This is a genomic window from Paraburkholderia sp. J63, from assembly GCF_905220245.1.
Classification (GTDB): Bacteria; Pseudomonadota; Gammaproteobacteria; order Burkholderiales; family Burkholderiaceae; genus Paraburkholderia.
The window spans coordinates 1-56,048 of record NZ_CAJMZF010000011.1 but is presented as its reverse complement, the minus strand read 5'-3'; the positions used below and the strand labels follow the sequence as shown (position 1 = coordinate 56,048).

The following is a 56,048-nucleotide window of genomic DNA, read 5'->3' as shown; positions in this document are numbered from 1 at the left end:
GTTGCCACCAGATGTCGCACTGCGGCTTGTCGGTGCAGGTGAGCGGCGCGGTGGCGATCTGCATGACGTCGGGGTTGACCTGGCCGCGCGGCACGCAGGCCGCAAGCGCCGCGCAGAGCAGGATCGGCAGGGTTCGTTTCATCGCGTGGGTTCCTCCCTGAATGGGCACGCGTCGCGCGCGGCCCGGTTATCTTGTCGTTGGCATGAGGGGCATCGGCGCTTGCTGGCGCGCCATTCCCATAAAACGTTGGACCACGCTCGTACGCCCGTGTTTCAAGCAAATGAGATGCCCGAAACGGGCGATGCGCCGCGTTTCGCAGCGCGCGCCGCCTTCATGCGCCTTCACGCGCCGTCCCATGGCGGTTCGTGCCGCGGTTTGCGTGGCGCAAAACGCGGCACGGCAGCGCGTCAAACGCTGAAGCGGTTGAGCGTGTAGGCGCGATAGGCGTTCACGAAGGCGTCGAACGAGCCGACTTCCTCGCGCTCGAGCTTCGCCTGTCCATCGAGCGACTCGCGCGCGAGCGCTTCGAATTGTGCCATCGCTTGCGCGTCGAGGGGACGCGAGAGGAAATGCGCCGCATGACGCTCGCTTTGCGCGAGTGCAAATTGCAGGAAGGATTGCTGCTTGTCGCGCATCGTCTGGAGCACGCGCGCGGACGGCGTGAGCGATGCATCGGCGAGCTTCGCGCGCTGCACCGCGAGCGAGCGCGCATGCTCGTTGCCGCCGCGCAGCGCATCGAGCACGGCCGCACTGCGCTCGATCTTCGCAAGCAGTTCGGCGGCCCAGTCCTGCAGCGAGATCGTCTCATTGCCGCGCTTGAGCTCGAGCCCCGGGCGGCGTCCTTCCTTCGTGACCAGCGCGAAGTTCTCGTTCGCCTGCTCGTAATCGGGGCATGGCAGAAGCGGGCTGTCGTCGAGCGCGCAAGCGAGCAGATAGGCATCGAGAAAACGCGCCGTTTCGAGCGAAATGCCGGTGGGCTCGAACGGATCGATGTCCATGCAGCGCACCTCGACGTATTGCACGCCGCGCGCGGCGAGCGCATGCAGCGGCCGCTCGCCCGGATACGTGACGCGCTTGGGGCGGATCGTCGAATAGAACTCGTTTTCGATCTGCAGCACGTTAGTGTTGATCTGCACCCACTCGCCGTCGCGGTGCGTGCCGATCGCCTCGTACGGCGGATACGGCTGGCTCACCGCCTGCGCGAGCGCGTCGAGGTAGCCCGGCAGCGTGTCGTAATCGGCGCGCAGCGCGGACTGGCCCGTGGTGTTCGAGTAGCCAAGGTCGCTCATGCGCAGGCTCGTCGCGTACGGCAGATAGAGCGTGTGCGCGTCGAAGCGCTCGAGCGCGTTCGCGCGGCCGCGCAAAAAGCGCCCGTCGAGCGCCGGCGAAGCGCCGAACAGATACATCAGCAGCCAGTTCGTGCGACGGAAGTTGCGGATCAGCGCGAGGTAGCGCTCCGACTGATAGTCGGTCTGCGTGGCGGTGGACTGCTCGTGCGCGTGCAGCGCCTGCCACACGTCTTCGTCAAGCGAATAGTTGTAGTGGATGCCCGCGATGCACTGCATGGTGCGGCCGTAACGCAGCGCGAGGCCCATGCGGTAGACGTACTTGAGGCGGCCGATGTTCGAGTTGCCGTAGCGGGCAATGGGAATGCCGTCGTCGGTGTCGGGTAACAGGCCCGGCATCGATTCGTTCCACAGCATTTCGCCGTCGCGCGCGAGCACGGCATAGACGTAGCGATGCAGCTCGTCGAGCTTGTCGAGCGTGATGGACGCGTCGTGCTCGGCGGGCGTGATGATCTCGATCAGCGCTTCCGAATAGTCGGTCGTGAGCGACGGATGCGTGAGCGCCGAGCCCAGCGCCGCCGCATGCGGCGTCATGGCGAGCTGGCCGTCGTGCGTCACCCGCAGGCTTTCCTTTTCGATGCCGCGCAGACCGCGCGTGAGCGCGTCGCGATGCGGCCCGGCGCTCAGCACGGAAAGGCGCTGCGTGAGAACGTCGTTCGTGCGTGTAGAGGTCGTGTCTGGCATTGAAGGCAGGTCGGGCTCTGGCCGGCGGCACCGTGCTGCACGCGCCGCCGACAAGGGATTTTCGGTAGCGGGCACTTTAACATCTCGCTGAAAGACCTGCTTGAGGCCCCCTCGGGCGGGGTTTTGCGGCGGGTACGACGCTGCGCGCGGGCGCTCCGCGTGCGGCTCGGCGAGGTGTTTGGCGTGCTGGCTGCGGCGCTCGCGCGGGCGCCGCTATCCGCGCCTGGCGGCTAGCGGATCGATGTCGCGGCGGCTAGCCGCCGCGCGCCGCGCCCGCACGATCGGCGATCTCGTTCCACAGATGCATCGCGGCATAGGCGCGCCAGGGCCGCCATGCTTCGGTGCGCGCGCGCTGCTGCGTCGCGCGCACGAGCGCGGGGTCGCGTGCGGCGATGGCCTGCATCAGCACGAGGTCGGTGGCGGGCCACGCATCGCCATCGCGCCACGCACGCATCGCCACATACTCGACCGTCCAGGGGCCGATGCCTGGCAGTGCGAGCAGTCCGGCGCGCATGGCGTCGAGGGTGGCGCGCTCGGCCGCCGTATCGGCGCTGGGCTCGCCGGCGTGTGGGCTGTGCTTGCGGGCTGAGCGCGGCGCGGCGTCTTGCACCGGCGCGCGCTCGATGACGACCTCGCCGCTCGCCACGGCCGCAGCGAACCCCTGCAGTGCGGCCACGCGCTTGCCCGGCATGCCGATGCCGGCGAGGTCGGCGGCGGCCAGCGCGGCCGGCGTGGGAAAGCGCCACGCGGTGCGCGCGTGCGCGTGGCCGTCGATGCGCTTGCCCACGCGCTCGACGAGGCGGCCCACGATGGTCGTCGCGGCCTTCACGCTCACCTGCTGGCCGACGATCGCGCGCACCACGAGCTCGAAGCCCGACCACGCGCCCGGCACACGCAGCCCCGGCGCCGCCGCGACGAGCGGCGCGAGCCACGGATCGGCGACCAGGCCCGCACCGATCGCGGCGGGATCCGCCTGCACGTCGAACATGCGTGCGAGCGGCGCGGCCAGCGCAGCCGCGTGAACGCTCACCGGCCCGTCGATCTCGACGACGAGGCAGCGCTTGCGCGCATGGCGGCGCACGGCGAGCGTGCCGCTCGCGCCATTGAAGTCGATCGCGCGCAGCCACGCGCCGTCCTCCACGGCCTCGACGCCGGGCGTGGCGCGCCCCGTCAGAAAGCGCAGCATGCGCGGCCAGTCGTAGGGTGCGCGAAACGGCAGTTCGAGGGTGGCGTCGGGCTCCGGGCCAGCGTTGCGCGATTGCGGCGACTCTTTCGGCAGGACGGCGCTCAAGCGGTGGTCTCCGGCGTGGCGGTGGCCCGGCCGCGTTTTGTCGCCTGGTTCGAAGCTTGTTTCGAACCCTGCTTCGAGTCGTGCTTTGACTCGCGCTTCGACGGATCGTCGGCAAGCGCCGTGGCCGTCACGCGCACTTCGCCCGCCCGCGCCTCGGCGTCGATGAGCGCCGCCTTGCGCGCGAGTCCCCAACGGTAGCCCGCCAGCGCGCCGCCCTTTTGCACGACGCGATGGCACGGAATCGCCAGCGCCACCGGGTTCGACGCGCACGCGCTTGCGACGGCCCTTACCGCGCGCGGCGCGCCGAGCGTCTCGGCAATCTGCGTGTAGCTGCGCGTCTCGCCGTACGGAATGCGCTGGAGCGCGTCCCAGACGCGCTGCTGGAACGCCGTCGCGGCAATGTCAAGCGGCAGCTCGATGCGCTCGCGGCGGCCATGCAGATAGGCGTCGATCTGCGCGACGAACGGTGCGAGCGCCGTCTCGTCCTCGATGCAGCGCGCGTTCGCGAAGTCGGCGGCGAGGCTCGCGCTCAGTTCAGCGGGATCGTCGCCGAATGCGATCCGGCAGATGCCCTTGTCGGTCGCCGCGACGAGCACGCGCCCGAGCGGTGTGACCGCGTTCGCATAGCGGATCGTGAGCCCGGCGCCCTTGCGGCGGAACGCCGACGGCGCCATGCCCAACTCGCCCGCCACGCTCTCGTAGAGCCGCGACGACGAGTTGAAGCCGGCGTCGGCGCTCGCGCGCGTGACATCGGCGCCTTGCGCGAGCGCGTCGCGCAGCACGGCGCCGCGGCGCGCCGCCTGGTATTGGCGCGGCGAGACGCCCAGCACGCGCTTGAAGAGCCGCTGCAGATGGAACGGGCTCAGGTGCACGGCCTCGCCGAGTTGCGCGAGCGTGAGGCGCGCCTGGGGATCGGCGTCGAGGGCGGCGCAGGCACGGCGCACGATCTCGAGCTCGCGCGGCAGGCCGCCGGGGCGGCAACGCTTGCATTCGCGGAAGCCGGCCGCGCGCGCGGCGTCGGCATCGGCGAAAAACTCTACGTTCTCGCGGCGCGGCAGACGCGAGGCGCAGGACGGGCGGCAGAACACGCCGGTCGTGCGCACGCCGTAGAAGAACTGGCCGTCGGCACGCGCGTCGCGCGCCGCGATGGCGGTCCAGCGTGCGCTTTCGGTGGCAAACCCGGTGGCAAATGCGGTGTCGAGGTCGGCGGCGAGCTTGCTGCGAGCGGCGGTCGGGGTGGCGTTCATGTCGTGACTCCCTGAAAGGGCGGATTCGATGGTCCCACTGTAGCGGCTGGTACGCGTACAAGCCTGCCGGATCTTGCGCTGTCGTTCGGACGAACGCGCAGCATCGGGGCTTTTGCCGCGAGCTGTCATCCGCCTGCCATAAAAACGCCGCGGCAAGTGCGACAATTTGGCGCTATTGCGGGTTTTCCCCTAAAAACTTGTTGCGTCGCGTCAGGCCGCTGTGTATAGTGGTTCCTGTCTCCTCCATGTCTCCTCCTGATATGGATTAAGCCCGCTCACCGCAGCGGGCTTTTTTTCGTCCAGCGATTCCGTCGCACTGGCGGCCGTGCCGCCACGCTCCCCACTTCCGCCATTTTCCCTCTCCTACACTGTGTAGACCGTATCGCTTCGGGAAGAGCCATGCTGATCCAGATTCGCGAAATCGACCATGTCGTGATCCGCGCGGCGGATCTCGCCGCCATGACGCGCTTCTACTGCGATGTGCTGGGCTGTTGCGTCGAACGTGAGGAGCAAAAATTGGGGCTCGTGCAATTGCGCGCGGGCCGCTCGCTTGTTGATCTCGCCGCCATCGGTGGAGCGCTCGATCGTGACGGCGGCGCGGCGCCGTCGGGCGCGGCCGGCAACATGGACCACCTGTGCCTGCGTGTGGAGCCGTTCGATGGTGAGGCGCTCAAGGCCTGGCTCACGCAGAGGGGCGCGCGCCCCGGCGACGTGGTTGAGCGCTATGGCGCGGAAGGTCTCGGGCCGTCGCTGTATCTGTTCGATCCGGAAGGCAACATGGTCGAACTGAAAGGACCGCCTGCGCGTTGATTTCGCGTTTGACGGATGACGGCTCTCAGGCCCTCGCCGGTGGTACGAACCGGATACCCGCCCGCCGCGGGCTCAAACGTTCTCAGGCGCCTTGAAAACGGTCCATTCGACCGCCACCGGTTCGCTCTCCGTATTGCCGATCCAGGCCGCGCCGTCCTGCACGGTGCATTGCAGGCGCATCGTGCGTTCGGCCAGGGCGCCGAGCGCCGCTGCCACGCCCTCGGCCAGCGACCAGACCATCACGTTGCGCAGCCGTTCCACCTTGCTGCGCACGCCCTGCCACCAGATCTCCGAGGTGCGTCCGCCGTAGGCGATCACGATCACTTCCTCGGCGCGCGAACTCGCTTTGGCGATGCGGCGCTCGTCGGGCTGTCCCACTTCGATCCAGGTCTGCACCGCGCCGGTGTAGTCCTTACTCCAGAGGTCGGGTTCGTCGACATCCGAGAGACCCTTGCAGAACTCGAGGCGCTCGCCGGCGAAAAGCGCGAAGGCGGCGATGCGGACCATCATCCGCTCGTCGGTTTCGGATGGATGGCAGGCAATGGTGAGCGCATGGTCGGCGTAGTAATGCCGGTCCATGTCGGCGATTTGCAGTTCTGTCTTGTAGATGGTCGATTTGAGTGCCATACCGAATCCCCCGAGTCCCGCTCCGCGCAAAAGCCGCACATGATAGCGAGTTTCCAGCACGCCCTGTGCCGCATTCATCGGACGGTGGCGCGCAGGACCCTCAGGATGGTCGGTCGTGAAAATGACGGCGCAATGACGGGAGCGAGGCGGGCAGGCCTATTGAAGGCCCGATCAGGGCCGCAAGCCGGTCGCGGCGGCTGGCGGCGCGCGCTCAACGACCCGACGCGCGTGCGGCGGTCTGTTGAAGCACGGGGATGAAGGGGACCGGGGCGAAAGGCGTCGCGCGAGCGGCAGGGCTGGCGCGGCGCAGTGCGCTGAGACCGGCGCGCCGGTCTCTGGTGTGCGAGCGTTACTGCTTGATGAAGCGATCCGCGGTCCAGAGGCCCTGGTCGTCCGCGTTCGCGGCGTTGACGAACTCGATATCGTGACCCACCACGCGCACGACGCGGAACGATTGGTTCTCAGGCGTCGAAAGGCAGCGGTAATCGGCAAAATATTCCTGCATCTGCTGATGCTCGCCCGCTTGCTCGTGCAGGGAGACTGCGTCGAGCTTGTCCTTGGAGAGGCAGCCATACGAGCCCGGCTTCAGTTGCACGGTTTGTTGTGGCTTCACGACCAAATCCTGCGCCTGAGCGGAAACGGCGCAAAAGAGACCGGCGGTGAATGCGGTCATCGCGAATAGCATTTTCATGATTGCCTCCTGTCTTATCGGAGCTGGCACTTTACGGCTTACTCCGATCGCGTATAGAGCTGCGGGCTTATACTCAGGTTAGCTATGTATTTAACTTCCACTCACGACACACGCCTTTCAATCTAGAAGACCCCAAGAGAACTGCAAGAAGCACTTGTGTGCGGATGCAGCAGTTACGGGTTGCGGCGTTGGGCTTGCGGTGTCCAAACCGGTAATGATTTCGCTATGGGGCAACTGATTCCCATGAAAAGCGTGCGAATGAAGCGCTTTAATACGATTTTCATGGCTATGACGCGGCGCACATAAAGTCGAAGCACGACGGCTTGAATATCCGGCTAGTTAGTCATCGAATGCAGAACAATAACGATGCCAGCCGCGAGCCGAGCGCCTGGGCGCGCCGCTCTCTCTGCCCTTGCGCGGCCGCAAACTTCGTGGATAAATCGGGCTTCCTCACTGGAGAACCCTATGACTCTCGCCCACTGGTTGCCGTTCGCAATCGCGTCGGCCATTCTCGTTGCCATTCCCGGACCCACGGTCCTGCTCGTCGTCTCCTACGCGCTTGGCCACGGGCGCCGCTACGCGCTGGCGACGACCGCAGGCGTCGCGCTCGGCGACTTCACCGCGATGACGGCCTCCATGCTCGGCCTCGGCGTGATCCTTGCCGCTTCGGCCGCACTTTTTTCGATGCTCAAGTGGGTCGGCGCCGCGTATCTGATCTATCTGGGTATCAAGCTCTGGCGCGCGCCCGTGAACACCGCGGATGCGCCCGATACCTCCGAAACCCGCACGGTCCGCATCTTCGGGCACGCCTACGCTGTTACCGCGCTCAATCCGAAGAGCATCATTTTCTTCGTCGCGTTCGTGCCGCAGTTCATCGACCCGCACGCGGCCGCACTGCCGCAAATCGTCGTATTCGAGGCGACGTTCCTCACCCTCGCCACGCTCAATGCCTTCGGCTATGCGATGCTCGCGGCGGCCGCGCGCAAGGCGGTGCGCAGCCCGCGCGTGCAGCGTCTCGTCAATCGCACCGGCGGCTCGCTGCTGATCGGGGCGGGGCTTTTCGCCGCCGCATGGAAGAAGTCGGCGGCCTAAGCGCATTTGCCGCCGTTTGCTATCCCTGCTTGCACCTGGTCGGTTTGGTTTGGCCAGGTTCGCCCCCGCGGTGCGGCGCCAGCTTGCATGGCGCCGCGGCGTCCGTCCGTTCTCGCCTGCCCGCCCGCGCCCTATCCTTGCCACTCAGGCACGGGCGCTGCTCGACATCGTTCGTGCGGCGGCCCACCTTCACTCACCGGTATTGGTAATCCCCTGTCGCGCAAGCTGTAGCTTTCCGGCTACAATGGAATCGCAACCGCTTGACAACCAGGAGGTTATCGTGATCGAACACGTAATACTGGGCGCGTTTCTGGTTATACCCCTCGTCATTGTCGTCTTCCTGTTTTCGGACGAAATCCTTGAGGAGCATAGGCAGCGCGTAGAAGCGGGGGCTCCTCATATCGACTGGCGTCATCCGCTGCGCAGCATCCTGCACCACTGAGTTCGGTGGCGGGATTGCAGCCCGGGCCGGTTCCCGGGCACAGGTTCCGCGCTTCCCGCGGGGGGGACGCGCTTGATCGTAGGAGGCACTCATGGAATTCGAGTTCTCCTGGATGACGTACTTCGTCGCGCTATTCGCGCTGATGGCGTGTTCCATCGCTCTCACCTTGCTTTGCCCCGTCGCCGGCAAACGTGACGACGGCGTGGACCATGAGTCTGGTGCCGAAGCGTTCCCACCCATGGGAGACTCGGCGCACGGCACGTCGCAACAATCGCAACAAGCCGATCACCGCGCTCTGCCTGCTCATCCAGTCGATGGCGCATGACGGGCCTGCGTGTTCGCACGTAGCATCGCGTAATTCACTCCTGCGTAATTCGTCGTTACCACTTGCAGCACCTGTATCCGCGCTTCGCGCCCACAATCGCACGCATGTTTTCGAACGTTCTCGAGGAGAACAACATGCGAAAGATTGCAGCCGTCCTGCTGACGGCAGGATGCGTGATGGCGGCTGGCCCGGCTAGCGCGCACGATCGGGGTGGCGATGTCGTGGGTGCATTGGTCGGCGGCGCGCTGATCGGTGCGGTGGTGGGCGCGGCGATGAACAGCGGCCCCGTGGTTTATCAGGCGCCCCCGCCCGTCTATGCCGAACCGGCACCGGTGGCCGCTCCGGTCTACGCGGAGCCGGCCCCCGTCTATGCCGCCGCGCCCGCACCGGCGCCCGGCGGTTGCTACGACCAATACTCGGGCCGATACGTGCCGTGTGCGCCGGCGCAGCCTGCGCCGCCGCCGCCCGCACAGTATGACGACGGCTATGGACAGCCTGCCGGTTGGTAAATCAGATAATTCGGCATACCAATCAATTTCGGATTGACGATGTCGACGTGCGACCGCCGTTCGGAAACCCGAGGGCGGTCGCCGGCGCTACTGCGTCTAAAGCAAGACCGCTTGCTCGACAGGCGTGACCTGCAGATTCAGCTTTTGCGTGAGTCGGATCACGGTGAATTCCACAGCGCGCCCGATGCGCGAAGCGTCGAGTAAGCGCTGCAACGCATCGATGCCGTCGACGGCCACGCCATCGATCGCCACGACCGTATCGTCCACCCGCAGGCCGCCGAGCGCCGCGGGACTTCCCTTGACGATCTCCATCACCCGCACGCCAGTAGTCGTTGGCAGTTCGAAATAACGCTGCATCTTGCGCGCGATCGATACGGTGGTACCGGCAACGCCGACGTGCGCGCGCCGCACGCGTCCATGAGCGAACAGCTGCGTGATGACCCATTTCGCGGTGTCGATGGCGGTGGCGAAGCAGATGGCCTGCGCGCCGGGAATGATCGCCGTATTCACGCCGATCACCTGGCCCGCCGAGTTCACGAGCGGGCCACCGGAATTGCCGGGATTGAGCGCGGCATCGGTCTGGATCACGTCGTAGATCATGCGCCCCGAGTTCGAGCGCAGCGAACGGCCGAGCGCGGAGACCACGCCCGTGGTGACGGTCTGTGCGAGGCCGAGCGGACTGCCTACGGCAATCGCGATCTGCCCGACGCGCAGTTTCGCCGATTCGCCGAGCGCGGCGTGCGGCAGCACCTCGGTCGCGCCGATGCGCAGCACGGCGAGATCGGTGCTCGGGTCGTCGCCGACGAGGTCGGCGTCATAGGTCGAACCATCGGCAAGCGTCACACGCAACGCGCTTGCGCCATGTACGACGTGGCTGTTGGTGAGCAGATAGCCGTCGGGAGTGAACAAAAAACCCGAGCCGCTGCCACCGCGCGCGGCGGCGCTGCCGGGCGCCCGGCGTTCGACGGCAATATGGGCGACGGACGGCTGGACGCGTTCGAGCGCCCCGATGACGGTTCGCGAATAAGCGTCGAGGAGGGCGCCATCGTCCTCGGCGCGAGGGCGTGCGCCGTCGGGCGAAAGGTCGCGAGCGAGATCGTCGATGAAGGAGGGTCGGCTTCCCACGATCAGAATTCTCCGATGAAAGTGGGCCGTACATGCAGGGAACAAGCGGCAATTTCAAGAGGCTGACGTCTTCGCGGGTGGGCCAGCGAAGCGCGTACCGAGGGTCGGAAGACCATGCGCCCGCAATTGTTAACGATTGTCAGATCAGCGGCGCGGCCATTGATGGCGAGGAAGTGAGCCGCGACAATGACTTCGCGGCGACGTCCCCTCGCGCCGTGTAGTTAGTAGTGGCAAGCTCTTGGCCGCGGCCCCTGCCGCGGTTTTTTTTCGTCTGCGAATTTATCGGAAACGAATGCCTGCGCGATTGCGATGGCGTGCCCGAAAAGAAAAAAGCCCGCTCCTTGGCGGGCTAATCCATGCTCGGGTTACATGGCGAGGTTGATCGGTCGTAGCGCGCCGCTAACAGAACGGCGGGTGGGGCGACGCTGCGTTCAGGCTGCGGCGTGCTGTGTCTGGAGGCGCTCGAGTTGCGTCATGAGCGAGTCGAGCGTACGAAATTGGGCGTGCGAGAGCTGGGCAGTATCGAGCAGGTTCGAAAGGCGCTTGTGCCAGTAGTCGAACGAAAGAAAAGGAATCGCGCTGTCCGAAAGCAGCGACGGCATCATGACGCGCATGATGTGCGTGATTTCCTGATCGATGAATTTCACTTTGCTCCCCGAAAGAACAGTTCAGCGCTCATTGCTGGATGCGTGCCGTCACTTTAGTGCGCCGGAAAAACGTGTACAGCTATCACAATGGATAGGGGGCGTGGAGGACGGCGTGCCCCACGCGCCGAACCGTTGCCAGCAGGCGTTCGCAGCTCTCCCGACGCGCATCGGCAAAGCTTGAGTCGGGGCATATCCTGGTGTTGTGCAGATGCACTTAGCGGTGCCAGCCATGGCCGTAATAGCCGCCCACGCCGACCCCAATATCGACAGAAGGTGCCGCATAGTAGCCCGGCGCATAGCCGTAGCCATAAGCGGGTGCCGGCGCATAGGCATACGGCGGGGCCACGACGCAGCCCGTGAGACTCGCAAGCCCCGTGGCCAGCGCGATTGCGCAACAGAGTCGGATTGTCTTCATGGTTTTCTCCCAATGCACGTATTGTCGTTGGGCGCTTCATTGAAAAACGAAACCATGTGTGACGGGAGTTTACGAAGCCGCAGCACTGGTGCGGCATGAGCCATGGACAGGCGGCTCTGACGCGCAGTGCACGCCGACGCGCGTTGCTTACACTTGCTTTCGATTCCTTACTTTTGCGGCTTTTGGCGGGGAGGGACGCGCCTGGTCGGCGCTCACTCCTCGCAGCGAACATCCTGCTTGCGGACGACGATGATTACCGGATAAGTGCCGTGCTCGAGCTCCACGCGCGTGACCACCGACATCGTCGTGTCGCCGTTGTCGTCGTACACGCTCACGCGCTCATTGCGCAAACTGACGACGCCGACGCAGTTGGACGCACGCCCTTCTTCGGAAACCTGGCACTGGATGGGGTTGTCGGCCAGGTAGCGATATTTGCTGTCGCTCGACTGGTATTCGCGAAAGCTTTGCGCCGATCCGCCCACGCCGGTGACGTACCCGATGGCGCATGATGCCTTCGATGTCGTTGTCGTGGCGTCGTCGGTGGGTGTGCCGGCTATGGCGAGTGAGGTTGTGGAAACGAGAACTGCGGAAAGTAACGATACGGTGAGGGTGTTCATGGTGTTTCCCGGATTTTCGGGGATCAGCCCAGGCGCGTTTTGATCGTCCAGCGGTCGAGGCTGGGATTATTTCGGCAGCTTCTTTTGCGCTCGTTCGATCTGCTGAATACTCGTATCTGGCGTCGGCAGTTTTTCGGGCATCGCGCCGCAGCTTCTCCTCGGTCTGCGTCGCTCGGAACAGATTGGCAGCGTGTTCGGTACTGCCCATGTGGTCGAGGATCTTCTGACTCTTTTTCAGACCTTTCCTGGCGTGGATATCCTTGCTACCAAGGCCGCCGTACCCAATTCGTTGCGGACCGCAAGACGACGCTCGTCCTCGCTCAGTTGGGCAGACTTCGCATCGTCAGCCAGTTCCTGGCGGCGCGTCTGCATCGCGAAATAGCTTTGCCCGTTAGCGATTATCGGCTTCGACGGGTCGCCATTCTGTACGATCGGGTAGCACGCGTAGCGAGACAGGCACACGTCATCGATTGGGCGTTGAGCGCCGGAACCGATCCCGACCATTTTGCGCATGTCCGCAAAATGGTCTTCCACCGGTTGCCCGCTCTGACGGCAGGCTTCCCGAGCTTATCCAGCACTGGCAGGAAGTTGCGCCATTGCGGATAGTCGAGCAGCGGCGCAAGGTCACGAGCAAACCAAAACTCCGAGCCGCCGTCGTTGATCTGCTTGATGCTTTCGAAGGTCCTATGGTGGAGCGCTTCTACCGCGTTGCTACTTATCACTGACACCTCCCGTGCTGGGATGGGTTGCCGCCGTTTGGCAAAAAATTGCCAGCAATTGTAGATCGGAATACTGTTTTTTTGTACAGGTAAGGATGATCCGGCAACCCCTCACTTCCCAATACAAAACCGGCTAAAAATCACCCCAAGCAGATCATCGGACGTGAACTCGCCGGTGATCGAATTGAGCGACTCCTGTGCAAGTCTCAACTCCTCGGCAAAGAGATCGAGTGCCTGCGCGTTCTGCTCCGCGTGCGCGGCCGCCTGCGCGAGATGCTCGCGCGCGGCGCGCAGCGCGATGAGATGGCGCTCGCGCGCGAGGTAGATGCTTTGCGCGTGCGCCTGCCAGCCCGCGATACGCAGCAGTTCCGCGCGCAGGAGCGCCACGCCGTCGCCTTGCTTCGCCGATAGCCGCACCTCGCACACATCGGCGCCATCCTCCGCCGGACGCGTGGCCACCTCGGGCGCCACGCCAGTCAAATCCGTCTTGTTGAGCACGCGCACGACCGGCACGCCCGCAGGAAAGCGCGCGGCGATTGCATCGTCCTCGGCGGCCATACCCGCACGCGCGTCGAGCAGATGCAGCACCACGTCCGCGCGGCCGATCTCGCTCCAGGTGCGCTCGATGCCGATCTTCTCGACTTCGTCCTCGGTGTCGCGCAGGCCCGCCGTGTCGATCACGTGCAGCGGAATGCCTTCGATCTGGATCGTCTGCGAGATCTTGTCGCGCGTCGTGCCCGCAACGGGCGTGACGATCGCGAGCTCGGCGCCCGCGAGCGCGTTGAGCAGCGACGACTTGCCCACGTTCGGCTGCCCTGCGAGCACGACCGAGAGCCCCTCGCGCAGTAGCGCACCCTGGCGCGCTTCCGAAAGCACGTGATCGAGCTGCGCGCGAATGTTCGAGAGCTTGCCGCGTGCGTCGGCGGCTTCCAGGAAGTCGATCTCCTCTTCGGGGAAGTCGAGGGTGGCTTCCACGAGCATGCGCAGCGTCACCACGTCGTCAACGAGCGCGTGGATGTCGCGCGAGAACGCACCGTCGAGCGAGCGGCCCGCCGAGCGCGCGGCGGCCTCCGTGCTGGCCTCGATCAGATCGGCGACGGCCTCGGCCTGCGCGAGGTCGAGCTTGTCGTTGAGGAACGCGCGGCGCGTGAACTCGCCCGGCTCGGCAAGGCGCAGGCCGAACGCGCGACCCGCCTCGATGCAGCGCTGCAGGACGAGCTGCAGCACGATCGGGCCGCCGTGGCCCTGCAACTCGAGAACGTGCTCGCCGGTGTACGAGTGCGGCGCCGGGAAGTAGAGCGCGATGCCGCGGTCGAGCACCGTGCCCGCGCCGTCGAGGAAGGGCACGTAGCTCGCGTGGCGCGCGCTCAATGTCTGGGCGGTCAGCGCCTGCATGAGCGCTTCGGCGGCGGCGGCGCCCGCGCGGCCAGCCGAAACGCGCACCACGCCGATCCCGCCGCGTCCAGGCGCGGTGGCAATGGCGACAATGGGATCGGTATCGGTGGCGAGCATGGCGGACTGGATCAACGTGATGCGGCGAGGTTAGGGACGGCCGGTCAGGGACGGCCGGTCAGGGACGGCCGGCGGGATCTTGCCGACGAGGCACCGCGGGAAGCGGCACGCCGACGTCGCTTGGCTGCACCCGCGAAAGTGCGTGGATTGTAACGCGAGGCGCGTACACGTTTCCCGCGAAAATCGCCCCAAGACTCATCCTAACTTATCTCAATTTAGATAAGATTAGTCTTCGAAGAAATTAGAAAATTTGAGAACAAAGAACCTGAATTTCGATGAACTATCTGATTTAATTGGATTTATGCAACGCGCGTTAGATCTGACGCCATTTACATTTACTTACACCTTCGGGCGATATGTAGCTTTCACGAGCTATATCTCGCTCAACTGGTTGCTAACTTCGGTGAAAGCTGGCTGCACAATTTAGAAATGCCAACCATCGAAGAAAAAGCCGCGTTTTCCGAACGTCTTAAGTTCGCGATGAAGCGCGCCCCCGAAAAGCTGCGTGGCAGCACCGACCTTGCGAACAAGTTCAACTTGCGCCATCACGGCGAGCAGCCGGTCTCTCCGCAGACTGCCCACAAGTGGCTCAGTGGCCGCACCATTCCCACCAATGACAAGCTGGAAACGCTTGCGAAGTGGTTCGACGTGGACGTGCATTGGCTTCACTACGGACCGTCGCCGGGCAATGCCTCGGCCACCGTTCCCCAGCCGCGCAAACCGGACGAAAAATATCCGCTCTCCGGGGAAACGCTTGAACTGGCTTCGAAGATCGAGGCGTTGAGCGTTCACCATCGCTACCTCGTTGAAGAACTGGTTTCGCAGTTCTACGGCACCAGCAAGAAGATCTAGCAGGCAGTATCGCCTGAGCGCGCTTTGTCACGGCAAGCGGACAAAACGCCGCACGCGAAGCGAACCCGCAGGAAATAAAAAAGCCGCCCGGCTCTGGCCGGGCGGCTTCATTTTGGGTGCGCCTCGTTACGAGGCGAGGGCGGCGTTCCGTGCCGCCCTGGTGTTCAGGCAGCGTCCTTCTTCGAAGCGACGTCTTTCTTCATCTTGCCTTTGCCCATCATGCGCGTGATGTAGTACTGCTGCGCGATCGACAGCACGTTGTTCACGACGTAGTACAGCACGAGGCCGGCGGGGAAAAAGAAGAACATGACCGAGAACGCGATCGGCATGAACATCATCATCTTGGCCTGGACGGGGTCCGGCGGCGTCGGGTTCAGACGCGTTTGCAGGAACATCGAGACGGCCATCAGGACCGGCAGGATGAAGAACGGATCCTGCTGCGAGAGGTCGTGAATCCAGAGAATCCATGGCGCACCGCGCATTTCCACCGACGAGAGCAGCACCCAGTACAGCGAGATGAACACCGGGATCTGGATCACCACCGGCAGACAGCCGCCGAACGGATTCACCTTCTCGGTCTTGTAGAGCTCCATGAGCGCCGCGTTCATCTTCTGCGGGTCGCTCTTGAAGCGCTCGCGCAGCGCCTGCATGCGCGGCGTGATCTCCTTCATGCGCGCCATCGACTTGTAGCTCGCGGCGGAGAGCGGGAAGAACACGGCCTTGATGAGCAGCGTGAGCAGCACGATCGACCAGCCCCAGTTGCCCACGTAGCTGTGGATCTTTTCGAGCAGCCAGAAGAGCGGCTTGGCGATGATCGTCACCCAGCCATAGTCCTTCACGAGCTCCAGACCCGGCGCGATGCCTTCGAGCATGCGCTCTTCTTCGGGACCGGCGAACAGGCGCGCCTGCACGTCGTCGGTCGCGCCCGGCGCGATCGTGCCGAGCGGCTGCTTCACGCCCACGCGGTAGAGCGAGTTGTCGAACTTCTCGACGTAGATGTCACGCTTGGCGCCTTGCTGCGGAATCCACGCGGTCGCGAAGTAGTGCTGCACCATCGCGATCCAGCCGTTGTTGGCCTGGTTCACGTAGTCGGCCTTGTTCTTGTCGATGTCACTGAACGAGATCTTCTGGAAGTGATGCTCGTTCGAGTACACCGCCGGGCCGATGAAGGTATGCGAGAAGCGCGGCGTGTCCACCGGCTGGCTGTCGCGCACGAGCTCCATGTAGAGCGTGGGCGAAACCGGCGTGCTGCCGACGTTCTGCACCTTCGTGTCCACGCCGATCACGTAGCTGCCCTTCGTGAACGTGTAAGTCTTCGTGACCTTCACGCCGCCTTTTTCGGGCGAGTCGAGGCTGATCTGAAACGAACTGGCGTCGCCGGTCAGCTCACGCGGGCCGTTGACGGCCGTGTACACGTCGTTGTGGTTCGGGAAGTCACCGCCGAGCAAACCCGTACGCGCGAGGTACGTATGGTCCTTCGTGTGGTCGAACAGCGTCATGTACTGATCGGGGCCCTTGCCGTCGGCGCTTTCCTTCACGAGCGAGAGCTTCGCGAGCGTGCCGCCGCGCGTGTCGATCTCGCCGTCGTAGAGGTCGGTGCGGAAATGCACGAGCTGCGCGGTGGCCTCGGCCGGCTGGGCCGTGCCCGTGGGCGCCTGGCCCGCGCTGGTTGCCGGCAGGTCGGACGCGGCGTTAGCCGTGTTCGCCGCGCTCGTGGGCGTCGCGCCGCTGGCGGCGTTCTGCTGGGTTTGCGTCGCGCTCGGGAAGAACATCGACTGGCGTCCATGGTCGCGCTGCCAGTTGTCGTACAGCATGACCGCTGACATGAAGAAGATGACCCATAGGACGGTGCGTTTGATATCCATGCGTTGTCTCAGTGTCGATGGAATGGCGCGTCAGCGCTTTTTCGGGGGTGCAGGGGGGACCAGGTCGACGCCGCCCGCCGAAAACGGGTGGCAGCGGCACAGCCGCCGGGCGGCGAGGTAAGTCCCACGCGCGGCGCCATGATACTGGATTGCCTCGCGCGCGTAATCCGAACAGGAAGGATAAAAACGGCACCGGTTGCCGAGCAGAGGACTCACGGCAAGCTTGTAGAAACGCAGTAAAGCGATCAGTACCGTTTGCATGGCGTGGCGGCCGGACTGCGCCGCATGGGAATACGAGCCTCGGGCCGTGCCGTCGGGCGCGGCCCGCACCGCGCGAACGCCGGGTTCGCGCGCCGTGCTCATGAGCCGGCGGGCAGTTGCTGCCCAGACTCATGCATGCGGCGCTTTCCGGCTTCGCGAGCCGCTTTCTCGAGCAAGGTCTCGATTTCGGCGCGGCACAACGCCTTGAGCGGCGGCGACGAGGCGCCCGGCATGGCCTTGCGGTCGAATTTCGTGTGCAGGCGCAGCAGCAGGTCGAAGCCTTCGAACTGCGCGCGGCGCACGCGAAACGCCTCGCGGGCGATGCGGCGCACCAGGTTGCGCGTGACCGCACGTGGCGCGTACTTCTTGCCAATCACGAGCCCGAGCCGCGCGTCCTTGCCTGTGGGCCGCCCGTACACGACAAAGTGCTCGGTACGGCGCCAGGGGCGCAAACGAAAAACGGATGAGAACTCATCCGTTTTCAGTAGCCTTGCGGCTTTCGGGAAAGCGGCCTGCGTTCGCAACACGATGGCGCGCGCGTCGTCCGCTTGTTCCGACAGTTTCACGTCAGACCGCTTGTCGTCGATGGTGGTCGATTCTGCTGATAGCGGTGCTATCGACAAAACTGGAAAGCGGCGCGCTTAGATGGCGAGGCGCTTGCGACCCTTCGCACGGCGTGCGTTGATCACTTTGCGGCCACCGGCGGTCTTCATACGCACGCGGAAGCCATGGGTACGCTTGCGGCGGGTAACGGAAGGTTGGTAAGTACGTTTCATGTTGCTCTCACTTGTTGAGAATTGACCGCGGCGAGCATCGCGGAAAAAAGCAATGGCCGGTGGTACAGGGATTGGTTTTCGCGGAACCCGCTATTTAATCCCGTTTTTCGTTGGTCGTCAATAGGTTAGAGCATCACAATGCCTGGATTCACCGGGATGCGATCCTGCCCCCACATGAGCGGAGCAGGGTGCGCCGCGTTGATCCGTCCCTGTGGATAACTTCCTGGTAAAGGGATTTCGGCGTTAGAATCTCGGCTATCCCAAGAATCCTGCATGCCGCTCTGGCCCGCCTGCTTGCCGCAAAACCCTTGCCGCGCGGGCGTCCGGAGCATTTGCCGTCGTCCCGTCAGGGCCTCGTTGCATTTGTGCGACACGAGAGCGGAGCGACGCAACGTATGCAAACAAAACGACCACAGCAACTCGATGAACGAATTCTGGCAACACTGTTCCGCACTGCTGGAGCGCGAGCTGACGCCCCAGCAGTACGTGACGTGGATTAAACCGTTGGCCCCGGTTGCCTTCGATGCTGCGGCAAATACGCTGCAGATCGCCGCCCCTAACCGTTTCAAGCTCGACTGGGTCAAGAGCCAGTTTTCGGGCCGGATCACCGATCTGGCGCGCGATTTCTGGCAGACACCTGTCGACGTGCAATTCGTCCTCGACCCGAAGGCCGGCATGCGTGCGCCGCACGTCGCCCCGGCGGCCGCGCCGCGCGCGCCGCTGGCGGCCGCGCCGGCCGAAAACGCTCACGCCCCGGCTCAAGCGCAGCATTTCGCTTCTCAAGCCGCGATGTCCCAGGCAGGCATGTCCCACCCGGGCATGGCGCAGATGAGCCCAGCCGCCGCCGCGCTCGCGGGCATGGCGCACGCAGCGGCGCACAGCGCAGCGGCCGCGCAATCCGCCGAAGATGCCGCCGACCTCGACCTGCCGAGCCTCGACGCCACCGAAGCCGCCGCGGGCCGCCGTGGCTGGCGCCCGGGTCAGGGCGCGGCCGCCGCGGCATCGAGCGGCGAGCCCGATCCAACCTACGAGCGCTCGAAGCTCAATCCGGTGCTCACGTTCGACAACTTCGTGACCGGCAAGGCGAACCAGCTCGCGCGCGCCGCGGCCATCCAGGTGGCCGACAACCCCGGCATCTCGTACAACCCGCTGTTCCTGTACGGCGGCGTGGGCCTCGGCAAGACTCACCTGATTCACGCAATCGGCAATCAGCTCCTGATCGACAAGCCGGGCGCGCGCATCCGCTACATCCACGCGGAGCAGTACGTCTCCGACGTGGTGAAGGCCTATCAGCGCAAGGCGTTCGACGATTTCAAGCGCTACTACCACTCGCTCGATCTGCTGCTGATCGACGATATTCAGTTCTTCTCGGGCAAGTCGCGTACGCAGGAAGAGTTCTTCTACGCGTTCGAGGCGCTGGTCGCCAACAAGGCGCAGGTGATTATCACGAGCGATACCTATCCGAAGGAAATTTCGGGTATCGACGACCGCCTGATTTCGCGCTTCGACTCGGGCCTGACCGTGGCGATCGAGCCGCCCGAGCTGGAAATGCGCGTCGCGATCCTGATGCGCAAGGCGCAATCGGAAGGCGTGAGCCTGAACGAGGACGTGGCGTTCTTCGTCGCCAAGCACCTGCGCTCGAACGTGCGAGAACTCGAAGGCGCGCTGCGCAAGATCCTCGCGTACTCGAAGTTCCACGGCCGCGAGATTTCCATCGAGCTCACGAAGGAAGCGCTCAAGGATCTGCTGACGGTGCAGAACCGCCAGATTTCGGTGGAAAACATCCAGAAGACGGTGGCCGACTTCTACAGCATCAAGGTCGCCGACATGTACTCGAAGAAGCGTCCCGCGAACATCGCGCGGCCGCGTCAGATCGCGATGTACCTCGCCAAGGAGCTCACGCAGAAGAGCCTGCCCGAAATCGGCGAGCTGTTCGGCGGGCGCGACCACACGACGGTGCTGCACGCCGTGCGCAAGATCGCCGACGAGCGCACCAAGGACGCCCAGCTCAATCACGAGCTGCACGTGCTCGAGCAGACCCTCAAGGGCTGAGGCCTCGCAAGTCTGTTTATTTCGCGGATCGCCCCCAATTTAGGGGAGCGGTCCGTTTTCAGGCACAATATGGGTTTAACCGCGCGGCGGCCTGGTCGCCGCGCGGATTTCACGCCGCGGCCTGCGCTGCAGGGCGGCTCCAGGGTTTGTGGCGCTGGGTGAATGCCCAATGAATGCCGGGCGCCGGCCCTGGACGGGGTGCGCAGACCGTCACATCAACGAAGGAACTCTATGCAACTGGTCAAGACCGAACGCGATAACCTGCTGAGGCCGCTACAAACGGTGAGCGGCATTGTCGAACGCCGCCACACGTTGCCGATCCTCGCCAATCTGCTGATCACCAAAACCGGTTCCGACGTCTCGTTCCTGTCGACCGACCTCGAGTTGCAGATCACCACCACCGCCGACTTCGGCGTCGGCAACGACCAGGTGGCCACCACCGTCGCCGCGCGCAAGCTGCTCGACATCCTGCGCGCCATGCCCGACGGCCAGGTCACGCTCACGCTCGCGGACAAGCGCCTCACGGTGCAGTCGGGCAAGAGCCGCTTCGCGCTGCAGACGCTCGCCGCGGACGAGTTCCCGACGGTGGCGCAGGCCAAGGACTTCGGCGCGAATCTTTCGGTGCCGCAAAAGACCTTCCGCCAGTTGCTCGGCATGGTCTACTTCGCGATGGCCCAGCAGGACATCCGCTACTACCTGAACGGCATGCTGCTCGTCGTTGACGGCGACCAGCTCATGGCGGTCGCCACCGACGGCCACCGCCTCGCGTTCTCGTCGATGAAGATCGAAGGCTCGTTCGCGCGCCAGGAAGTCATCATCCCGCGCAAGACCATTCTCGAACTCCAGCGCCTGCTCGAAGACATCGACGACGCGCTCAAGATCGACATCGGCTCCACGCAGGTGAAGTTCACGTTCGGCCAGGTCGAGCTCGTCTCGAAGCTCGTGGAAGGCAAGTTCCCCGACTTCCAGCGCGTGATTCCGAAGGCGCACAAGAACACCTTCCAGATCGGCCGCGAAGAACTGCAGCGCTCGCTGCAACGCGCGGCCATTCTGACGTCCGACAAGTTCAAGGGCGTGCGCTGCATCATCGAGCCGGGCCAGCTCAAGATCATGTCAACCAACGCCGACCAGGAAGAGGCGCAGGAAGAGCTGGAAATCGCCTACCAGGGCGACACCATCGACATCGGGTTCAACGTCACGTATCTGCTCGACGTCCTCGCGAACCTGAAGGTCGACACGCTGGAAGTGAGCCTCGGCGACGCCAGCTCCAGCGCGCTCATCACGATTCCCGAGAACGAGGAATTCAAGTACGTGGTGATGCCAATGCGCATCTAAAAAGCGCGACAGAAGAAGAACACCAGGGGGCGCTGCGCCCCTTTGGCGTTTTTATGGCTTTTCGAAAAAGTCTCGAGCAGCAACACAGGCAGTACGCAGAACCGGAAAAAATCCATGACTGATACGAACAACTCGCAACCCGACAACAGCTACGGCGCCTCGTCGATCCAGATCCTCGAAGGACTGGAGGCGGTGCGCAAGCGGCCCGGGATGTACATCGGCGACACGTCGGACGGCACCGGTCTGCACCATCTCGTCTTCGAAGTGCTCGACAACTCCATCGACGAAGCCCTCGCCGGCTACTGCAACGACATTCACGTGGTGATCCACGCGGACAACTCGATCTCGATCACCGACAACGGCCGCGGCATCCCCACGGACGTGAAGATGGACGACAAGCACGATCCGAAGCGCAGCGCCGCCGAAATCGTGATGACCGAGCTGCACGCGGGCGGCAAGTTCGACCAGAACAGCTACAAGGTCTCGGGCGGTCTGCACGGCGTGGGCGTCTCGTGCGTGAACGCGCTGTCGAGCTTTTTGCGCCTCACCGTGCGCCGCAACGGCAAGAAGCACTTCCTGGAATTCCACCGTGGCGTGCCGCAGAACCGTATTCTCGAAGAGCGCGACGGCCACGCCGTCTCGCCCATGCAGTTGCTCGGCGACACGGAAAAACGTGGCACCGAAGTGCACTTCATGGCCGACGAGACGATCTTCGGCAGCGTCGAATACCACTACGACATTCTCGCCAAGCGCATCCGCGAACTCTCGTTCCTGAACAACGGCGTGCGCATTCGCCTGACCGACCAGCGCACCGGCAAGGAAGACGATTTCGCGTTCGCGGGCGGCGTGAAGGGCTTTGTCGAGTACATCAACAAGGCCAAGACCGTTCTGCACCCGAACATCTTCTACATCCAGGGCGAGAAGGACGGTGTGGGCGTGGAAGTCGCGATGCAGTGGAACGACAGCTACAACGAAAGCGTGCTGTGCTTCACGAACAACATCCCGCAGCGTGACGGCGGCTCGCACTTGACCGGCTTGCGCGCCGCGATGACGCGCGTGATCAACAAGTACATCGCCGATAACGAAATCGCGAAGAAGGCCAAGGTCGAGACCTCGGGCGACGACATGCGCGAGGGGTTGTCGTGCGTGCTTTCCGTGAAGGTTCCGGAGCCGAAGTTCAGCTCGCAGACGAAGGACAAGCTCGTGTCGTCCGAAGTGCGCGCGCCGGTGGAAGAAGTCGTGGCGAAGGCGCTCGAAGAGTTCCTGCTCGAAACGCCGAACGACGCCAAGACCATTTGCGGCAAGATCGTCGACGCCGCGCGTGCGCGCGACGCCGCGCGCAAGGCGCGCGAAATGACGCGCCGTAAGGGCGTGCTCGATGGCGTGGGCCTGCCGGGCAAGCTCGCGGACTGCCAGGAGAAGGATCCGGCGAAGTCGGAAATCTATATCGTCGAGGGCGACTCGGCAGGCGGCTCGGCCAAGCAGGGCCGCGACCGCAAGTTCCAGGCAATCCTGCCGCTGCGCGGCAAGGTGCTCAACGTGGAGAAGGCGCGCTACGACAAGCTGCTTTCGAGCGAGCAGATCGTCACGCTGATCACGGCGCTCGGCTGCGGCATCGGCAAGGACGACTACAACCTCGAAAAGCTGCGCTATCACCGCATCATCATCATGACCGATGCGGACGTGGACGGCGCGCACATCCGCACGCTGCTGCTCACGTTCTTCTATCGCCAGATGCCCGAGATGATCGAGCGCGGCTACGTGTACATCGCGCAGCCGCCGCTCTACAAGCTCAAGGCGGGCAAGGACGAGCGCTATCTCAAGGACGAGGCCGACCTCAACGCGCACATGCTGCGGCTTGCGCTGCAGGGCTCGGAGCTCGTGCCGACCGAAGGCGCGACGCCCATTTCCGGCGACGCGCTGGGCGAGCTCGCGCGCTCGTATCAGCTCGCGCGCGGCGTGGTGGATCGCCTCTCGCGTCTCTACGACGAGCGCGCGCTCGAAGCGATCATGGACGGCGTGTCGATCGATCTGTCGAGCGAGGAATCGACCGAGGCTTCGGCGCGTGCGCTCGAAGCGCAGTTGCGCGACGATCCGCTGAAGCCCGAAGTGACGGTCGTGCCGATGTACGACGCGGTGCGCGAGCAGCGCTCGCTGCGCGTGGAGCGCCGCCATCATGGCAACGTGAAGGTCTCGGTGATCGACGAGGAATTCCAGCTCACCGCCGATTATCAGCAGCTCGTGAACACGGCTAATACGTTCAAGGGCTTGATCGGCAAGAACGCCCTCATCAAGCGCGGCGAGCGCAGTATGGCCGTGACCAACTTCAAGAGCGCCATGAAGTGGCTGATCGCGGATGCCGAGCGCAATGTTTCGAAGCAGCGCTATAAGGGGCTGGGCGAGATGAACCCGGGGCAGCTTTGGGAAACGACGATGGATCCGTCCGTGCGGCGCTTGCTGCGCGTGCAGATCGAGGACGCGATTGCAGCAGATGGCATCTTCACGACGCTCATGGGCGACGATGTGGAGCCGCGCCGCGCGTTTATCGAGAGCAATGCGTTGAGGGCGGGGAATATTGATGTTTGATGGGTCGTGTCGGCCGCCACATAAAGCGAACTCCGACCACTCATAAAAAACCAACGCCCGGCATGACCGGGCGTTTTTTTCGAGCATCCCCAAAAAAGCCTGCTCCGTCTGTCCTCCTAAACAACCAGACAACCCTGCGTCGCGGCAACGCTTACCGTCGCCTCCATCCCGGCCGTAAACCGCAAATAGTCCTCCTCCATGCCATCGGAAAAGATCACGCCGTTCTCGGGCATATGCGAGCGCAGCCGCAGCGGTTGCCGGGCGCTCACCTGGCCGAATACCAGCCCGGCTTTCGACGCCCGGCTCGGAAACGGCTCCCGCACGGCGAAGGTGAGTTCCGGACTGTCCCAGGGCTGCGGCTGATAGCTGAAATCCCCGCTCAGTCCCTGCACGGCCTGTGTCACGCCGATCGACCCCGTCACTACGCTCTTGATCCACGCGGTCGAACCCAGCCCCGTGGACACGATAATGCCCGACGACGACTGCGATTCGCGTCGCTCACCCAATTCGATCTCGTAGAGCGCGGAGGAGTGCGTACGCGGTCCGACAAAGAGATCGTTGACCGCGCGCAGCACCTGGCCGTCCGAGAGCCGTGCTTCTGCCATCGTGACCGCCTTCGTCGGACGGCGGCCGCGAGCGACATCCGCGAGCACTGCGCCGAGCCCGGATGGCTCGAACGGCAGCAGCACGCCGTCCCATCTGCCGGGCTCCGGATTCAGCCCGATCAGCGGCTGCCCGTCGAGATATTTCATCGAGTTCGCCACCAGCCCGTCCTGCCCAAGTGCCACGACGATGTCGTCAGGCGCGAAGATGAAATTAGGCAGGTAGCTTCGATCGACAATCTGGTAGCGGCCCCAGTCCTCAAGCGCGCGCACCGTGAGCTCCAGACTGCGCGCGTAGGCGGCGTGCTCGGCGAGGTAGTCGGAGAAGTCCGCGCCAAGGTGTTCGATGTAGAACTTCGCCTGCGCGAGCGTATGGTGCCGCGCGAGCAGATCTTCATAGCGCGTGCGGCGCGTCACGAGCAGGACTTTGCGCGAATCCGTTGTCATGCTGCCTTCCTTTCTGCGCCGCCGATCAAGCCCTGGAGCAGGTCGGGCGACACGTTGAGCTGGCCGATGCGTTCCGCGCGCTCGGCAATGCCGCCGAATGCCTGGGCGATCAGTTGACCCGGCTGCATGCCGGCGGCCGCGAGCGCGCTGACGATGCGCGGATCGGCTTTCTCGAGCGCCTGCATGACAGCGGCGACGCGGTGCGCTTCGGCCTCTGCGAGGGTTCGGCTGTTCTGCGCCTGGCCGGCCACGAACGCCTTGCGCTTTTCCTCGAGCTCGATGTCCGACGCCATCTGTTCGCTGCGCAGCCCGTTTTCCTTGCGCATCAACGTGGCCTTCGCCTCCATCTGCGTTTCGCGGATTTGCCGCTTCTTTTGCTCGACGGCGATGTCGGTGTCCAGTTCGTTTTGCCGGATCGCGCGCTCGTTTTCCACCGCCGACATCCGCCGCAGATAGACGGCATCGTCGGCGGCCTTGAGGTTGGATTCGCGCGCTTCGGCTTCGAGCGCGCGCGCAATGTCCGGCGTGGGCTTCACGGCCATCACGGAGACGCCCAATATCTCCAGCCCCAGCGCCTCGATCTCGGGTTGACCCGCGAGCCCGGTCTGTACGGTCTGGGCGATGGCCGCCGAGGCGCGCAACGCCTGCTTCAGATCCAGCGCCTGCACGGTCTGTTGAACGATCACCTCGACCTGCATCGCGACGCGATCCCCGAGGCGCTTCGGATCCTCGGACACGTACGTGCGGCCGTCCTTGCCCAGCGAGAAGTCCATCATCGACGCCGTGCGGTGCGGGTCGCGAACGCGGTAGGTCACCTGTCCCTGCACCGTGACGCTCTGGAAATCCGCCGTGACCAGTTCGAGGATGAAGGGGCGATCCTGACTCGCAACCAGCACGGAAACCAGGGTCGTCGCCGGCGCGTAGTAGAAGAACGACAGGCCCGCGCCTTCACGCACCATCTGGCCGGCGCGGAACTGCATGAGGTGAACGGTCGGCTGTGACTTGATATAGCGGATGCCGAACATGGCGTACTCCTTGTTTGAGTTGTACAGTACAACTTGTATGAGTTGCACTGTACAACCTAGAATGAGGGTCGTCAAGTTTTCGAGGTTCGCCATGGCCCACACGAAATCCGCTTCCGGACGACGCGCACGACAAGCGCATGCGTTCTCCCAGCCCTATACGACCGTCGACGTCGTGATCTTCTCGGTGCTCGATAACGCATTGCAGGTTCTGCTCGTCCAGCGCCCGGCCGAAACCGGCGAATCCGGTGAACCCGACGAGCCATTTCCCGGGCGCTGGGCGCTGCCAGGCGGTTTCGTCGACGTGATGGTCGATACAACGCTCGAGGATTGCGCGCGCCGCAAACTGCTAGAGAAGACGGGCGTGAAGAGTCCGTATCTGGAGCAACTCGGCAGTTGGGGCAGCGCGACGCGCGACCCGCGCGGCTGGTCCGCCACGCACGTCTGGTTTGCGCTGATCGCCGCACAGGATGTCACGCTCGCGAAGGGCGCGAATGCCGCCGAAGTGGCGTGGTTTGCGGTCGATACGGTCATCCGCGACGACGGACTCGCATTCGATCACCACGCCATCCTTCAGGCGGCGGTCGAGCGGCTGCGCAGCAAGGTCGAATACACCTCGCTGCCGGCGTTTCTGCTGCCGGAGCCGTTCACGCTGCCGCAGCTTCAGCGGATGTACGAGATCGTGCTCGGCCGGCCGGTAGACAAAAGTGGCTTTCGCACGCGGATGCTCGCCGCGGGCTTTCTGAAGGAAGCGGGTTATGTTGCCGGAGAATCGAATCGGCCGGCCATTGGCTATCGCCTCGTGGACCGAAGTACACCCGCGGTGTTTCCGCGAACTTTCAGCCCGCGCGGCGGTGATTGACAGCGCCAGAGCGGCGCTGCGATGGTTCGGCTAAAGCTATCCACACAACCCTGCGGATAACCCTCGAAAAACCCCAGGAAATCGCTGTGCACGAATCGGGGATAACTTCGGCGCTGGAAAAACGGGGGAAAAGTTACCAGCAGCAGCCTGACGTTGTCCCGTTTTCGCCCGCAGAGTTATGAAATATCCACAGCTTTGTTTACTCAATGGTTTTTCCCGCTTATCCACAGGAAACCCAGGGGCTTGTTAACTACTACTATGTTTACGTATACATAAATTGAAAAACCCTTAGAACCCTCGCGCCGAGAGCGCTTCGAGACATCAAATCAAGCGGATATACAACTCCGTGCGCAAATCCTCGGGCGTCACTTCATCGGGCGTGTTCAGATAGATCTCGAACGAAGGCATCGAAAAGTCCGCCTGGCGTCCCGACTTCGGCAGCCACTCGTTGTAGAACCACATCCACGCGCCACCGAGACCTTCATATGGTCCTTTGTGCAGCAGCATGGCGTGGTCGCCGCCGCGCAGATGGATTTTCTCGACGGGCGAAATGATTTCGACGTCCGTTTCCTGCCCCAGATGAATCGCCGCTTTCGAGCGCAGCTTCGCGGCTTCGACCTGATTGGGATCGTCGTAGTAGATGCCGACCATGCGCGCGCCCGACGTGCGCACCTGGCGTTCGCCGAGCCACTGCGCGAGCGTATAGAACGCATCGCCGATCTTCATGTACGGTCCCACGTGGCTGACGGCAAGCAGATCCATCGGCTCCAGGGTGAGGACCTTTACGTCGCTGTGCTGCATGATGATGTCTCCAGGTTCAACGGCCGCGCGGGCCGCTCAGGTTCGGGTGCTCGAACGCGCAGGTTCATGCGCGTCAAGATAGCACCACGCTTCGGGAGACGTTGTTTGCTGGATCAAGATGTACATCGGGCGCGCTTTTAGCCCCGCTTCCAGCCCGCTTTGGGCTTGATACGCGCCGCTCAAACGCTCACAGGCTGACCCGCGTCACCGGATGCGCCGCGAGCCACGCGTTCTCTTCATCGTCGTAAAGCCGCGAGCGCGTGAGAAAGCGCAGGCCCGTGGGGCGCTCGAGCGAGAACATGCCGCCGTTGCCCGGCACCGCGTCGATGATGAGCTGCGTATGCTGCCAGTATTCAAACTGCGCCTCGGTCATATAGAACGGCATCCCGCCGATCTCGCCGAGCAGCACGTCGGCGTTGCCGACCATGAACTCGCCGGCGGGAAAGCACATGGGCGCGCTGCCGTCGCAGCAGCCGCCCGATTGGTGGAAGAGCAAGGGGCCATGCTCGCGCGCAAGCTGCTCGATCAGCGTGAGCGCGGCCGGCGTGACGGTAACGCGTGCAACCATGAGGGAGTTCTCCGTGCTTCGTGGTCGGGCAGGCGTGAGCGGTCAGGCAAAAACGCGAGCGGATATAAGCGGATACAAGCCGTCCCCAGCGCGCCGCTCGCCTACGACGCCGCCACACACCGCATTCGCGTCGGGGCGACCGGGAGACTTCCCTGGCCCGCTCGCCCCGTGCGTTCAGCAGTCGCGATCAGAAGAAACCCAGCGGCTTGTCGCTATAGCTGACGAGCAGGTTCTTCGTCTGCTGATAGTGATCGAGCATCATCTTGTGGTTCTCGCGGCCGATGCCCGACTGCTTGTAGCCGCCGAACGCCGCATGCGCCGGATAGGCGTGATAGCAGTTGGTCCATACGCGCCCGGCCTGGATTTCCCGGCCAAAGCGGTATGCACGCGTGCCGTCGCGCGTCCAGACGCCGGCGCCGAGGCCATAGAGTGTGTCGTTGGCGATTTCCAGCGCTTCCTCTTCGGTCTTGAAGGTCGTCACGGAAACGACCGGCCCGAAAATCTCTTCCTGGAAGATGCGCATCCTGTTGTGGCCGCGGAAGACCGTGGGCTTCACGTAGTAGCCGTCGCCAAGCTCGCCGGCCAGCGCGTTGCGCTCGCCGCCGATCAGGCATTGCGCGCCTTCCTGCTTGCCGAGGTCGATGTACGAGAGGATCTTCTCGAGCTGCTCCTGCGAAGCCTGCGCGCCGATCATCGTCTTCGGGTCGAGCGGGTGGCCTTGCTGGATCGCGGCCACGCGCTTGATGGCGCGTTCCATGAAGCGGTCGTAGATCTTCTCGTCGATCAGCACGCGCGACGGGCAGGTGCACACCTCGCCCTGGTTGAGCGCGAACATCGCGAAGCCTTCGAGCGCCTTGTCGAAGTAGCTGTCGTCGTGATCGAGCACATCGGCGAAAAAGATGTTCGGGCTCTTGCCGCCCAGCTCCAGCGTCACGGGGATGATGTTCTGGCTCGCGTACTGCATGATCAGGCGGCCCGTGGTGGTCTCGCCGGTGAAGGCGATCTTGGCGATGCGGCGGCTCGAGGCCAGCGGCTTGCCCGCTTCGAGACCGAAGCCGTTCACCACGTTGAGCACGCCCGGCGGCAGCAGGTCCTGGATCAGCTCGACGAGCACGAGCAGCGACGCGGGCGTCTGCTCGGCGGGCTTGAGCACCACGCAGTTGCCGGCGGCGAGCGCGGGCGCGAGCTTCCAGGCGGCCATCAGGATCGGGAAATTCCACGGGATGATCTGGCCGATCACGCCGAGCGGCTCGTGGAAGTGATAGGCGACCGTGTCGTGATCGATCTCGGAGATGCCGCCTTCCTGCGCGCGCACGCAGCTCGCGAAGTAGCGGAAGTGGTCGATGGCGAGCGGAATGTCGGCGGCGAGCGTCTCGCGCAGCGGCTTGCCGTTGTCGATGGATTCGGCCACCGCGAGCTTTTGCAGGTTCTGTTCGAGGCGGTCGGCGATGCGATTGAGGAGGTTGGCGCGATCGGTCGACGAGGTCTTGCCCCACGCGGCCTTGGCCTTGTGCGCGGCGTCGAGCGCGAGCTCGACGTCGGCTTCGCGCGAGCGCGGAATCGAGGTGAACGGATGGCCGGTGATGGGCGAGATGTCGTCGAAATACTCGCCGCCTAGCGGCGCCACCCATTCGCCGCCGATGAAATTGCCGTACTGCTTCTTGTAGGGGAACTCGGTGTTCAGAAACTGCATGTCCGCGTGATTCATCTGCGTGCTCCTCGTTGATCTCTGTCGATTTGGATGGGCGCTTGAGTCCTGATGGCGTTGACGGCCGCGCAACCGGAGCGCACTTACGCCAGAAGCGTGCCAGTGAGCGCGCGTTCACGGCGCGGCGGGCGTTTGCGGGATCGTTTGGGAGAAAGACAGGCGTGAGGCGCCGCCTGGGAGCGGAAAGCTGGCTCAGTGGGCTGTGCCGCGGCGGAGCAGCGCGGCGCGAGGCTGCTCAGAAAAGGAACATCGGATGAACAGCGCGCGCAACGTCTCGTCAAGCGAGGCGCATGACGACGACTGTGCTCAGGCTAAAGCGAGGGCAGCGGCGCGCAAAGCGCCGCGCCGGAAAAATGCGGCGCGCGAGGCGCGCATGCTGTAGGCTTTGCACCCGTAACAGCAAGGAGAGTTTGCATGTCGAGCACATTTGTCTGCCGCAATCAGTCGTGCGGCACCCCGTGGGAGCAGAGCGAGGTGGTAATCAAGAACGAGGGCCAGGGGCCGCTGTTCCGTTGCCCGCTGTGCGGCGCCCGCAATTACCTCGAGCAGTTCGAGGACGACGAGGGCAATCCCGTCTACGAACAGGTGGACGGCAAGCCGTTCCTCTAAGCCGTCTCTTCAGGCAGGGCGCGCGCCAGTGGACCTTCAGAGGATTTCGGAAGCGAGCGAGATACCGAAGATGATGCCGCCGATCAGACCGAGCGCGCGACCGACCAGCAGCAGGTTCAGGTCTTCATCGAGCAGGCTGGGGTCGCGCTTTTCGCGCAAGATCGTGCGGTAGAGCAACGGGCGCGGGAACAACAGGCATGCCGAAATCAGCGCCGGCACGGTGAGCCGGACGACCGCGCTGTAGTGGCGGTCCGATGGGAAATCGAGCCAGACCAGCAGCACGACGAGGAGCGCGGTGATAATGCCGCCGACGATTGCGCCGGCGACGAGTTTGTCGGTAGGGTGCCCGTGCATGACAACTGCCTCAGAGTGTTTTCGATAGCACCCATGATCTGATGTATGTCAGAAAAACCCCATCGGAGCAGTCCTAAAACCCAGCCGTAGCGCTTGCCGGCGCGCACGAGCATAGTGCGTGCCAGCTTTTGCATTTTGCGATGGGTGGGCACCTATCCGTTCGAGTAGGCTGGCATGGCTGCCCCGGCGTCCTACAGTACCGTCATACGATAAGAAACACTGACGGACATTACGGGGTATGCCATGACATTCGTTGAACAAGAAATCGCGCATATTGCGCGCGTGATGCCGCTCTCGCTCGCGGGCGACTTCGAGGAGCCGGTCATGGGCGTCGACTACTGGCGCAAGCGGCTGCATACCCTGCTCAAGCAGAATCACCTGACCCACGTTCAACTTGCGACTGTCGACACGCTTCTGCGTCAGCTCGACGGCTTCGAGGCGCTCGGCCGCTGGCTGCCGCAACCGAAGAAGGTGGTGGCGCGCTTTCCGGTGAGGATGAGGGAAAACCGCGCTGTGGCGGCGGTTTGAATCGGCTGGCTGTTTATCCGGCCATTTGGCTAACGTCCATCCGCCCGCGCGAAGCAGGCGCGGAAAAGCAAAAAGCCCGGTCGCGATGACCGGGCTTTTTACATGAATTCGCTGGTGGGGCGTGAGTGACTCGAACACTCGACCTACGGATTAAGAGTCCGCTGCTCTACCAACTGAGCTAACGCCCCCAACAGAAAAAAGATTATGCACGGCTTTTTGAGCGTTGGCAAGACCTTTTCGCAAAATTCTTCAAAATAGTCGTCGGCCGGCAGGTCTGCTCGCGGGCAGGACACGGGCGCCCACAGGCTATCCCTATGAAGTTGCGCCATGTTGAGCCGCAGGCGATGCCGCCCGGTATGATGTCGCCACGCCGCGCTGATCCCCAGCCGGCAAGCCGCGTCGTGCCGCCCGATCCCGCCGCCGCCATCCGTTCGATGCGCCGGCTGAGGCAGTCTTGTCGCGCGGCATGAATTCCATACAAGAAGGCATAAGACGATGAACGATAAGGCAATCGACGCGCTGCTCGAGCGCGTGCTGGCGCCGTGGGTCAAGGCGCTCGGGATGAAGCCGGTCGAAGTCACGGAGGAGAGCGCCACGATGCGTCTGCCGTTTTCCGGCGAGCTGCGTCATTCGGGCGGCGTGATCTGCGGCCAGGTGTTCATGGCGGCCGCGGACACGGCGATGATCGTCGCCATTAGCGCGGCGCTCGGCGAGTTCAAGCCCATGACCACGGTGGCGCTCAACACCAACTTCATGCGCGCCGTGCGCAAGGGCGACGTGACGATCACCGCACGCGTGCTGCGCATGGGCCGTAATCTGGTTTTCGGCGAAATAGAACTCTACGACGAAGAAGGCCGAATGGCGGTTCACGCCACCTCGACCTATGCGCTTCTCGATTAAGCTCTTGCCTTCGGGACGAATCGAGAGCTAGGGGGCGCATGTTCGATCAGGTTGTCTTTGCCGGGGGCGGCAACCGCTGCTGGTGGCAGGCGGGGTTCTGGGACGTCGTGCAGCCGCAACTGCAGATACGCCCGCGCGTGATTGCGGGCATCTCGGCCGGCGCCGCCACCGCCTGCATGCTCTATATGCGCGACTCGCAGTGGGTCATGCGCTATTACGAGGAAGCGCTCAAGCACAACAGGCGCAACGCCTATTGGGGCAATCTGCTGCGCGGCGAAGCGGTTTTTCCGCACTACCGCATCTATCGCCAGGCGCTGCTCGACATCTACGGCCCGCATTTCGGCAAGCTGCAGGACGCACCCGAGATCCGCATCGGCGTTTCGCATCTGCCGCGCTGGCTCGGCGCGCGCAGCGCCGTCGCGGCGGGGCTCATCGCGTACAACATCGAAAAGCACATCCGCAAGACGCTGCATCCCACGCTCGGGCGCAAGCTCGGTTTTCATCCGGAATTCGTGGTCGCGCAGGACTGCGAGCGCGTGGACGATCTCGCCGATCTCGTGCTGCAGTCGTCGTGCACGCCGCCTTTCACGCCGGTCCTGCGTCGCGACGGCCGGCCGGTGCTCGACGGCGGCATGGTCGACAACGTGCCCGTGGGCGCGCTCGACGACACGCCGGGCCGCGTGCTCGTGATGGTGACGCGGCTCTATCCGCGTCCGCAGATGTTCGTCGTGAAGCATCGCACGCGCGAGGCAGACGGCGTGCAGCAACGCCTCTATGTGCAGCCCTCGGCCAGGGTGCCGATTTCGAGCTGGGATTACACGAGTCCTCAGCAGATGCAGCACGCATACAACCTTGGTGTAGAGGACGGTGAGCGCTTCCTCGAGCGCCTGCCCGAGGTGCTCGAAGCCGCCGCGCACGCGTAATGCCCCTCCGTTGCAGGCGCACATGAAAAAAGCGGCCATGAGCCGCTTTTTTCGTCGTGTAAGCGTCGTGCGGCGCTTAGCGGCGGCGTCCGCCTTGCAGCGCTTCGGGATTCGCGACATGCGAGTGATCGCCCGCATCGAACGCGAGGATGTTGCGGAACGCCGCGCCGAAGTAGAGCTCGTAGCTCTCGCGCTCCACGTAGCCGATGTGCGGCGTGCAGATCACGTTCTCCATGCGCAGCAGGCTGTAGCCCTGCAGGATCGGCTCGCTCTCGAACACGTCGATGGCGACCATGCCCGGCCGGTTGTGCGAAAGCGCGCCGAGCAGCGCATTCTCTTCCAGCAGTTCCGCGCGGCTCGTGTTGACGAGCAGCGAAGTCGGTTTCATGCGCAACAGATCTTCCTGCTTGACGATGCCGCGCGTGTCGTCGTGCAGGCGCAGGTGTAGCGAGAGGATGTCGCTTTCCTCGAAGAGCGCCTCGCGGCTGGCGGCCGCTTCGTAGCCGTCGGCGCGCGCCGCTTCGAGCGAGTGCTCGCGGCCCCAGACGATCACGCGCATGCCGAACGCCTTGCCGTAGCCGGCCACGAGGCGGCCGATCTTGCCGTAGCCCCAGATGCCGAGCGTCTGGCCGCGCAGGACCTGGCCCAGGCCGAAATTGGGCGGCATCGCCGAGGTTTTCAGCCCCGACTGCTGCCACGCGCCTTGCTTGAGGTTGGCCACGTACTGCGGGATGCGCCGCTGCGCGGCCATGATCAGCGCCCAGGTGAGTTCGGCGGGTGCGACCGGCGAGCCGGTACCTTCGAGCACGGCGATGCCGCGCTCGCTGCACGCGGCCATGTCGATGTGCGGGCCGGCCTTGCCCGTCTGGCTGATCATGCGCAGATGCGGGAGTTTGTCGAGCAGTTGCGAGGAGATGCGCGTGCGTTCGCGGATCAGCACGAGCGCGTCGACTTCCGAGAGGCGGCTCGCGAGCTGGCCGAGGCCGCGCACGGTGTTGTTGAAGACCTTGACCTCGTGATCGGCAAGCAGTTGAAAGCAGTCGAGCTTGCGGACGGCGTCCTGGTAGTCGTCAAGGATGGCAATTTTCATGGCAGCTTGGGTGAAGGTGGCGCACGTCTCGGCGCGACTCGGTTTTATCTGGTGGTTATCCCACTATGCAGCGCGCGGAAGGCTGGTATGAATACAAGGGAGCCTTCCGGTGCACGGAACACGCGGGCATTGCAATTGCGCTTCCATGCGATGGCGCTCAATACAGCCAGATACGATTTGAATGAGAATTTCCCCCCTTTTATCAGCTTGGAGGGTCGCGACGCAAGCCGCTTTACAGACGGTTGCGAACCCTCGCTGTCAGAGTCTTGACGACCTGCCCGACTGCGCGAACGAAGGTGGCGGTGCGCGCAACCCGTGCCTCTCGCATGCAGCGTCGAAAGGGCCTGGAACGATTTTTATCAGCCCTCATGGAGACATATCGATGAATCATCCCGACTTCCCCGCTCAGGCAGCCACCCAGGCGCCGGCCTGGGTCCGGCATCGGAAACTGGTCGAGTGGGTCCAGAAGGTCGCCGCGCACACCCAGCCCGAGCGCATCGTCTGGTGCGATGGCTCGCAGGAGGAGTACGACCGCCTGTGCCAGCAGATGGTCGACGCGGGCACGATGCGCCGTCTCAATCCGCTCAAGCGCCCGAACTCGTATCTCGCCTGCTCCGATCCTTCGGACGTGGCGCGCGTCGAGGACCGTACCTTCATCTGCTGCGAGAAGAAGGAAGACGCCGGCCCGACCAACAACTGGATGGCGCCCGCCGAGATGCGCGCGACGCTCGACGGCCTTTTCGCGGGCTCCATGCGTGGCCGCACGATGTATGTCGTGCCGTTCTCGATGGGGCCGCTCGGCTCGCCCATCGCGCACATCGGCGTGGAGCTTTCGGATAGCCCGTACGTGGCCGCGAACATGCGCATCATGACGCGCATGGGCCGCGCCGTGTACGACGTGCTCGGCGAGGACGGCGCTTTCGTGCCGTGCGTGCACAGCGTGGGCGCGCCGCTCGCGGCGGGCGAGCAGGACGTGCCGTGGCCGTGCAACAAGACGAAATACATCGTCCATTTCCCGGAAGCGCGCGAGATCTGGAGCTACGGCTCGGGCTACGGCGGCAATGCGCTGCTCGGCAAGAAGTGCTTCGCGTTGCGCATCGCCTCGACGATGGGCCGCGACGAAGGCTGGCTCGCCGAGCACATGCTGATTCTCGGCGTGCGCTCGCCCGAGGGCCGCAAGTACCACGTCGCGGCGGCGTTCCCGTCGGCGTGCGGCAAGACCAATTTCGCCATGCTGATTCCGCCGGCCGCCATGAACGGCTGGGAAATCACCACGATCGGCGACGATATTGCGTGGCTCAAGCCGGGTCCGGATGGCCGTCTCTACGCGATCAATCCGGAGGCCGGTTATTTCGGCGTCGCGCCGGGCACGAGCGAAAAGACCAACTTCAACGCCATGGCGACGCTCAAGGAGAACGTGATCTTCACGAACGTCGCGCTCACCGACGACGGCGACGTCTGGTGGGAAGGCATGACCGACGAGCCGCCCGCGCATCTGATCGACTGGCAGGGCCACGACTGGACGCCGGCCATCGCGAAGGAAACGGGCCAGAAGGCCGCGCATCCGAACGCGCGCTTTACGGCGCCCGCTTCGCAGTGCCCGTCGATCGATCCCGCCTGGGAAGATCCGAAGGGCGTGGCCATCGACGCCTTCCTGTTTGGCGGCCGCCGCTCGACCACGGTGCCGCTCGTGACCGAGGCGCGCGACTGGACCCAGGGCGTCTACATGGCCGCGACCATGGGCTCCGAGACCACGGCGGCGGCGGCGGGGCAGCAGGGCGTGGTGCGGCGCGATCCGTTCGCGATGCTGCCGTTCTGCGGCTACAACATGGCCGATTACTTCGGCCACTGGCTCAAGGTGGGCGAGCGCCTCTCGAAGCTGGGCGCCACACTGCCGCGCATCTTCTGCGTGAACTGGTTCCGCAAGGGCGAGGACGGCAAGTTCGTCTGGCCGGGTTTCGGCGAGAACATGCGCGTGCTCGAATGGATGGTGCGCCGCATCGAGGGCAAGGCCGAGGGCGAAGGTCACGCGTTCGGCATCTCGCCGCGTTACGACGACCTGAACTGGCGCGGCATGAACTTCACGCCCGCGCAGTTCGAGCAGGTGATTTCCGTCGATGCCGATGCATGGCGCGCCGAACTCGCGCTGCATTCCGAGCTGTTCGAGAAGCTCGCTCACGGCTTGCCGAAGGCACTGAGTGATGCACGCACGGCGCTGGAGGAGAGTCTCTGAGCGTCGGCGTAAAGTGAAGGTGAGTGCTCACTAGCATCGTTGCACGGCTTTTGAGCCTGACCGGGAAACCAGGGCCGCCTTTTCGCATCTGGGGTCGCGGCCCCTAATCCTTCATCCCGGAACGCCGCTGTTCATCGAGCGTTGGCTTGTCTCGCTGCACTGCGCAAAATTGTTTCGCTTCCGGGAACAATGACCGATCCGACCGTGCGTTTTGGGTCAAGATCGCGAAAATTACGAAGAATTTCAGAGATTCTTAGGCAACTTCTGCACGATTTCTCGTGTCGTAGGAGAATTCGCGGTTTCCTCTGCCGTCTTTCGGCGGACAGTAACAGGCAGGAGTTGTCACATGGATCATTTGCAGTCGATGCGAGTATTCGTCAAAGTGGCCGACCTCGGCAGTTTTGCCCGGGCCGCTTCCGCGATGGATATCTCCAATGCGGTTGCAACGCGTCACGTCGCCGACCTCGAAGGACGGCTTGGCACGCGTTTGCTCAACCGCACGACCCGCAGCCTTTCCCTCACCGAGTCCGGCCAGGTTTATCTCGAGCGGGCGCGCCAGATTCTCGACGAGCTCGAAGACGTCGAGCAGATGGTGGTGGCGCGCAACCATGAGCCGGTGGGCACGCTGCGCATTGTCGCGCCCGTGGTTTTCGGGCTGCACAACCTCGCGCCCGTGCTGCAGACCTATACGCAGCGCTACCCGCAAGTGGTGCCCGACGTGACGCTGGTCGACCGTCAGGTCGATCTCGTCGAAGAAGGTTTCGATCTGGGCGTCGTGACCGCGCGCCAGATGCGCAGCGCGAGCATCGTCACGCGCCGTCTCACGACGGGCTGCATGACCGTGTGCGCCACGCCGGCCTATCTGGAGAAGCACGGCACGCCCACGCGCCCCGAGCAGCTGATGGAGCATCCATCGCTTTCGCTGCCCTCGGAGTACTGGGGCGACGAGCGGGTCTTCACGGGGCCGGATGGCGAGGTGCGCGTGCGCCCGACCAACGTGATCGTCGCGAACAACACCGAGATGCTGCGCCAGTTCGCGCTGCTCGGCATGGGCATCGCGATCCTGCCGAGCTATCTGATCGGGCGCGACATGACGCGCGGGCGTCTCGTGCGTCTGCTCGGCGACTATCGTTTGCCGCAGGTCGAGATCAACGTCGCGTATCCGAGCCGTCGCCATTTGCCGGCGAAGGTGCGCACGTTCATCGACCATCTCGTCGAGCACTTCAGCCAGACGCCGAACAGCCAGCTCGGCGAGCAATGGGTCAAAGATGGGCTCGCGCGTCCGATGAACGGCGGGGCGGCGGCGCCCGAGGCGTTCGACGGTCTGGAGCCGGTTTCCGATCTGCTCGACAGCGATCATCACGGCACGCAAGGCGAGCGCGCGTCGAAGGCGCCGCGCGTTGCGACGGGGCGTACGCGTACGTCGGCGTTGTCGCCGATATAAGAGCGTTACGTCGCTTATCGGGCGTCTAATCGGCGCCTTGATAAGTGGAAATAAAAAAGCGCAACTTTGTGAGAAGCTGCGCTTTTTTGCTGGTGTACGCCGCAGCGAGCGGTGCGCCACCCTGTGTGGTCTGCCTGATTACGAACCGGTCTTGCGTGCCGGCGTCTTGCGGGCGGCGGTCTTTTTCGCGGGCGCGGCCTTGGCGGCAGCGGTCTTGCGCGCTGGTTTCGCGCCCGTTTCGGCGGCGTCGTTCTCGTCGGCCGCATCGTTCGCGGCTTCGTCCGTTTTTGCCGTGGCGGCCGACTTCTTCGCGGCGGTCTTGGCCGCGGTCTTTGCGCTCGGCTCCTTCTTCTCGAACTCGAAGCCGATCTTGCCGTCGGGCTGCTTCACGAGGAACGCCTTGAAGTTGCGGCCCGTACGCGACGACTTGAAGTTCGTCAGCAGATCGGTGCGGCCTTCCGAAAGCAGTTTCGCCATCTGCTCGCGCGCGATTTCCTGTTGGAGGATCACCTTGCCCGAGCGGAAGTCGCAGGTCTTCGGATTCGCGACCGAATGCTCGCAGACGTAGCTCATGCCGTGCTCGAACACGCGGCCCTTGCACTTCGGGCATGCGCCCACCGGCTCCTGCTGCGAGAAGTCCGGCGCTTCGCCGTCCTCGCCGCCCTGATCCTGGCCGAAGTCGAACTCGAGCTTGTAGTTCTTGATCTCGTCGTCGAAGGAGAGCTTGAGGATGGCCGAGAACGGCCGGCCCATCTTGCTGCGGAAGCCCGAGAGCGGGCCAATCGTCTTGTTCTGCAGCAGCTCTTCGACCTCGGGGATTTCGAACTGGCGGCCGCCCGGGATCTTCGAGATCGAGAATTCGCACTTCGTGCACGCGAAGCGGCGATAGTTTTCCTTCACCTGACCACCGCAGTTCGGACACGGCGTTTCCAGCGTGGCGTAGTCGCCCGGAATGGTGTCGGAGTCGTACTCCTTCGCGCGCTTCACGATGGTTTGCGTCATGCGCGCGATTTCCTGCATGAACGCGTCGCGCGGAAGCTTGCCGCGCTCCATCTGCGCCAGCTTGTATTCCCACTCGCCGGTCAGTTCCGGCGCGGTGAGTTCCTGCACGTCGAGCCCACGCAGCAGCGTCATGAGCTGGAACGCCTTGGCCGTGGGGATCAGGTCGCGGCCTTCGCGCACGAGATATTTTTCGCCGAGCAGCCCTTCGATGATCGCCGCGCGCGTGGCCGGCGTGCCGAGGCCCTTGGCGGCCATCGCCTCGCGCAGTTCCTCGTCGTCGACAAGCTTGCCCGCGCCTTCCATCGCCGAGAGCAGCGTGGCTTCGTTGTAGCGTGCGGGCGGCTTGGTGACGAGCTGGTGCGCCGCGATCTTGTCGGTCTTGACCTTCTCGTTCTTCTGCACGGGCACGAGGTTGGCGTCGTCGCCACCGGCGTCGCGGCCATAGACCTGCAGCCAGCCCGGCTCGACCAGCACCTTGCCCTCGGTCTTGAAGTGATGGCCGGCCACTTCGGTGATGCGCGTCGTGACGCGATATTCGGCCGCCGGGAAGAACACGGCGAGGAAGCGCTTCACCACGAGGTCGTAGAGCTTCTGCTCGGGCTCCGAGAGCGACTTCGGCGCCTGCAGCGTGGGGATGATGGCGAAGTGGTCGCTGATCTTCGAGTTGTCGAAGATGCGCTTGTTCGGCTTCACCCAGCCACGGTCGAGCACCTGCTTCGCGTGCGGCAGGTAGTTGTTGCTCTCCTTGAGCATCTCGAGCGTTTCTTTCACGGTGCCGATGTAGTCCTCGGGCAGCGCGCGCGCGTCGGTACGCGGATAGGTGAGCACCTTGTGCTTTTCATACAGCGCCTGGGCGAGGCCCAGCGTGTTCTTGGCCGAAAAGCCGAAGCGGCCATTGGCTTCGCGCTGCAGGCTCGTCAGGTCGAAGAGCGCGGGCGAGAGCTGGGTGGACGGCTTCGATTCCTCGGTGACCGTGCCTTCGCGGCCATGGCAGGCGGCCACGATGGTTTCGGCGGCCGGCAGGCTCCAGAGGCGCGAGTCGCGCTTTTCCGGATCGAACTCGTCCTTCTTGAATTTCGGGTCGTACCAGCGCCCTTCGTAGAAGCCCTTTGCGCAGACGAATTCCGCGCGCACTTCCCAATAGTCGCGCGGCACGAAGCGGCGGATCTTCTCCTCGCGTTCGACGACGATCGACAAAGTTGGCGTCTGAACGCGACCCACCGTGGTCAGGAAGAAGCCGCCGCCCTTGCTGTTGAAGGCGGTCATCGCGCGGGTGCCGTTGATGCCCACGAGCCAGTCGGCTTCGGAGCGGCAGCGGGCGGCGTCGGCGAGCGGCTGCATGTCGTGGTCGCTGCGCAGGTTCGCGAAGCCGTCGCGGATCGCTTGCGGCGTCATTGACTGGAGCCACAGGCGCTGGACCGGTTGTTTGGCCTTCGCGTGCTGCGCGATCAGGCGGAAAATCAACTCGCCTTCGCGCCCCGCGTCGCATGCGTTGATGAGTTGCGTGACATCCTTGCGCTTCATCAGCTTGTTGAGCACCTTGAGCCGCGACTCGCTCTTGGCGATCGGGTTCAGGTCGAAATGCGGCGGGATGACCGGCAGGTGCGCGAAGCTCCATTTGCCTCGCTTGACTTCGTACTCTTCGGGCGCGGCGATTTCCAGCAGGTGGCCAACCGCCGACGAAAGCACGTAGTCGTCGCTTTCGTAGTACTCGTCATGCTTGGTAAATCCGCCCAAAGCGCGCGCGATATCGTTCGCGACGGATGGCTTCTCGGCGATGATCAGGGCTTTGGACATGACTGGTCGTGTGTGGGTGTATCCGGGCTTGGAATAGGGTTCGCGCCCCGCGGCTATGCCGTCCGGGTTCGCTTCGGGGCCGGCGCGGCGCGTTTCGCCTCTCGCTTAACGACCGCTTTATAGCACATGGCGCCGCGGCGGCGATTTTCGTGTCATCGGATCGATGCCGGCCGCCGTTCGCTGCGACGCCGTCGGCCTCTCGTCCGCAGGCCGCTCGTGGGGCTTTTACGGGCACGAATCACGGGCGCCAATCATATAGGCGCGGCGCGGTGGCGGGCAATCATGCCTCGGCCAGCACGGGCCGAAGCTTCGGGGCGTCGGCGACGCCCGGCAGCGCCGTGAGATCCGCGAGCATGCGCTCGACCACGGCGGCGTGCGGCAGCACCGTGCCGAAAAAGCGCGTGGCCTTGCTGTCTTCGATCAAGATGGTCGGGAAGTTTTCCACGTCGAGATCGTCGAAGCGGTCGGCGTGCGTTTCGATGTCGATCCAGGCAAAGCAGATCTCGGGATGGGCTTCGGCGATGCGGTCGAACGTCGCCCGATAGTCGCGACAGGTGCCGCACCACTGCGCGCACAGACAGGCGACGAACAGCGTGTCGCAGTCGGTGACGCGCCCGGCGATCTGGTCGGCGTCGGTGTCGAGGTCAAGCGCGGGCATGATCGTTCCTTGCGTTCTCTTCTATATAGAGAGTGTGAGCGTTGGGCGGGTATTTGGCGCGAATGTAACACGGCGGCGGGCTAGCAGTGGGGCGCCCGCGTAAACCGGCCGCCGGGCAGCGCGCTCACGTACCCGGCCAGCTCGAGCTGCAGCAGCGTGGCTTGCAGGGCGGCCTCGGTCATGTCGGTGCGCTGCGCGAGGATTTCAAGCGTGGCGGGGGCGTGGCCGAGTGCGGCAAGCAGAGCGTGCGCTTCGGGCGCGAGTGCAGCGGAGCGAGCGTGCGCTGCATCACGACCCGGCGCCGCTTCGGCTGGCGGCTCGCTCGGGGCGTTGTCGCGCGCGACGCGCGGGGGCTGCGCTTCGAATTCGAGCGGGAGCGTCATTGCGTCTGTCGAGTCGCGTTCGCGCGGCGCGCGGGTGCGCCGCGCACGTGGTGCCGGCTGCGTGAAGCGCAGCGCTTCGAGCACTTCCTCGGGCGTTTCGACCAGCTGCGCGCCTTCCTTGATCAGCCGATGACACCCGCGCGAGAGCGGCGCGTGGACCGAGCCGGGCAGCGCGAACACATCGCGTCCCATCTCGTTGGCGAGCCGCGCGGTGATGAGCGAACCCGAGCGCATCGCGGCCTCGACCACGATCACGCCCTCCACGAGTGCCGCGATCACGCGGTTGCGCTGCGGGAAATTCGCCGAACGCGCGGGCGTGCCAAGCGGCCATTCGCTGACGATCGCCCCACGCGAGGCGATTTGCGCCGCGAGCGCGTGATGTCCGGCGGGATAGACGAGGTCGGCGCCCGTGCCGATTACGGCGACGGTGCCGCCGCCGCCGCGCTCGTCCAGCGCGCCCCGATGCGCGGCGCCATCCACGCCGGACGCAAGGCCCGAGACGACCGTCACGCCCGCCGCCGCGAGCGTGCGCGCGAAGCGCGTGGCATCTTCGAGCGCTTGTGGCGTGGCGCTGCGGCTGCCCACCACGGCCACGCTGCGGGCATGCAGCAGATCGAGCCGCCCTTGCACGTAGAGGAGCGCTGGCGGGTCGGGCATCGTCAGGAGGCGCGGCGGATAGGCGGGATCGGCGAGCGTGACGAGCGCGTTGCCGGGCTGCGCACGCCAGGCGATCACGGCCGCGACTTGCTGCGCGAAGTTCGCTGCGGGCGGCGCCAGCGCGGCGCGGGCCGCTTCGGTGCCCGCCGCGGCCGCGAGCGCCTCGAACGGTTGCGCAAACACGTGCTGCGGAAGCCCGAACGCGCGAAGCAGCGCGCAGAGCGCCGCGGGCTTCAGGCCCCGCGCGTTCACGAGGCGCAGCCAGGCGCTGAGTTCGTCGGCCTCTAGCGGCAAGGGGGCGAGCATCGGCAATTCTCCGGTGGCGGGCGAAGCTGGGCCCGTCGTGATAAAATTTTCACCATCCGAAATTTATTGGCGGCGCTATGACGCATCGTCATGGCGCGCTGCGGGCGTCGTGCTGGTTGGCCGGGCTTGTGGCTGGATCTCGTGCCGATGCCGTTCACGCAGCGGCAGAACGGGCGCGAGAAGTGCTTTCGAGCCCAGCGGCGTGTTGATTCCCGTCATTTCGTTCGCATCTGTCCGACTATCTTCTGTATTCCGCGAGGGGCGCACCAGTTGGCCGAATGGCCATGCGCGCGCGAGCGCGCGGTCCGCGGCGCCCAACCAGGAACTGTCAAACCATGGCTCTACTGAACATTCTTCATTACCCGGACAAGCGTCTGCACAAGGTCGCCAAGCCCGTCGAGGTGGTCAACGACCGTATCCGCAAGCTCGTCGCCGACATGGCCGAGACCATGTACGCGGCACCCGGCGTGGGTCTTGCCGCGACCCAGGTCGACGTGCACGAGCGCGTCGTCGTGATCGACGTCTCCGAGACGCATGACGAGCTGCTCGTGTTCATCAACCCGGAAATCGTCTGGTCGAGCACCGAAAGGGACGTGCACGAGGAGGGCTGTCTCTCGGTGCCGGGCATCTACGACAACGTCGAGCGCGCGGAGAGGGTGCGCGTGCGGGCGCTCAACGAGAAGGGTGAGACCTGGGAAGTGGATTGCGAGGGCCTGCTCGCCGTGTGCATCCAGCACGAGATGGATCACCTGATGGGCAAGGTGTTCGTCCAGTATCTGTCGCCGCTCAAGCAGACGCGCATCAAGAGCAAGATGAAGAAGCTCGAGCACGCGATGTAAGCCTCGCGCGCTGCGCCGCTTCTTTCTTTCTTCGCCGATCTTTTAGCGCCCATGAGCCACTCTCTTCGCGTCATTTTTGCCGGTACGCCGGAATTCGCCGCCGCGGCGCTCGCCGCGATCCACGAGGCTGGCTTTGCCGTGCCGCTCGTGCTGACTCAGCCCGACCGTCCCGCCGGGCGCGGGATGAAGCTCCAGGCGAGCCCGGTCAAGCGCTACGCGCAGGAGCATGGCATCGCGGTGGCGCAGCCGCCTTCGTTGCGGCGCACGGGCAAGTATCCCGAGGAGGCGGCCGCGGCGCTGGATCTGCTGCGCGCGACGCCGCACGACGTGATGGTGGTGGCCGCCTACGGCCTGTTGCTGCCGCAGGAAGTGCTCGACATTCCGCGGCACGGCTGCATCAACATCCACGGGTCCATCTTGCCGCGCTGGCGCGGCGCGGCGCCGATCCACCGGGCGATCGAGGCCGGCGACGCCGAGACCGGCATCACGCTCATGCAGATGGACGCGGGCCTCGATACCGGGCCGATGATTTCGGAAGTGCGCACGCCCCTCGCGGCCACGGATACGACCGCGACGCTGCACGACCGCCTTGCCGCGCTGGGCGCGCAACTCGTGGTGGACGGGCTGATCCGGCTCGAACGCGACGGCGCGCTGCCCGTCACGCCGCAGCCCGCCGATGGCGTCACCTATGCCGAGAAGATCGGCAAGCAGGAAGCCGCGCTCGACTTCCGCCGTTCCGCCATGGTGCTCGCCCGGCAGATTCGCGCGTTCGATCCGTTCCCGGGCGGCGCGGCCACGCTGGACGGCGCGCTGCTCAAGCTGTGGTCCGCCGAACCGGCCGATGGTGTCGATGTTCCCGCTGGGGCCGCGCCGGGCCAGATCCTCGAGGTCTCGCCCGCGGGCGTCGTGGTGGCGTGCGGCGAGGGCGCCTTGCGCGTGACGCAATTGCAGAAGCCCGGCGGCAAGCGCCTGCCTGCGCGCGAATTCCTCGCCGGCATGCCGCTCGCGGCCGGCCAGCGCTTCACGTTGACCGACGCCGGCGCAGCCTAGCCCCCGCCGCATAGCCGGATGCTTTGGGCTTTCGAACATACGGTCATGCGGCGAGGCAACGCACGCACCGTCGCGCGCGTTAGAATTTGAGAGATTCGTCGGGACGGCTGCACAGGGCGGCTCGAACCCTCTTTTCGAGTCGTTTTTTGCAGAGAACGTCATGCTTGGCATCACTCATTTCGGCTTCTTTCTCGTCGCCGTCTTTCTCCTGAACGTCACGCCGGGCCCCGATACGGCCTATATCGTCGGCCGCAGCGTCGCGCAGGGCCGTAGCGCGGGGATGGTGTCGGCGCTGGGCATTTCCGCGGGCTGCTGCGTGCACGCGCTCGCCTGCGCGTTCGGGCTGACCGCGCTGCTCGCGGCTTCGGCCACGGCATTCACGGTCATCAAGCTCGTGGGCGCGTGCTATCTCGTGTACCTCGGCGTGCGCCTGATTTTCGCGAAGCAGGAAGCCCCGGCGGCCAGCGCGAACGCAGCGCAATCCACGTCGAGCGCAGCCGCGCCGCGCCCGTTGCGCCAGCTCTTCCTCTCGGGTTTCTGGACCAACGTCCTGAACCCGAAAGTCGTGCTGTTCTTCGTGTCGTTCTTCCCGCAGTTCGTGAACGTGACGAGCCCGCACAAGGTGCTCGCCTTCCTCGCGCTCGGCGCCGTGTTCGTCGTCATGAGCACGATCTGGAACAGCTTCGTCGCCTGGATCGCGGGCAGCGTGACGCAGCGCTTCTCCGGCAAGCCGGGCATCAAGAAGTGGCTCGACCGCACGGTGGGTTCGGCGTTCGTCGGCCTCGGCCTGAGGCTCGCCGCCGCCACGCGCTGAGATTGAATTTTTCCGATCCGCCCATATCTAACAAATCGCTTACAATGCGCTCGCCGCTTCGCCGGAGCGAGGCCGATGGCGGGCGTTCAACGATTTGATCCCCAATGGGTGAAGGAGCAGAGCACATGTTCAACTGGGTCAAGACCGCGATGTTGATGGCCGCGATTACGGCCCTTTTCATCGTGATTGGCGGCATGATCGGCGGGCATCGCGGCATGATGCTCGCGCTCATGCTGGCGCTCGCCATGAACTTCTTCTCGTACTGGTTCTCGGACAAGATGGTCCTGCGCATGTACAACGCGCAGGAAGTGGACGAGACCACGGCGCCGCAGTTCTATCGCATGGTCCGCGAGCTGGCCACGCGCGCCGATATTCCGATGCCGCGCGTCTACCTCATCAACGAAGACGCACCCAACGCGTTCGCCACGGGCCGCAATCCCGAGCACGCGGCAGTAGCCGCCACCACCGGCATCCTGCGCGTGCTGTCCGAGCGCGAGATGCGCGGGGTGATGGCGCACGAGCTCGCGCACGTGAAGCATCGCGACATCCTCATTTCGACGATCTCGGCCACCATGGCCGGCGCGATCTCGGCGCTCGCGAATTTCGCGATGTTCTTCGGCGGCCGCGACGAGAACGGCCGTCCGGCTAACCCCATCGCCAGCATTGCCGTCGCGCTGCTGGCGCCGATCGCGGGCGCGCTCATCCAGATGGCGATTTCGCGGGCGCGCGAGTTCGAGGCCGATCGCGGCGGCGCGCAGATTTCGGGCGATCCGCAGGCGCTGGCTTCGGCGCTCGACAAGATCCATCGCTACGCGCAGGGCATTCCGTTCCCGGCTGCCGAGCAGCATCCGGCCACGGCGCAGATGATGATCATGAATCCGCTCTCGGGCGGCGGCGTGGCGAATCTGTTCTCGACGCACCCCGCCACCGAGGAGCGCATCGCGCGTCTCATGGAAATGGCCCGCACCGGCCGCTTCGACTGAAGCCGCGAAGCACGCATGCGCAAGGGCAGACCTTCGGGTCTGCCTTTTTTATTGGCGCGTCAGATGAGCGAGGCGATCCGCGCCCGCGCTGCCGATTGCGTCAGGCGCGCGGCGTTGCGTCCACGCCACGCTACAATGGCTCGCTTGTGGTTTGCTTTTGCACGATTCGCCGCGCCCTCTCGCGGCCCGCTTCCGGTTCCTCCATGACATCCAGTTCCTCCCGCCGCCCGTCCGGCTCATCCTCGTCCGGCCAGCCACGCGCCAAAAACGCCGGGCGTCCCGCCGCATCGGCGCGCCGGACCGGTGAGGCCAAGCCAGGCGGGGCCGTCCACCTGGCCCCCGACTCGCTCGGCTTCGCGCTCGACCAGGCGGCGCACGCCGTGGGCGCGGTGCGCGCGGGCGCGGCGCTGCCGGCGGCGCTCGCGAGCGCTTTTGCCGCGCTCCCGCACGACGTCGCGGCGCTGGCGCGCGGCGCCGTGCAGGACATCGCGTATCGCACGATGCGGCGCCTCGGCACCGTGGACTGGCTGATCAAGCAGCGCGTGAGCAAGGCGCCGCCGCCGCTCGTGACGAACCTGCTGGCGTGCGCGCTGGCGCTGCTCGTCGACGATGAGGCGCACGCCGCCTATACGCCGTTCACCGTCGTCGACCAGGCGGTGCGCGCGATCGGTGCGCGCCGCGAGGTGGCCTTCGCGAAGGGCCTCGTGAACGCGGTGCTGCGCGGCTTTTTGCGCGAGCGCGAGAGTGCGCTCGCCGCCGCGCAGGCCGACGAAGTCGCGCGCTGGAACTATCCGCAATGGTGGATCGACGCGGTCCGCCGCGCGTGGCCCGAGCGCTGGCAGGCGATTCTCGAGGCCGGCAACACCCAGGGGCCGCTCACGCTGCGCGTGAACGCGCGCCGCACGAGCGCCGCCGACTACGTGCAGCGCCTCGCCGCGGAAAACCTCGCCGCGACGCAGATCGGCGCGCATGCCGTGCGGCTCGCCGCGCCGCTGCCCGTCGACCGCATTCCGGGCTTCATGGCCGGCGACATTTCGGTGCAGGACGCGGGCGCGCAAATCGCGGCGCAAATCATCGACGTGCGCGACGGCATGCGCGTGCTCGACGCGTGTGCGGCGCCCGGCGGCAAGAGCGGCCATCTGCTCGAACTCGCCGACATCGACCTGATCGCGCTCGAAAGCGATGCCACGCGCGCGACGCGCATCGGCGAGAACTTCGCACGCCTTGGCTTTTCGACCGATCAAGCCGATGGCGATGCAGACGCAGACGCACAACTTCCCGCACGGCACGCACGCGTCGTGATCGGCGACGCGGGTGCGCCCGCGAACTGGTTCGACGGCGAGCCATTCGACCGCATTCTCGCGGACGTGCCGTGCTCGGCCTCGGGCATCGTGCGCCGCCATCCCGACATCCGCTGGCTGCGTCGCCAAAGCGATATCGCGGCGCTCGCGCAGGAGCAGCGCCGCATCGTCGAGGCGCTGTGGGCGCTCGTCAAGCCGGGTGGCGAGCTGCTCTACGTAACGTGCTCGATCTTCCCCGAGGAGGGCGAGGCGCAGGCGAGCTGGTTTGAAAGCACCCACGCGGATGCGGTACGATTGGACGCGCCGGGGCAACTGCTGCCCGCGGCCGACGGCGCGCCGGCCGGGGGGCCCGACAGCGGCGCAGCCCATGCGGCGCGGCCGGATGCCGATGCACAGCACGACGCCCGCCCCGTTCCCGATCGCACCGCAGATCACGACGGCTTCTTCTACGCGCGCTTTCAGAAACGGTGACCATCAAACGCTTCTTCCCGCTACGCTTCGCGGTCCTGATCTGGATCGCGCTGGCTTTCGGCTTCGCGGCCGTCACGCCGGCGCGCGCCGATTCGATCTCGGTGCAGCGGGCGTCGCTGCAGGCCGACGGCACGGGCTGGAGCCTCGACGCCCGCTTCGACTTCGACCTCAACAGCAGCCTGGAAGACGCGGTCAACAAGGGCATTCCGCTCTACTTCACCACCGACTTCGAGCTCACGCGTCCGCGCTGGTACTGGTTCGACGAGCAGCCGGTGAGCGTTTCGCAAAGCATCCGTCTCTCGTTCCAGCCGCTCACGCGCGAGTATCGTGTTTCGAGCGGCGGGCTGCAGCTCGGCTTCACGACGCTCGCCGATGCGCTCGCCGTCATCAAGCACGTCACCTCGTGGCACGTGATCGACAGCAAGCAGGTGCATCCGGGCGAAACCTATACGGCGTCGGTGCGCATGCAGCTCGACGTCGCGCTCATGCCCAAGCCGTTCCAGATAGATGCGGTCAACAATCGCGACTGGAATCTCGCTTCGGACTGGAAGCGCTTTAACTTCACGGTGACCGAACGTGCTAAATAAAGTACGCCGCGCCACCAGTGTCAGCAGCGTCGTCGTCAAGCTGCTCGTTTCCACCGTCGCGTTCACGGCGACGCTGCTGCTCGTGCTGCTTGCCGCCGCGAGCGCGAACACCGAATTCTTCGACCGCTACTACGGCTGGCTCTACGCGGCCAATATCGTCGTCGCGCTGATCTTCCTCTCGGTGGTGACGGCGCTCGTGATCGTGATCGTCGTGCGCTTGCGGCGCGGCAAGTTCGGCACGCGCTTGCTGGCCAAGCTCGCGTTTTTCTTCGCGCTCGTGGGCGTGGTGCCGGGCGGCATCATCTACATCGTTTCGTACCAGTTCGTCTCGCGCTCGATCGAGTCGTGGTTCGACGTGAACGTGGAGACCGCGCTCACGGCGGGCCTGAATCTCGGGCGCGGCATGCTCGACGCGTCGCTCTCCGACCTGCAGACCAAGGCGCGCCTGATGGCCGAGCAGATCGCGAACGGCGAGGCCGCGGGCACCACGCTCACGCTCTTGCGCGCGCGCGACCAGTTCGGCGTGCAGGACGCCACCATCGTCGAGCCGGTGCGCAGCATGTCGGGCGCGGCGCCGGACATGCACGTGGTCGCGCAGGCGTCGAGCAACTTCTCCTCGCTGATGCCGGCCGATCTGCCCACGCCGCTCATGATCGATCAGGCGCGCGGGCGCGGCTATGCGGCGATCGAAGGCGAAGTCGACGGCGACCCGCGTCTGCACGGTCCGAAGGGCGCGCTGCGCCTGCGCGTCGTCACGCGCATTCCCGACGCGAACACCACCGACCTGCAGCCCGCCGAGCGCTTCCTGCAACTGGAGCAGCCGGTGCCCGCCGCGCTCGCACGCAACGCCGACGCCGTGCAGCGCGCCTATCGCGAGTACCAGGAGAAGGCGCTGGGCCGCACGGGCTTGCGCAAGATGTACATCGGCACGCTCACGCTCGCGCTGTTTCTCGCCACCTTCGTCGCGATGATGCTGGCGCTCGCGCTCGGCAACCAGCTTGCGCGCCCGCTGTTCCTGCTCGCGCAGGGCACCAAGGAAGTGACCGAGGGCGACTACACGCCCAAGCGCGAAATCAAGTCGCGCGACGAGCTGGGCTTCCTCACGCAATCGTTCAATGCGATGACGCGCCAGCTCTCCGAAGCGCGCCAGGCCGTGGAGAAGAACCGCGTCGCGCTCGAGCATTCGAAGGCATATCTCGAGAGCATCCTCGCGAATCTCACGGCGGGCGTGTTCGTGTTCGACCGCCAGTTCCGGCTGACGACGGCCAACCCCGGCGCCGAGCGCATCTTCCGCCATCCGTTCCAGACGCAGCTCGGCCTGCCCATCGATCACGTGACGGCGCTCGGCGATTTCGCGGCGATGGTGCGCAAGGCCTTCGCCGACCAGGAAGCCTCGCGCACCGACCGCGAAAGCGGCGACGTGGACCACGGCCACTGGCAGCAGCAGTTCTCGGTGCCGGTCGCGGGCGAGACCGATCCGCTCACGCTGCTCGTGCGCGGCGCGCGCCTCGTGTCCGATACGGGCCGAGACGCCGGCGACATGCAGACGTCGGGCTACGTGGTCGTGTTCGACGACATCTCCGACGTGATCTCGGCGCAGCGCTCGGTCGCGTGGGGCGAAGTCGCGCGGCGCCTCGCGCACGAGATCAAGAATCCGCTCACGCCGATCCAGCTTTCCGCGGAGCGCCTGCAGATGAAGCTCTCCGACAAGCTCGCGCCCTCGGACGCCGAAGTGCTCAAGCGCGGCGCGACCACCATCGTCAATCAGGTCGCGGCGATGAAGCAGATGGTCGACGACTTCCGCGACTACGCGCGCACGCCGCCCGCGGTGCTCGCGAGCCTGCAGTTGAACGAGCTCGTGAGCGAAGTGCTCACGCTCTATGGCGCGGAGGAAGGCAAGAGCGCGATCAAGGTCGAGCTTTCCGCGTTGCCGGTCATCCGGGGCGACGCGACGCAATTGCGCCAGGTCATTCATAACCTCTTGCAGAATGCGCAGGATGCGGTGGCCGACGTCGAGACTCCACACGTAATGCTCGAGACGCGGGCCGTAGAATATGGCGATCCGGATGCGGACGGCCACACGCGCGTCGCGGTGCGTCTCACGGTGTCGGACAACGGGCCCGGCTTTCCGGCGCGCATTCTCACGCGCGCGTTCGAACCGTATGTGACGACCAAGGCCAAAGGAACAGGACTCGGGCTTGCGATGGTCAAGAAGATCGTCGACGAGCACGGCGCGCGCATCGACATCCGCAATCGCATGAAAGCGGGCGACGTGATAGAAGGCGCGCAGATCTCGATTCTCTTTCTCCAGCTGGCGGACGACGCCAATCCGGGCGCCCCGCCTGGTGCCACGCTGCCGGATGCCGCCACCCGCGGCACCCGGGGCAAGGCGGCGCGCGCGGCAGCGGAGCAGGGATCAAAAGCAACAGTGCAGACAAGGGCAGCGTAAATGGCAACCATCCTGGTGGTAGACGACGAAATGGGCATCCGGGAATTGCTCTCGGAGATCCTCAGCGACGAAGGGCACGTGGTGGAGCTCGCGGAAGACGCGCAGCAGGCGCGCGAATTCCGTCAGCGTCAGGTGCCGGACCTGGTGCTGCTCGATATCTGGATGCCGGACACCGATGGCGTCACGCTGCTCAAGGAATGGGCGGCGCAGGGCCATCTGACGATGCCCGTCATCATGATGTCGGGGCATGCGACCATCGACACGGCCGTCGAGGCGACCAAGATCGGCGCGCTCAACTTCCTCGAAAAACCGATCGCGCTGCAAAAGCTCCTGAAGGCGGTCGAGCAGGGGCTCGCGCGCGGCAGCGCCGCGCCGGTGCCGGCGAGCGCGCCGGGCGGGGCCAAGCCGGCGTCGGGCGGGCCGGCCGCGGTGGCGTCGGCGGCCGCGCTGCCGGTGCTGGGCGCCGACGGCGTGCAGGGCGGAACGGCCGCGACAGGCGTGGCGTCGATCTCGTTCGACATCCCGTTGCGCGACGCGCGCGACGCGTTCGAGCGCGCCTACTTCGAGTACCACCTCGCGCGCGAGAACGGCAGCATGACGCGCGTGGCCGAGAAGACCGGCCTCGAGCGCACGCACCTGTACCGCAAGCTCAAGCAGCTCGGCGTGGACCTCGGCAAGAGCAAGGGCGAATGAGCTAACTTTTTTGCGAAAGCCCTTGCGCGGGTCCGTCAGGATCGCTATAATCTTCTTTCTTCGTTGGCCCGGTAGCTCAGTTGGTAGAGCAGCGGATTGAAAATCCGCGTGTCGATGGTTCGATTCCGTCCCAGGCCACCAGAATGCAGCCCCAGGAGATCGTACGATTCCTGGGGCTTTTTCGTTGGGCGGGTTTTCCGGGCGCCATGCCGACCCACGCGGTTGGGATATCAGCGGTATAAAGTAGCGCCGATATCGGCCAAAAAGCCGCAGCCTATACTGCATTGGCCGGCAGCTCAGGCCGGTCCGTGCGGCGGGTTTCCAGGGCTTGCGACCGCGCGGAACCTCTCAACACGGAGTTTCACGGTGACTCGAACAGAACCCAGGAACGGCGCGCTCGTGCTGTTTTCCGGCGGCCAGGACTCGGCTACGTGCCTTGCCTGGGCGCTCGACCGTTACGATACCGTCGAGACGCTCGGCTTCGATTACGGCCAGCGTCATCGCGTCGAACTGGAATGCCGTGACGGCTTTCGCGCGGCCATTGCGCAGGCGTTTCCCGCGTGGGGCGAGCGGCTCGGCGACGATCACATGATCGATCTCTCGGTGCTCGGCTCGATCAGCGACACGGCCATGACGCGCGAAATCGAGATCGAAACGGCCGCAAGCGGCCTGCCGAATACCTTCGTGCCGGGCCGCAACCTGATGTTCATGCAGATCGCCGCGGCGATCGCTTACCGGCGCGGACTCAAGGTGCTCGTGGGCGGCATGTGCGAGACCGACTTCTCGGGCTATCCCGATTGCCGCGACGACACCATGAAGTCGCTGCAGGTCACGCTCAATCTCGGCATGGACAGCCGCTTCGTGATCGAGACGCCGCTCATGTGGCTCGACAAGGCCGACACGTGGCGCCTCGCGCAAACGCTCGGCGGCGAGCCGCTGGTCGAGCTGGTGCGCGTGGAAACGCATACCTGCTACGTGGGCGAGCGCGCCGAGCTCCACGACTGGGGCTTCGGCTGCGGCGAGTGCCCGGCATGCAAGCTGCGCAAGCGCGGCTACGAGGCGTACCTCGCGGGCGAAAAGGTAACGGAAGCGCCGGTCTGAACGGATGACGGGCGCGAGGCCACGCGCGATGGCGGCAGCCATGCAGCGTGGCGGCAGGAGCGGGGCGGCGCACGGGCGGCGCGCCTCGCGAACAGACGATCAGCGCCCGAAATAACCCGTTCCTCGAGCGTCGACACGCGGGGAAAACGATCAGGCAGCACCATGACTTACGCGGTAAAGGAAATTTTCTATACGTTGCAGGGCGAAGGCGCGAACGCCGGGCGTCCGGCCGTGTTCTGCCGGTTCGCCGGCTGCAATCTGTGGTCGGGCCGCGAGGAAGACCGCGAAGCGGCGGTCTGCCGCTTCTGTGACACCGATTTCGTGGGCACCGACGGCGAGAACGGCGGCAAGTACCGCACGCCCGAGGAGCTCGTCGCGATGATCGCGTCGCTCTGGCCCGAAGGCGAAGGCAACCGCTTCGTCGTCTGCACGGGCGGCGAGCCGATGCTGCAGATCGATCAGCCGTTCGTCGACGCGCTGCACGCGGCCGGCTTCACGATCGCCATCGAAACGAACGGCTCGCTGCCGGTGCTGGAAACCATTGATTGGGTGTGCGTGAGCCCGAAGGCCGACGCGCCGCTCGTGGTCACGAAGGGCAACGAGCTCAAGGTCGTGGTCCCGCAGGACAACCAGCGCCTCGCCGAGTACGCGTTGCTCGATTTCGAGTATTTTCTCGTCCAGCCGATGGACGGCGCGTCGCGCGACCTGAACACGAAGCTCGCCGTCGACTGGTGCAAGCGGCATCCGCAATGGCGCCTCTCGATGCAGACGCACAAGTACCTGAACATTCCCTGATTTTTGCCCCGAATTTTTCCGAATAGCGCCGTGCTGACGATCACCCGAAAACTCGAATTCGATGCGGGCCACCGCATCCCCGACCACCGCAGCCAGTGCCGTAACCTGCACGGCCATCGCTACGTGCTGGAAGTCACGCTGCAAGGCGACACCGTCGAGACGGAAGGCGCGCCCGACCGCGGCATGGTGATGGATTTCGCCGACGTGAAGGCGCTCGCGAACCAGCATCTCGTCGATCTGTGGGACCACGCGTTCATCGTCTTCGAAGGCGACACGCAGGTGCGCGGCTTCCTCGAGACGCTGCCCGGCCACAAGACGGTCGTGATCGACCGCATCCCGACCGTGGAGAACCTCGCGGCCATCGCGTTCGAGATTCTCGCGAACGTCTACGACGCGCACTACGGCGTGAATCTGCAACTGCAGAAGGTGCGTCTGTACGAGACGCCGAACTGCTGGGCCGAAGTCACGCGCGCTTAAGGCGCCACCAGGCCACCACCAAGCCGCGATCGCGCCCCGCAAGCCCGGGTTTTCCGCCCGGCCCGCGAACTTTTGTCGCGGTATGATCGCTCCGGCAAGGCCGCGCATCCGACGCGCGGCCCGATAACACAACGGAGCGAGACATGCCGGCTGCGGCGCTGCTGCCGGGCCACGAGGCCCGCGCGGGATGCGCGCGTCCCGCAGCCTCGCCGGGAGCACGGCGATGAGCACCTTCACCAATCCCCTCAAGGAACGCCTCAAGGAAGCCGAGCCGCTTTATGGCCTGTGGCTTTCGATGGGCAGCGAGACCGCCGCCGAGGCGCTCGCGCATGCCGGTTTCGACTGGCTGCTGATCGACATGGAGCACACGCCCAACGACAGCGGCGACATCATCGCGCAACTGCGCGCCATCGCGGCGGCGCATCTGCCGACCGAGCCCGTCGTGCGCGTGCCGGCCAACGAGCCGTGGCTCGTCAAACGCGTGCTCGACGCGGGCGTGCGCACGGTGATGTTTCCCAACGTGGCGTCCGCCGACGAAGCCGCGCGCGTGGTGAGCTACACCCAGTATCCCGATGCCAATACGCCGAACGGCCAGCGCGGCGTCGCGGGCGTCGTGCGTGCGGCGGCCTATGGCATGCGGCGCGACTATCTGCATGGCGCGAACGCGCAGATCGCGTCGATCGTGCAGATCGAATCGGCGGCGGCACTCGACGATGTCGAGAAGATCGCGGCGGTGGCGGGCGTCGATTGCCTCTTCGTCGGGCCCGCCGATCTGGCCGCGAGCCTCGGCCATCTGGGCGACTCGAAGCATCCCGACGTCGTGGCCGCGATGACGCGCATCGTTGCCGCCGCGCGCGCGGCGGGCGTGGCCGCGGGCATCTTTGCGATGGACGCCGCGCAGGCGAAGCAGTATCGCGAGATGGGCTTCAACTTCGTCGCGCTGGCCGCCGACGTCATCTGGCTCATGCGCGCGACGCGCCAGGCGCTCCAGGAGGCGAGATCATGAGGCGTCCGAACGTGTTGCTGGCGCGGAAGGTCCGTGCGGCGGCGGTCGCAGCGTGCGTCGCCGCTGGGGCGCTGGGCGCGAGCGGACTCGCGGCCGCGGCGGGCGCGGGTTCGGCCTCTGCGCCGGCTGTGCACGCTACGGGCGCGGAATCCGATCCGCAAACGGCCAACGCCGTCGCCGACTACAACGCCGGCAATCTCACGACCGCGCGCACCGAATTCCAGGCCGCCGCCGCACGCGGCAACCGGCTCGCCGAGTTCAACTACGCGATGATGCTGGTGAACGGCGAAGGCGGCGCCGCCGACGTGGGCGAAGGCCGCAAGTGGCTGCGCAAGGCCGCCGACGCGAACATGTCCCACGCGCAATACGTCTACGGCAAGATGTACGACGACGGCGATTTCGTCGAGCGCGATCCGGTGCAGGCGCATCAGTGGTTCCTGAAGGCCGCGAAGCAGGGCCATGTGCAGGCCGAGCTCGCGCTTGCGAACCAGTATCTCGACGGGCGCGGCACCTCGCGCGACAACAAGCAGGCGTTCTACTGGTACAAGAAGGCCGCGGAAGGCGGCGACATGACGGCGCAGTACGTGACCGGCTCGTTCTACGAGCGCGGCGGCGACGGCGTGCCGAAGAACCTGAACGTTGCGCGCGCCTACTACGCGGCGGCGGCGGCGCAGGGCGACCAGGTGGCGCTGCTCAAGTACAAGCAGTTGAGTGCGCAATTGATGAAGTCGGCGCCGCAACAGGCACCGCAATAGCCGCCG

55 protein-coding genes and 2 tRNA genes (1 of these 57 running past the window's edge) are annotated in these 56,048 nt (G+C 65.0%); 30 read left to right on the top strand and 27 right to left on the bottom strand.

The features are described 5' to 3' along the window. The 4 genes from U5775_RS14280 to ada form a co-directional block, all read right to left on the bottom strand. Positions 1 to 142 carry the start of a hypothetical protein gene (locus U5775_RS14280; protein ID WP_322058777.1) on the bottom strand. 347 nt of this gene lie to the left of the window's left edge, so the window shows 142 of its 489 coding nt (coding positions 1–142); it begins with the start codon at positions 140 to 142; its stop codon lies beyond the left edge, outside the window. Positions 143 to 408: 266 nt separating this feature from the next. Next, positions 409 to 2,031, bottom strand: coding sequence for a glutamate--cysteine ligase (gene gshA / locus U5775_RS14275; RefSeq protein WP_322058776.1), 1,623 nt, complete (start codon positions 2,029 to 2,031; stop codon positions 409 to 411). A 253-nt stretch (positions 2,032 to 2,284) separates the two neighbouring features. Further along, positions 2,285 to 3,217, bottom strand: a complete 933-nt coding sequence (locus U5775_RS14270; RefSeq protein WP_415913576.1) for a DNA-3-methyladenine glycosylase family protein — start codon at positions 3,215 to 3,217, stop codon at positions 2,285 to 2,287. A 101-nt stretch (positions 3,218 to 3,318) separates the two neighbouring features. Continuing rightward, positions 3,319 to 4,569: a bifunctional DNA-binding transcriptional regulator/O6-methylguanine-DNA methyltransferase Ada gene (gene ada / locus U5775_RS14265; RefSeq protein ID WP_322058775.1), complete on the bottom strand. Its 1,251-nt coding sequence runs from the start codon at positions 4,567 to 4,569 to the stop codon at positions 3,319 to 3,321. 399 nt (positions 4,570 to 4,968) lie between these two features. Between ada and U5775_RS14260 the strand changes: the two genes are divergently transcribed. Then, positions 4,969 to 5,379: a VOC family protein gene (locus U5775_RS14260; protein ID WP_322058774.1), complete on the top strand. Its 411-nt coding sequence runs from the start codon at positions 4,969 to 4,971 to the stop codon at positions 5,377 to 5,379. 72 nt (positions 5,380 to 5,451) lie between these two features. On the opposite strand, the gene U5775_RS14255 is transcribed toward U5775_RS14260, so the two are convergent. Both U5775_RS14255 and sap1 read right to left on the bottom strand, forming a co-directional pair. Beyond that, on the bottom strand, positions 5,452 to 6,006 hold the full coding sequence (locus tag U5775_RS14255; protein WP_322058894.1) for a YaeQ family protein: 555 nt from the start codon (positions 6,004 to 6,006) through the stop codon (positions 5,452 to 5,454). Positions 6,007 to 6,355: 349 nt separating this feature from the next. Next, positions 6,356 to 6,697: a surface attachment protein Sap1 gene (gene sap1, locus U5775_RS14250; RefSeq protein ID WP_322058773.1), complete on the bottom strand. Its 342-nt coding sequence runs from the start codon at positions 6,695 to 6,697 to the stop codon at positions 6,356 to 6,358. A 465-nt stretch (positions 6,698 to 7,162) separates the two neighbouring features. Here sap1 and U5775_RS14245 point away from each other — a divergent pair, with 465 nt between their 5' ends. The 4 genes from U5775_RS14245 (at position 7,163) to U5775_RS14230 (ending at position 9,065) form a co-directional block, all read left to right on the top strand. Then, the gene (locus tag U5775_RS14245) at positions 7,163 to 7,789 is read left to right on the top strand and encodes a LysE family translocator (protein ID WP_322058772.1); all 627 of its coding nucleotides are present in this window, start codon (positions 7,163 to 7,165) and stop codon (positions 7,787 to 7,789) included. Positions 7,790 to 8,069: 280 nt separating this feature from the next. After that, the gene (locus U5775_RS14240; RefSeq protein ID WP_027815941.1) at positions 8,070 to 8,231 is read left to right on the top strand and encodes a hypothetical protein; all 162 of its coding nucleotides are present in this window, start codon (positions 8,070 to 8,072) and stop codon (positions 8,229 to 8,231) included. A gap of 91 nt (positions 8,232 to 8,322) precedes the next feature. Then, on the top strand, positions 8,323 to 8,556 hold the full coding sequence (locus U5775_RS14235; protein WP_322058771.1) for a hypothetical protein: 234 nt from the start codon (positions 8,323 to 8,325) through the stop codon (positions 8,554 to 8,556). 134 nt (positions 8,557 to 8,690) lie between these two features. After that, positions 8,691 to 9,065 carry an ecotin precursor gene (locus U5775_RS14230; RefSeq protein WP_322058770.1) on the top strand — a complete coding sequence of 125 codons (375 nt, stop codon included), beginning with the start codon at positions 8,691 to 8,693 and terminating at the stop codon, positions 9,063 to 9,065. Positions 9,066 to 9,161: 96 nt separating this feature from the next. Here U5775_RS14230 and U5775_RS14225 read toward each other — a convergent pair whose 3' ends face one another. From U5775_RS14225 to mnmE, 6 genes are all read right to left on the bottom strand, one after another. Then, the gene (locus tag U5775_RS14225; RefSeq protein ID WP_322058769.1) at positions 9,162 to 10,190 is read right to left on the bottom strand and encodes a S1C family serine protease; all 1,029 of its coding nucleotides are present in this window, start codon (positions 10,188 to 10,190) and stop codon (positions 9,162 to 9,164) included. Between the two features lie 431 nt (positions 10,191 to 10,621). Beyond that, positions 10,622 to 10,837 (bottom strand): hypothetical protein, encoded by a 216-nt coding sequence (locus U5775_RS14220; RefSeq protein ID WP_322058768.1) that lies wholly within the window; start codon positions 10,835 to 10,837, stop codon positions 10,622 to 10,624. Positions 10,838 to 11,051: 214 nt separating this feature from the next. Beyond that, entirely contained in the window at positions 11,052 to 11,252 is a 201-nt protein-coding gene (locus U5775_RS14215) for a hypothetical protein (protein ID WP_322058767.1), read from the bottom strand. Positions 11,253 to 11,464: 212 nt separating this feature from the next. Beyond that, a complete protein-coding gene (locus tag U5775_RS14210; RefSeq protein ID WP_322058766.1) occupies positions 11,465 to 11,869 on the bottom strand; it encodes a hypothetical protein in 405 nt (134 codons plus the stop codon). 234 nt (positions 11,870 to 12,103) lie between these two features. Continuing rightward, positions 12,104 to 12,403, bottom strand: a complete 300-nt coding sequence (locus U5775_RS14205; RefSeq protein ID WP_322058765.1) for a hypothetical protein — start codon at positions 12,401 to 12,403, stop codon at positions 12,104 to 12,106. A 296-nt stretch (positions 12,404 to 12,699) separates the two neighbouring features. Beyond that, positions 12,700 to 14,100, bottom strand: a complete 1,401-nt coding sequence (gene mnmE / locus U5775_RS14200) for a tRNA uridine-5-carboxymethylaminomethyl(34) synthesis GTPase MnmE (RefSeq protein ID WP_322058764.1) — start codon at positions 14,098 to 14,100, stop codon at positions 12,700 to 12,702. 429 nt (positions 14,101 to 14,529) lie between these two features. On the opposite strand from mnmE, the gene U5775_RS14195 reads away from it, so the two are divergent. Continuing rightward, entirely contained in the window at positions 14,530 to 14,952 is a 423-nt protein-coding gene (locus tag U5775_RS14195; protein WP_322058763.1) for a transcriptional regulator, read from the top strand. 164 nt (positions 14,953 to 15,116) lie between these two features. Here the strand turns inward: U5775_RS14195 and yidC are convergent, their stop codons facing one another. From yidC to rpmH, 4 genes are all read right to left on the bottom strand, one after another. Next, positions 15,117 to 16,817 (bottom strand): membrane protein insertase YidC, encoded by a 1,701-nt coding sequence (gene yidC, locus U5775_RS14190; protein WP_322058762.1) that lies wholly within the window; start codon positions 16,815 to 16,817, stop codon positions 15,117 to 15,119. Between the two features lie 30 nt (positions 16,818 to 16,847). Then, entirely contained in the window at positions 16,848 to 17,078 is a 231-nt protein-coding gene (gene yidD, locus U5775_RS14185; RefSeq protein ID WP_238467717.1) for a membrane protein insertion efficiency factor YidD, read from the bottom strand. Between the two features lie 98 nt (positions 17,079 to 17,176). Further along, positions 17,177 to 17,644 (bottom strand): ribonuclease P protein component, encoded by a 468-nt coding sequence (rnpA, locus tag U5775_RS14180; RefSeq protein ID WP_322058761.1) that lies wholly within the window; start codon positions 17,642 to 17,644, stop codon positions 17,177 to 17,179. A gap of 75 nt (positions 17,645 to 17,719) precedes the next feature. Continuing rightward, positions 17,720 to 17,854: a 50S ribosomal protein L34 gene (gene rpmH / locus U5775_RS14175; RefSeq protein ID WP_004198824.1), complete on the bottom strand. Its 135-nt coding sequence runs from the start codon at positions 17,852 to 17,854 to the stop codon at positions 17,720 to 17,722. Between the two features lie 423 nt (positions 17,855 to 18,277). On the opposite strand from rpmH, the gene dnaA reads away from it, so the two are divergent. The 3 genes from dnaA to gyrB all read left to right on the top strand — a co-directional run bounded on the left by dnaA (position 18,278) and on the right by gyrB (position 23,827). Continuing rightward, a complete protein-coding gene (gene dnaA / locus U5775_RS14170) occupies positions 18,278 to 19,906 on the top strand; it encodes a chromosomal replication initiator protein DnaA (protein WP_322058760.1) in 1,629 nt (542 codons plus the stop codon). Positions 19,907 to 20,137: 231 nt separating this feature from the next. Continuing rightward, a complete protein-coding gene (gene dnaN / locus U5775_RS14165) occupies positions 20,138 to 21,241 on the top strand; it encodes a DNA polymerase III subunit beta (RefSeq protein WP_213298329.1) in 1,104 nt (367 codons plus the stop codon). 114 nt (positions 21,242 to 21,355) lie between these two features. Next, complete coding sequence (gene gyrB, locus U5775_RS14160; protein ID WP_322058759.1) at positions 21,356 to 23,827, top strand: DNA topoisomerase (ATP-hydrolyzing) subunit B; 2,472 nt, start codon at positions 21,356 to 21,358, stop codon at positions 23,825 to 23,827. 116 nt (positions 23,828 to 23,943) lie between these two features. Here gyrB and U5775_RS14155 read toward each other — a convergent pair whose 3' ends face one another. Both U5775_RS14155 and U5775_RS14150 read right to left on the bottom strand, forming a co-directional pair. After that, entirely contained in the window at positions 23,944 to 24,876 is a 933-nt protein-coding gene (locus U5775_RS14155) for a sugar kinase (RefSeq protein WP_322058758.1), read from the bottom strand. Continuing rightward, the gene (locus U5775_RS14150; RefSeq protein WP_322058757.1) at positions 24,873 to 25,901 is read right to left on the bottom strand and encodes an SPFH domain-containing protein; all 1,029 of its coding nucleotides are present in this window, start codon (positions 25,899 to 25,901) and stop codon (positions 24,873 to 24,875) included. Before U5775_RS14150 ends, U5775_RS14155 begins: the two co-directional genes overlap by 4 nt. 91 nt (positions 25,902 to 25,992) lie before the next feature. Here U5775_RS14150 and U5775_RS14145 point away from each other — a divergent pair, with 91 nt between their 5' ends. Next, complete coding sequence (locus U5775_RS14145) at positions 25,993 to 26,760, top strand: NUDIX hydrolase (protein ID WP_322058756.1); 768 nt, start codon at positions 25,993 to 25,995, stop codon at positions 26,758 to 26,760. A gap of 321 nt (positions 26,761 to 27,081) precedes the next feature. Here the strand turns inward: U5775_RS14145 and U5775_RS14140 are convergent, their stop codons facing one another. The 3 genes from U5775_RS14140 to adh form a co-directional block, all read right to left on the bottom strand. After that, positions 27,082 to 27,561 carry a GyrI-like domain-containing protein gene (locus U5775_RS14140; RefSeq protein ID WP_322058755.1) on the bottom strand — a complete coding sequence of 160 codons (480 nt, stop codon included), beginning with the start codon at positions 27,559 to 27,561 and terminating at the stop codon, positions 27,082 to 27,084. Between the two features lie 187 nt (positions 27,562 to 27,748). Continuing rightward, positions 27,749 to 28,129 carry a DUF779 domain-containing protein gene (locus U5775_RS14135; protein ID WP_322058754.1) on the bottom strand — a complete coding sequence of 127 codons (381 nt, stop codon included), beginning with the start codon at positions 28,127 to 28,129 and terminating at the stop codon, positions 27,749 to 27,751. A 187-nt stretch (positions 28,130 to 28,316) separates the two neighbouring features. Continuing rightward, positions 28,317 to 29,837, bottom strand: a complete 1,521-nt coding sequence (gene adh, locus U5775_RS14130) for an aldehyde dehydrogenase (protein WP_322058753.1) — start codon at positions 29,835 to 29,837, stop codon at positions 28,317 to 28,319. A 414-nt stretch (positions 29,838 to 30,251) separates the two neighbouring features. Between adh and U5775_RS14125 the strand changes: the two genes are divergently transcribed. After that, a complete protein-coding gene (locus tag U5775_RS14125) occupies positions 30,252 to 30,446 on the top strand; it encodes a hypothetical protein (protein WP_238468027.1) in 195 nt (64 codons plus the stop codon). 36 nt (positions 30,447 to 30,482) lie between these two features. On the opposite strand, the gene U5775_RS14120 is transcribed toward U5775_RS14125, so the two are convergent. After that, a complete protein-coding gene (locus U5775_RS14120; RefSeq protein WP_322058752.1) occupies positions 30,483 to 30,800 on the bottom strand; it encodes a hypothetical protein in 318 nt (105 codons plus the stop codon). Between the two features lie 243 nt (positions 30,801 to 31,043). Between U5775_RS14120 and U5775_RS14115 the strand changes: the two genes are divergently transcribed. After that, on the top strand, positions 31,044 to 31,328 hold the full coding sequence (locus U5775_RS14115) for a hypothetical protein (RefSeq protein WP_322058751.1): 285 nt from the start codon (positions 31,044 to 31,046) through the stop codon (positions 31,326 to 31,328). 112 nt (positions 31,329 to 31,440) lie between these two features. Here the strand turns inward: U5775_RS14115 and U5775_RS14110 are convergent. Further along, a tRNA-Lys gene (locus U5775_RS14110) sits at positions 31,441 to 31,516 on the bottom strand. Between the two features lie 307 nt (positions 31,517 to 31,823). On the opposite strand from U5775_RS14110, the gene U5775_RS14105 reads away from it, so the two are divergent. Both U5775_RS14105 and U5775_RS14100 read left to right on the top strand, forming a co-directional pair. Continuing rightward, positions 31,824 to 32,228, top strand: coding sequence for a PaaI family thioesterase (locus U5775_RS14105; RefSeq protein ID WP_322058750.1), 405 nt, complete (start codon positions 31,824 to 31,826; stop codon positions 32,226 to 32,228). Between the two features lie 38 nt (positions 32,229 to 32,266). Then, a complete protein-coding gene (locus tag U5775_RS14100; RefSeq protein WP_322058749.1) occupies positions 32,267 to 33,151 on the top strand; it encodes a patatin-like phospholipase family protein in 885 nt (294 codons plus the stop codon). A 76-nt stretch (positions 33,152 to 33,227) separates the two neighbouring features. Here U5775_RS14100 and U5775_RS14095 read toward each other — a convergent pair whose 3' ends face one another. Next, positions 33,228 to 34,241, bottom strand: a complete 1,014-nt coding sequence (locus tag U5775_RS14095) for a D-2-hydroxyacid dehydrogenase family protein (protein ID WP_133194910.1) — start codon at positions 34,239 to 34,241, stop codon at positions 33,228 to 33,230. Between the two features lie 382 nt (positions 34,242 to 34,623). Here U5775_RS14095 and U5775_RS14090 point away from each other — a divergent pair, with 382 nt between their 5' ends. After that, positions 34,624 to 36,474: a phosphoenolpyruvate carboxykinase (GTP) gene (locus U5775_RS14090; RefSeq protein ID WP_322058748.1), complete on the top strand. Its 1,851-nt coding sequence runs from the start codon at positions 34,624 to 34,626 to the stop codon at positions 36,472 to 36,474. Between the two features lie 346 nt (positions 36,475 to 36,820). Further along, positions 36,821 to 37,918: a LysR family transcriptional regulator gene (locus U5775_RS14085; protein ID WP_322058747.1), complete on the top strand. Its 1,098-nt coding sequence runs from the start codon at positions 36,821 to 36,823 to the stop codon at positions 37,916 to 37,918. A gap of 138 nt (positions 37,919 to 38,056) precedes the next feature. Here U5775_RS14085 and U5775_RS14080 read toward each other — a convergent pair whose 3' ends face one another. From U5775_RS14080 to dprA, 3 genes are all read right to left on the bottom strand, one after another. Beyond that, entirely contained in the window at positions 38,057 to 40,717 is a 2,661-nt protein-coding gene (locus U5775_RS14080) for a DNA topoisomerase III (protein WP_322058746.1), read from the bottom strand. 280 nt (positions 40,718 to 40,997) lie between these two features. Then, positions 40,998 to 41,375, bottom strand: coding sequence for a thioredoxin family protein (locus U5775_RS14075; RefSeq protein WP_322058745.1), 378 nt, complete (start codon positions 41,373 to 41,375; stop codon positions 40,998 to 41,000). Positions 41,376 to 41,455: 80 nt separating this feature from the next. Next, a complete protein-coding gene (gene dprA / locus U5775_RS14070) occupies positions 41,456 to 42,721 on the bottom strand; it encodes a DNA-processing protein DprA (RefSeq protein ID WP_322058744.1) in 1,266 nt (421 codons plus the stop codon). A 335-nt stretch (positions 42,722 to 43,056) separates the two neighbouring features. Between dprA and def the strand changes: the two genes are divergently transcribed. From def to U5775_RS14000, 14 genes are all read left to right on the top strand, one after another. After that, positions 43,057 to 43,560 carry a peptide deformylase gene (gene def / locus U5775_RS14065; RefSeq protein ID WP_322058743.1) on the top strand — a complete coding sequence of 168 codons (504 nt, stop codon included), beginning with the start codon at positions 43,057 to 43,059 and terminating at the stop codon, positions 43,558 to 43,560. 51 nt (positions 43,561 to 43,611) lie between these two features. After that, the gene (gene fmt / locus U5775_RS14060; protein WP_322058742.1) at positions 43,612 to 44,610 is read left to right on the top strand and encodes a methionyl-tRNA formyltransferase; all 999 of its coding nucleotides are present in this window, start codon (positions 43,612 to 43,614) and stop codon (positions 44,608 to 44,610) included. A gap of 160 nt (positions 44,611 to 44,770) precedes the next feature. Further along, positions 44,771 to 45,424: a LysE family translocator gene (locus U5775_RS14055; protein WP_322058741.1), complete on the top strand. Its 654-nt coding sequence runs from the start codon at positions 44,771 to 44,773 to the stop codon at positions 45,422 to 45,424. 125 nt (positions 45,425 to 45,549) lie between these two features. Continuing rightward, positions 45,550 to 46,407, top strand: coding sequence for a zinc metalloprotease HtpX (gene htpX, locus U5775_RS14050; RefSeq protein WP_322058740.1), 858 nt, complete (start codon positions 45,550 to 45,552; stop codon positions 46,405 to 46,407). Positions 46,408 to 46,610: 203 nt separating this feature from the next. Further along, complete coding sequence (rsmB, locus tag U5775_RS14045) at positions 46,611 to 48,179, top strand: 16S rRNA (cytosine(967)-C(5))-methyltransferase RsmB (protein WP_322058739.1); 1,569 nt, start codon at positions 46,611 to 46,613, stop codon at positions 48,177 to 48,179. Beyond that, entirely contained in the window at positions 48,176 to 48,766 is a 591-nt protein-coding gene (locus U5775_RS14040) for a DUF4390 domain-containing protein (RefSeq protein WP_322058738.1), read from the top strand. Before rsmB ends, U5775_RS14040 begins: the two co-directional genes overlap by 4 nt. Then, positions 48,756 to 51,215 carry a PAS domain-containing sensor histidine kinase gene (locus tag U5775_RS14035; RefSeq protein WP_322058737.1) on the top strand — a complete coding sequence of 820 codons (2,460 nt, stop codon included), beginning with the start codon at positions 48,756 to 48,758 and terminating at the stop codon, positions 51,213 to 51,215. Before U5775_RS14040 ends, U5775_RS14035 begins: the two co-directional genes overlap by 11 nt. Next, positions 51,216 to 51,908 carry a response regulator transcription factor EsaR gene (gene esaR, locus U5775_RS14030; protein WP_322058736.1) on the top strand — a complete coding sequence of 231 codons (693 nt, stop codon included), beginning with the start codon at positions 51,216 to 51,218 and terminating at the stop codon, positions 51,906 to 51,908. A 65-nt stretch (positions 51,909 to 51,973) separates the two neighbouring features. After that, a tRNA-Phe gene (locus tag U5775_RS14025) sits at positions 51,974 to 52,049 on the top strand. Positions 52,050 to 52,274: 225 nt separating this feature from the next. Continuing rightward, complete coding sequence (queC, locus tag U5775_RS14020; RefSeq protein ID WP_322058735.1) at positions 52,275 to 53,009, top strand: 7-cyano-7-deazaguanine synthase QueC; 735 nt, start codon at positions 52,275 to 52,277, stop codon at positions 53,007 to 53,009. 162 nt (positions 53,010 to 53,171) lie between these two features. Then, positions 53,172 to 53,804, top strand: coding sequence for a 7-carboxy-7-deazaguanine synthase (queE, locus tag U5775_RS14015; RefSeq protein WP_322058734.1), 633 nt, complete (start codon positions 53,172 to 53,174; stop codon positions 53,802 to 53,804). 33 nt (positions 53,805 to 53,837) lie between these two features. After that, a complete protein-coding gene (gene queD / locus U5775_RS14010; RefSeq protein ID WP_322058893.1) occupies positions 53,838 to 54,281 on the top strand; it encodes a 6-carboxytetrahydropterin synthase QueD in 444 nt (147 codons plus the stop codon). 223 nt (positions 54,282 to 54,504) lie between these two features. Next, positions 54,505 to 55,287 carry an HpcH/HpaI aldolase family protein gene (locus U5775_RS14005; protein WP_322058733.1) on the top strand — a complete coding sequence of 261 codons (783 nt, stop codon included), beginning with the start codon at positions 54,505 to 54,507 and terminating at the stop codon, positions 55,285 to 55,287. Continuing rightward, positions 55,284 to 56,042 (top strand): tetratricopeptide repeat protein, encoded by a 759-nt coding sequence (locus U5775_RS14000; protein ID WP_322058732.1) that lies wholly within the window; start codon positions 55,284 to 55,286, stop codon positions 56,040 to 56,042. Before U5775_RS14005 ends, U5775_RS14000 begins: the two co-directional genes overlap by 4 nt. Positions 56,043 to 56,048: the final 6 nt, after the last annotated feature.

Bases quoted from the DNA above. Each gene is read 5' to 3' on its own strand.
- U5775_RS14075 (WP_322058745.1), bottom strand. From the start codon at position 41,375: ATGCCCGCGCTTGACCTCGACACCGACGCCGACCAGATCGCCGGGCGC.
- U5775_RS14120 (WP_322058752.1), bottom strand. From the start codon at position 30,800: ATGCACGGGCACCCTACCGACAAACTCGTCGCCGGCGCAATCGTCGGC.
- U5775_RS14145 (WP_322058756.1), top strand. From the start codon at position 25,993: ATGGCCCACACGAAATCCGCTTCCGGACGACGCGCACGACAAGCGCAT.
- U5775_RS14140 (WP_322058755.1), bottom strand. From the start codon at position 27,561: ATGCAGCACAGCGACGTAAAGGTCCTCACCCTGGAGCCGATGGATCTG.
- U5775_RS14000 (WP_322058732.1), top strand. From the start codon at position 55,284: ATGAGGCGTCCGAACGTGTTGCTGGCGCGGAAGGTCCGTGCGGCGGCG.
- U5775_RS14210 (WP_322058766.1), bottom strand. From the start codon at position 11,869: ATGAACACCCTCACCGTATCGTTACTTTCCGCAGTTCTCGTTTCCACA.
- esaR (WP_322058736.1), top strand. From the start codon at position 51,216: ATGGCAACCATCCTGGTGGTAGACGACGAAATGGGCATCCGGGAATTG.
- dnaN (WP_213298329.1), top strand. From the start codon at position 20,138: ATGCAACTGGTCAAGACCGAACGCGATAACCTGCTGAGGCCGCTACAA.
- U5775_RS14135 (WP_322058754.1), bottom strand. From the start codon at position 28,129: ATGGTTGCACGCGTTACCGTCACGCCGGCCGCGCTCACGCTGATCGAG.
- def (WP_322058743.1), top strand. From the start codon at position 43,057: ATGGCTCTACTGAACATTCTTCATTACCCGGACAAGCGTCTGCACAAG.
- gyrB (WP_322058759.1), top strand. From the start codon at position 21,356: ATGACTGATACGAACAACTCGCAACCCGACAACAGCTACGGCGCCTCG.
- U5775_RS14230 (WP_322058770.1), top strand. From the start codon at position 8,691: ATGCGAAAGATTGCAGCCGTCCTGCTGACGGCAGGATGCGTGATGGCG.
- U5775_RS14155 (WP_322058758.1), bottom strand. From the start codon at position 24,876: ATGACAACGGATTCGCGCAAAGTCCTGCTCGTGACGCGCCGCACGCGC.
- yidC (WP_322058762.1), bottom strand. From the start codon at position 16,817: ATGGATATCAAACGCACCGTCCTATGGGTCATCTTCTTCATGTCAGCG.
- dprA (WP_322058744.1), bottom strand. From the start codon at position 42,721: ATGCTCGCCCCCTTGCCGCTAGAGGCCGACGAACTCAGCGCCTGGCTG.
- htpX (WP_322058740.1), top strand. From the start codon at position 45,550: ATGTTCAACTGGGTCAAGACCGCGATGTTGATGGCCGCGATTACGGCC.
- sap1 (WP_322058773.1), bottom strand. From the start codon at position 6,697: ATGAAAATGCTATTCGCGATGACCGCATTCACCGCCGGTCTCTTTTGC.
- adh (WP_322058753.1), bottom strand. From the start codon at position 29,837: ATGAATCACGCGGACATGCAGTTTCTGAACACCGAGTTCCCCTACAAG.
- U5775_RS14235 (WP_322058771.1), top strand. From the start codon at position 8,323: ATGGAATTCGAGTTCTCCTGGATGACGTACTTCGTCGCGCTATTCGCG.
- U5775_RS14005 (WP_322058733.1), top strand. From the start codon at position 54,505: ATGAGCACCTTCACCAATCCCCTCAAGGAACGCCTCAAGGAAGCCGAG.
- U5775_RS14215 (WP_322058767.1), bottom strand. From the start codon at position 11,252: ATGAAGACAATCCGACTCTGTTGCGCAATCGCGCTGGCCACGGGGCTT.
- U5775_RS14055 (WP_322058741.1), top strand. From the start codon at position 44,771: ATGCTTGGCATCACTCATTTCGGCTTCTTTCTCGTCGCCGTCTTTCTC.
- U5775_RS14270 (WP_415913576.1), bottom strand. From the start codon at position 3,217: ATGCTGCGCTTTCTGACGGGGCGCGCCACGCCCGGCGTCGAGGCCGTG.
- U5775_RS14125 (WP_238468027.1), top strand. From the start codon at position 30,252: ATGTCGAGCACATTTGTCTGCCGCAATCAGTCGTGCGGCACCCCGTGG.
- U5775_RS14255 (WP_322058894.1), bottom strand. From the start codon at position 6,006: ATGGCACTCAAATCGACCATCTACAAGACAGAACTGCAAATCGCCGAC.
- rpmH (WP_004198824.1), bottom strand. From the start codon at position 17,854: ATGAAACGTACTTACCAACCTTCCGTTACCCGCCGCAAGCGTACCCAT.
- U5775_RS14195 (WP_322058763.1), top strand. From the start codon at position 14,530: ATGCCAACCATCGAAGAAAAAGCCGCGTTTTCCGAACGTCTTAAGTTC.
- U5775_RS14245 (WP_322058772.1), top strand. From the start codon at position 7,163: ATGACTCTCGCCCACTGGTTGCCGTTCGCAATCGCGTCGGCCATTCTC.
- U5775_RS14105 (WP_322058750.1), top strand. From the start codon at position 31,824: ATGAACGATAAGGCAATCGACGCGCTGCTCGAGCGCGTGCTGGCGCCG.
- U5775_RS14260 (WP_322058774.1), top strand. From the start codon at position 4,969: ATGCTGATCCAGATTCGCGAAATCGACCATGTCGTGATCCGCGCGGCG.
- U5775_RS14085 (WP_322058747.1), top strand. From the start codon at position 36,821: ATGGATCATTTGCAGTCGATGCGAGTATTCGTCAAAGTGGCCGACCTC.
- fmt (WP_322058742.1), top strand. From the start codon at position 43,612: ATGAGCCACTCTCTTCGCGTCATTTTTGCCGGTACGCCGGAATTCGCC.
- queE (WP_322058734.1), top strand. From the start codon at position 53,172: ATGACTTACGCGGTAAAGGAAATTTTCTATACGTTGCAGGGCGAAGGC.
- U5775_RS14115 (WP_322058751.1), top strand. From the start codon at position 31,044: ATGACATTCGTTGAACAAGAAATCGCGCATATTGCGCGCGTGATGCCG.
- U5775_RS14090 (WP_322058748.1), top strand. From the start codon at position 34,624: ATGAATCATCCCGACTTCCCCGCTCAGGCAGCCACCCAGGCGCCGGCC.
- yidD (WP_238467717.1), bottom strand. From the start codon at position 17,078: ATGCAAACGGTACTGATCGCTTTACTGCGTTTCTACAAGCTTGCCGTG.
- U5775_RS14080 (WP_322058746.1), bottom strand. From the start codon at position 40,717: ATGTCCAAAGCCCTGATCATCGCCGAGAAGCCATCCGTCGCGAACGAT.
- U5775_RS14150 (WP_322058757.1), bottom strand. From the start codon at position 25,901: ATGTTCGGCATCCGCTATATCAAGTCACAGCCGACCGTTCACCTCATG.
- rsmB (WP_322058739.1), top strand. From the start codon at position 46,611: ATGACATCCAGTTCCTCCCGCCGCCCGTCCGGCTCATCCTCGTCCGGC.
- U5775_RS14095 (WP_133194910.1), bottom strand. From the start codon at position 34,241: ATGAAAATTGCCATCCTTGACGACTACCAGGACGCCGTCCGCAAGCTC.
- U5775_RS14100 (WP_322058749.1), top strand. From the start codon at position 32,267: ATGTTCGATCAGGTTGTCTTTGCCGGGGGCGGCAACCGCTGCTGGTGG.
- mnmE (WP_322058764.1), bottom strand. From the start codon at position 14,100: ATGCTCGCCACCGATACCGATCCCATTGTCGCCATTGCCACCGCGCCT.
- gshA (WP_322058776.1), bottom strand. From the start codon at position 2,031: ATGCCAGACACGACCTCTACACGCACGAACGACGTTCTCACGCAGCGC.
- ada (WP_322058775.1), bottom strand. From the start codon at position 4,569: ATGAACGCCACCCCGACCGCCGCTCGCAGCAAGCTCGCCGCCGACCTC.
- dnaA (WP_322058760.1), top strand. From the start codon at position 18,278: ATGAACGAATTCTGGCAACACTGTTCCGCACTGCTGGAGCGCGAGCTG.